At 60.9% G+C, this 57,081-nt stretch carries 49 protein-coding genes and 2 pseudogenes (2 of these 51 running past the window's edge); 26 read left to right on the top strand and 25 right to left on the bottom strand.

Annotated elements, in window-relative coordinates; translation table 11 throughout:
- Positions 1–1,239 carry the 5' portion of a cysteine--tRNA ligase gene (cysS, locus tag AACY30_RS01315; RefSeq protein WP_339539464.1) on the bottom strand. Its footprint begins 150 nt before the window's first position, so the window shows 1,239 of its 1,389 coding nt (coding positions 1–1,239); its start codon is at positions 1,237–1,239; its stop codon lies beyond the left edge, outside the window.
- A gap of 37 nt (positions 1,240–1,276) precedes the next feature.
- Positions 1,277–2,977: a glutamine--tRNA ligase/YqeY domain fusion protein gene (locus AACY30_RS01320; RefSeq protein WP_339467477.1), complete on the bottom strand. Its 1,701-nt coding sequence runs from the start codon at positions 2,975–2,977 to the stop codon at positions 1,277–1,279.
- 248 nt (positions 2,978–3,225) lie between these two features.
- Between AACY30_RS01320 and AACY30_RS01325 the strand changes: the two genes are divergently transcribed.
- Both AACY30_RS01325 and lpxH read left to right on the top strand, forming a co-directional pair.
- A complete protein-coding gene (locus tag AACY30_RS01325; protein ID WP_016977438.1) occupies positions 3,226–3,729 on the top strand; it encodes a peptidylprolyl isomerase in 504 nt (167 codons plus the stop codon).
- On the top strand, positions 3,726–4,508 hold the full coding sequence (gene lpxH / locus AACY30_RS01330) for a UDP-2,3-diacylglucosamine diphosphatase (protein WP_339467479.1): 783 nt from the start codon (positions 3,726–3,728) through the stop codon (positions 4,506–4,508). The genes AACY30_RS01325 and lpxH overlap by 4 nt, the downstream gene beginning before the upstream one ends.
- Before the next feature lie 61 nt (positions 4,509–4,569).
- Here the strand turns inward: lpxH and AACY30_RS01335 are convergent, their stop codons facing one another.
- From AACY30_RS01335 to AACY30_RS01365, 7 genes are all read right to left on the bottom strand, one after another.
- Complete coding sequence (locus AACY30_RS01335; protein ID WP_339467480.1) at positions 4,570–6,099, bottom strand: DHA2 family efflux MFS transporter permease subunit; 1,530 nt, start codon at positions 6,097–6,099, stop codon at positions 4,570–4,572.
- A complete protein-coding gene (locus AACY30_RS01340) occupies positions 6,099–7,298 on the bottom strand; it encodes an HlyD family secretion protein (RefSeq protein WP_339539465.1) in 1,200 nt (399 codons plus the stop codon). The genes AACY30_RS01335 and AACY30_RS01340 overlap by 1 nt, the downstream gene beginning before the upstream one ends.
- Before the next feature lie 15 nt (positions 7,299–7,313).
- On the bottom strand, positions 7,314–8,765 hold the full coding sequence (locus AACY30_RS01345) for an efflux transporter outer membrane subunit (protein ID WP_339467482.1): 1,452 nt from the start codon (positions 8,763–8,765) through the stop codon (positions 7,314–7,316).
- Positions 8,762–9,235, bottom strand: coding sequence for a MarR family winged helix-turn-helix transcriptional regulator (locus tag AACY30_RS01350; RefSeq protein WP_339467484.1), 474 nt, complete (start codon positions 9,233–9,235; stop codon positions 8,762–8,764). Before AACY30_RS01350 ends, AACY30_RS01345 begins: the two co-directional genes overlap by 4 nt.
- Before the next feature lie 184 nt (positions 9,236–9,419).
- The gene (locus AACY30_RS01355) at positions 9,420–13,091 is read right to left on the bottom strand and encodes a translocation/assembly module TamB domain-containing protein (protein WP_339467485.1); all 3,672 of its coding nucleotides are present in this window, start codon (positions 13,089–13,091) and stop codon (positions 9,420–9,422) included.
- Positions 13,091–14,818: an autotransporter assembly complex protein TamA gene (locus AACY30_RS01360; RefSeq protein WP_339467487.1), complete on the bottom strand. Its 1,728-nt coding sequence runs from the start codon at positions 14,816–14,818 to the stop codon at positions 13,091–13,093. Before AACY30_RS01360 ends, AACY30_RS01355 begins: the two co-directional genes overlap by 1 nt.
- 64 nt (positions 14,819–14,882) lie before the next feature.
- Positions 14,883–15,533, bottom strand: a complete 651-nt coding sequence (locus tag AACY30_RS01365) for a GNAT family N-acetyltransferase (protein WP_065873458.1) — start codon at positions 15,531–15,533, stop codon at positions 14,883–14,885.
- Between the two features lie 169 nt (positions 15,534–15,702).
- Between AACY30_RS01365 and xthA the strand changes: the two genes are divergently transcribed.
- On the top strand, positions 15,703–16,515 hold the full coding sequence (gene xthA / locus AACY30_RS01370) for an exodeoxyribonuclease III (protein WP_339417934.1): 813 nt from the start codon (positions 15,703–15,705) through the stop codon (positions 16,513–16,515).
- A gap of 119 nt (positions 16,516–16,634) precedes the next feature.
- The gene (locus AACY30_RS01375; RefSeq protein ID WP_339539467.1) at positions 16,635–17,966 is read left to right on the top strand and encodes a phosphate ABC transporter substrate-binding/OmpA family protein; all 1,332 of its coding nucleotides are present in this window, start codon (positions 16,635–16,637) and stop codon (positions 17,964–17,966) included.
- A gap of 126 nt (positions 17,967–18,092) precedes the next feature.
- Here AACY30_RS01375 and AACY30_RS01380 read toward each other — a convergent pair whose 3' ends face one another.
- The gene (locus tag AACY30_RS01380; protein WP_339417936.1) at positions 18,093–19,322 is read right to left on the bottom strand and encodes an acyl-CoA dehydrogenase; all 1,230 of its coding nucleotides are present in this window, start codon (positions 19,320–19,322) and stop codon (positions 18,093–18,095) included.
- Positions 19,323–19,474: 152 nt separating this feature from the next.
- Between AACY30_RS01380 and AACY30_RS01385 the strand changes: the two genes are divergently transcribed.
- The 3 genes from AACY30_RS01385 to AACY30_RS01395 all read left to right on the top strand — a co-directional run bounded on the left by AACY30_RS01385 (position 19,475) and on the right by AACY30_RS01395 (position 21,797).
- Positions 19,475–20,410 (top strand): LysR family transcriptional regulator, encoded by a 936-nt coding sequence (locus AACY30_RS01385; protein WP_339467492.1) that lies wholly within the window; start codon positions 19,475–19,477, stop codon positions 20,408–20,410.
- A gap of 78 nt (positions 20,411–20,488) precedes the next feature.
- A complete protein-coding gene (locus AACY30_RS01390) occupies positions 20,489–20,881 on the top strand; it encodes a MerR family transcriptional regulator (RefSeq protein ID WP_049712613.1) in 393 nt (130 codons plus the stop codon).
- 16 nt (positions 20,882–20,897) lie between these two features.
- Positions 20,898–21,797, top strand: a complete 900-nt coding sequence (locus AACY30_RS01395) for a hydroxymethylglutaryl-CoA lyase (RefSeq protein WP_339467495.1) — start codon at positions 20,898–20,900, stop codon at positions 21,795–21,797.
- Between the two features lie 614 nt (positions 21,798–22,411).
- On the opposite strand, the gene AACY30_RS01400 is transcribed toward AACY30_RS01395, so the two are convergent.
- Both AACY30_RS01400 and AACY30_RS01405 read right to left on the bottom strand, forming a co-directional pair.
- Positions 22,412–22,549, bottom strand: coding sequence for a hypothetical protein (locus tag AACY30_RS01400; RefSeq protein WP_339467498.1), 138 nt, complete (start codon positions 22,547–22,549; stop codon positions 22,412–22,414).
- Between the two features lie 10 nt (positions 22,550–22,559).
- Positions 22,560–24,194: an AMP-binding protein gene (locus AACY30_RS01405; RefSeq protein ID WP_339539469.1), complete on the bottom strand. Its 1,635-nt coding sequence runs from the start codon at positions 24,192–24,194 to the stop codon at positions 22,560–22,562.
- A gap of 150 nt (positions 24,195–24,344) precedes the next feature.
- On the opposite strand from AACY30_RS01405, the gene AACY30_RS01410 reads away from it, so the two are divergent.
- The 4 genes from AACY30_RS01410 to AACY30_RS01425 all read left to right on the top strand — a co-directional run bounded on the left by AACY30_RS01410 (position 24,345) and on the right by AACY30_RS01425 (position 29,967).
- Positions 24,345–25,508 (top strand): isovaleryl-CoA dehydrogenase, encoded by a 1,164-nt coding sequence (locus AACY30_RS01410; protein WP_339467502.1) that lies wholly within the window; start codon positions 24,345–24,347, stop codon positions 25,506–25,508.
- 110 nt (positions 25,509–25,618) lie between these two features.
- Complete coding sequence (locus AACY30_RS01415; RefSeq protein ID WP_339539471.1) at positions 25,619–27,223, top strand: carboxyl transferase domain-containing protein; 1,605 nt, start codon at positions 25,619–25,621, stop codon at positions 27,221–27,223.
- Positions 27,224–27,238: 15 nt separating this feature from the next.
- Entirely contained in the window at positions 27,239–28,045 is an 807-nt protein-coding gene (locus tag AACY30_RS01420) for a gamma-carboxygeranoyl-CoA hydratase (RefSeq protein WP_339539472.1), read from the top strand.
- The gene (locus tag AACY30_RS01425) at positions 28,042–29,967 is read left to right on the top strand and encodes an acetyl/propionyl/methylcrotonyl-CoA carboxylase subunit alpha (RefSeq protein ID WP_339539473.1); all 1,926 of its coding nucleotides are present in this window, start codon (positions 28,042–28,044) and stop codon (positions 29,965–29,967) included. The genes AACY30_RS01420 and AACY30_RS01425 overlap by 4 nt, the downstream gene beginning before the upstream one ends.
- On the opposite strand, the gene AACY30_RS01430 is transcribed toward AACY30_RS01425, so the two are convergent.
- Positions 29,964–30,596 carry a LexA family protein gene (locus AACY30_RS01430; protein WP_339467741.1) on the bottom strand — a complete coding sequence of 211 codons (633 nt, stop codon included), beginning with the start codon at positions 30,594–30,596 and terminating at the stop codon, positions 29,964–29,966. The genes AACY30_RS01425 and AACY30_RS01430 overlap by 4 nt on opposite strands.
- A 130-nt stretch (positions 30,597–30,726) precedes the next feature.
- Between AACY30_RS01430 and AACY30_RS01435 the strand changes: the two genes are divergently transcribed.
- Positions 30,727–31,077 (top strand): DUF6124 family protein, encoded by a 351-nt coding sequence (locus AACY30_RS01435; protein WP_339539474.1) that lies wholly within the window; start codon positions 30,727–30,729, stop codon positions 31,075–31,077.
- A gap of 464 nt (positions 31,078–31,541) precedes the next feature.
- Positions 31,542–32,693, top strand: coding sequence for a M14 family metallopeptidase (locus AACY30_RS01440; RefSeq protein WP_339539476.1), 1,152 nt, complete (start codon positions 31,542–31,544; stop codon positions 32,691–32,693).
- Here the strand turns inward: AACY30_RS01440 and AACY30_RS01445 are convergent.
- Complete coding sequence (locus AACY30_RS01445; RefSeq protein ID WP_339417953.1) at positions 32,690–33,142, bottom strand: winged helix-turn-helix transcriptional regulator; 453 nt, start codon at positions 33,140–33,142, stop codon at positions 32,690–32,692. The two genes, AACY30_RS01440 and AACY30_RS01445, sit on opposite strands and share 4 nt — an antisense overlap.
- Before the next feature lie 99 nt (positions 33,143–33,241).
- Here AACY30_RS01445 and AACY30_RS01450 point away from each other — a divergent pair, with 99 nt between their 5' ends.
- Positions 33,242–34,513, top strand: coding sequence for an MFS transporter (locus AACY30_RS01450; RefSeq protein ID WP_339539478.1), 1,272 nt, complete (start codon positions 33,242–33,244; stop codon positions 34,511–34,513).
- Here AACY30_RS01450 and AACY30_RS01455 read toward each other — a convergent pair.
- The gene (locus AACY30_RS01455) at positions 34,415–34,954 is read right to left on the bottom strand and encodes a cytochrome b (RefSeq protein ID WP_339539480.1); all 540 of its coding nucleotides are present in this window, start codon (positions 34,952–34,954) and stop codon (positions 34,415–34,417) included. The genes AACY30_RS01450 and AACY30_RS01455 overlap by 99 nt on opposite strands.
- The gene (locus AACY30_RS01460) at positions 34,951–36,033 is read right to left on the bottom strand and encodes a catalase family peroxidase (RefSeq protein WP_339539482.1); all 1,083 of its coding nucleotides are present in this window, start codon (positions 36,031–36,033) and stop codon (positions 34,951–34,953) included. Before AACY30_RS01460 ends, AACY30_RS01455 begins: the two co-directional genes overlap by 4 nt.
- Positions 36,034–36,200: 167 nt before the next feature.
- On the opposite strand from AACY30_RS01460, the gene AACY30_RS01465 reads away from it, so the two are divergent.
- From AACY30_RS01465 to AACY30_RS01480, 4 genes are all read left to right on the top strand, one after another.
- Positions 36,201–36,707 carry a sigma-70 family RNA polymerase sigma factor gene (locus tag AACY30_RS01465; protein ID WP_339539484.1) on the top strand — a complete coding sequence of 169 codons (507 nt, stop codon included), beginning with the start codon at positions 36,201–36,203 and terminating at the stop codon, positions 36,705–36,707.
- Complete coding sequence (locus AACY30_RS01470; RefSeq protein WP_339417959.1) at positions 36,704–37,441, top strand: anti-sigma factor family protein; 738 nt, start codon at positions 36,704–36,706, stop codon at positions 37,439–37,441. The genes AACY30_RS01465 and AACY30_RS01470 overlap by 4 nt, the downstream gene beginning before the upstream one ends.
- A 120-nt stretch (positions 37,442–37,561) precedes the next feature.
- Positions 37,562–38,656 (top strand): cell division protein ZapE, encoded by a 1,095-nt coding sequence (gene zapE / locus AACY30_RS01475; protein ID WP_339467516.1) that lies wholly within the window; start codon positions 37,562–37,564, stop codon positions 38,654–38,656.
- A 39-nt stretch (positions 38,657–38,695) separates the two neighbouring features.
- Positions 38,696–39,988 carry a protein kinase gene (locus tag AACY30_RS01480; RefSeq protein WP_339539486.1) on the top strand — a complete coding sequence of 431 codons (1,293 nt, stop codon included), beginning with the start codon at positions 38,696–38,698 and terminating at the stop codon, positions 39,986–39,988.
- A 116-nt stretch (positions 39,989–40,104) separates the two neighbouring features.
- Here the strand turns inward: AACY30_RS01480 and AACY30_RS01485 are convergent, their stop codons facing one another.
- The gene (locus tag AACY30_RS01485) at positions 40,105–40,812 is read right to left on the bottom strand and encodes a YebC/PmpR family DNA-binding transcriptional regulator (RefSeq protein WP_049712595.1); all 708 of its coding nucleotides are present in this window, start codon (positions 40,810–40,812) and stop codon (positions 40,105–40,107) included.
- Between the two features lie 100 nt (positions 40,813–40,912).
- Positions 40,913–41,770 carry a LysR substrate-binding domain-containing protein gene (locus tag AACY30_RS01490; protein WP_339438285.1) on the bottom strand — a complete coding sequence of 286 codons (858 nt, stop codon included), beginning with the start codon at positions 41,768–41,770 and terminating at the stop codon, positions 40,913–40,915.
- A gap of 113 nt (positions 41,771–41,883) precedes the next feature.
- Between AACY30_RS01490 and AACY30_RS01495 the strand changes: the two genes are divergently transcribed.
- From AACY30_RS01495 to AACY30_RS01505, 3 genes are all read left to right on the top strand, one after another.
- Positions 41,884–43,008: a 2-aminoethylphosphonate--pyruvate transaminase gene (locus AACY30_RS01495; protein WP_339539488.1), complete on the top strand. Its 1,125-nt coding sequence runs from the start codon at positions 41,884–41,886 to the stop codon at positions 43,006–43,008.
- Complete coding sequence (phnX, locus tag AACY30_RS01500; RefSeq protein WP_339467520.1) at positions 43,005–43,832, top strand: phosphonoacetaldehyde hydrolase; 828 nt, start codon at positions 43,005–43,007, stop codon at positions 43,830–43,832. Before AACY30_RS01495 ends, phnX begins: the two co-directional genes overlap by 4 nt.
- A gap of 114 nt (positions 43,833–43,946) precedes the next feature.
- Positions 43,947–44,513 carry a cytochrome b gene (locus tag AACY30_RS01505; RefSeq protein WP_339467523.1) on the top strand — a complete coding sequence of 189 codons (567 nt, stop codon included), beginning with the start codon at positions 43,947–43,949 and terminating at the stop codon, positions 44,511–44,513.
- A 191-nt stretch (positions 44,514–44,704) separates the two neighbouring features.
- Here AACY30_RS01505 and AACY30_RS01510 read toward each other — a convergent pair whose 3' ends face one another.
- On the bottom strand, positions 44,705–45,589 hold the full coding sequence (locus tag AACY30_RS01510; protein ID WP_339539489.1) for a 1-aminocyclopropane-1-carboxylate deaminase/D-cysteine desulfhydrase: 885 nt from the start codon (positions 45,587–45,589) through the stop codon (positions 44,705–44,707).
- Between the two features lie 57 nt (positions 45,590–45,646).
- Positions 45,647–47,686 (bottom strand): NADPH-dependent 2,4-dienoyl-CoA reductase, encoded by a 2,040-nt coding sequence (locus AACY30_RS01515; RefSeq protein ID WP_339539611.1) that lies wholly within the window; start codon positions 47,684–47,686, stop codon positions 45,647–45,649.
- Positions 47,687–47,899: 213 nt separating this feature from the next.
- Here AACY30_RS01515 and AACY30_RS01520 point away from each other — a divergent pair, with 213 nt between their 5' ends.
- From AACY30_RS01520 to AACY30_RS01530, 3 genes are all read left to right on the top strand, one after another.
- Positions 47,900–49,030 carry a carbon-nitrogen hydrolase family protein gene (locus AACY30_RS01520; protein ID WP_339467527.1) on the top strand — a complete coding sequence of 377 codons (1,131 nt, stop codon included), beginning with the start codon at positions 47,900–47,902 and terminating at the stop codon, positions 49,028–49,030.
- Positions 49,027–50,055 (top strand): AraC family transcriptional regulator, encoded by a 1,029-nt coding sequence (locus AACY30_RS01525; RefSeq protein WP_339467529.1) that lies wholly within the window; start codon positions 49,027–49,029, stop codon positions 50,053–50,055. Before AACY30_RS01520 ends, AACY30_RS01525 begins: the two co-directional genes overlap by 4 nt.
- 333 nt (positions 50,056–50,388) lie before the next feature.
- Positions 50,389–51,393: a transketolase-like TK C-terminal-containing protein gene (locus AACY30_RS01530; protein ID WP_339539491.1), complete on the top strand. Its 1,005-nt coding sequence runs from the start codon at positions 50,389–50,391 to the stop codon at positions 51,391–51,393.
- Positions 51,394–51,456: 63 nt separating this feature from the next.
- Here AACY30_RS01530 and AACY30_RS01535 read toward each other — a convergent pair whose 3' ends face one another.
- A complete protein-coding gene (locus AACY30_RS01535) occupies positions 51,457–51,927 on the bottom strand; it encodes a MarR family winged helix-turn-helix transcriptional regulator (protein WP_339539493.1) in 471 nt (156 codons plus the stop codon).
- A 145-nt stretch (positions 51,928–52,072) separates the two neighbouring features.
- On the opposite strand from AACY30_RS01535, the gene aceE reads away from it, so the two are divergent.
- Positions 52,073–54,733 carry a pyruvate dehydrogenase (acetyl-transferring), homodimeric type gene (aceE, locus tag AACY30_RS01540; RefSeq protein ID WP_339467536.1) on the top strand — a complete coding sequence of 887 codons (2,661 nt, stop codon included), beginning with the start codon at positions 52,073–52,075 and terminating at the stop codon, positions 54,731–54,733.
- Between the two features lies 1 nt (position 54,734).
- Here aceE and AACY30_RS01545 read toward each other — a convergent pair whose 3' ends face one another.
- On the bottom strand, positions 54,735–55,517 hold the full coding sequence (locus AACY30_RS01545) for a DUF2242 domain-containing protein (protein WP_339437205.1): 783 nt from the start codon (positions 55,515–55,517) through the stop codon (positions 54,735–54,737).
- An 89-nt stretch (positions 55,518–55,606) separates the two neighbouring features.
- Positions 55,607–55,852, bottom strand: a pseudogene (locus AACY30_RS01550) (LysR substrate-binding domain-containing protein); the annotation flags it as partial.
- Between AACY30_RS01550 and AACY30_RS01555 the strand changes: the two are divergent.
- Positions 55,836–56,494, top strand: a pseudogene (locus tag AACY30_RS01555) (MFS transporter); the annotation flags it as partial. The pseudogenes AACY30_RS01550 and AACY30_RS01555 overlap by 17 nt on opposite strands.
- On the opposite strand, the gene AACY30_RS01560 reads toward AACY30_RS01555, so the two are convergent.
- Positions 56,441–56,965 (bottom strand): GNAT family N-acetyltransferase, encoded by a 525-nt coding sequence (locus tag AACY30_RS01560; RefSeq protein WP_339539494.1) that lies wholly within the window; start codon positions 56,963–56,965, stop codon positions 56,441–56,443. The pseudogene AACY30_RS01555 and the gene AACY30_RS01560 sit on opposite strands and share 54 nt — an antisense overlap.
- A gap of 99 nt (positions 56,966–57,064) precedes the next feature.
- On the bottom strand, positions 57,065–57,081 hold the final stretch of the coding sequence (locus AACY30_RS01565; RefSeq protein WP_339467541.1) for a SurA N-terminal domain-containing protein. Its footprint extends 1,858 nt past the window's final position; only the last 17 of its 1,875 coding nucleotides appear in the window; the start codon falls outside the window, past its right edge; the stop codon is at positions 57,065–57,067.

Consider the following 57,081-nt stretch of genomic DNA (forward strand, 5'->3'; position numbering starts at 1 on the left):
TTCAGCCGCATCCACACGCCCTTCGGCGCCAGCTTGCAGGAAGTCATCGGCTTCCATCTGCAACACACCCAGCACGCTCGCCAGTTCTTTCAAACGAGCGGCAAGGCCCGCCGCCGCATCGAGATCACTCTCGCGCAGGCGGTTGATCTCGCGCACCATCTCGAACAGTACCGCGCAGGCTTCCGGTGTGCCGAAGTCGTCGTTCATGACCTCGGTAAACCGTGCCACGAACGCTTCGCCGCCGGCAGGCGCCACGGATGGCATGCCTTTCAACGCATGGTAGAAGCGCTCCAGGGCGCCTTTGGCGTCCTTGAGGTTGTCTTCCGAGTAGTTGATGGCGCTGCGGTAATGGCTCGACACCAGCAGGTAACGCACGACTTCCGGAGGGTATTTTTCCAGCACGTCGCGAATGGTGAAGAAGTTGTTCAAGGACTTGGACATCTTCTCGCCATTGATGCGGATCATGCCGCAGTGCATCCAGGCGTTGGCGTAGGTTTTGCCAGTAGCAGCTTCGCTTTGGGCGATTTCGTTTTCGTGGTGCGGGAACTCAAGGTCGCTGCCGCCGCCATGAATGTCGAAGGTCTCACCCAGGCAGCAGGTGGACATCACCGAGCATTCGATGTGCCAGCCCGGACGGCCCGCACCCCATGGCGATTCCCAGCTTGGCTCGCCCGGCTTGGTAGCTTTCCACAGCACGAAGTCGAGCGGATCTTGCTTGGCTTCATCGACTTCGATGCGTGCGCCGATGCGCAGGTCTTCGATTTTCTTGCGCGACAGCTTGCCGTAGCCCATGAACTTGGCGACGCGGTAGTACACGTCGCCATTGCCTGGGGCGTAGGCGTAACCCTTGTCGATCAGGGTCTGGATCATCGCATGCATGCCAGGGATGTGGTCCGTGGCGCGCGGCTCCATGTCCGGTTTGAGGATGTTGAGGCGCGCCTCATCCTCGTGCATGGCGGCGATCATGCGCTCGGTCAGCGCGTCGAACGACTCGCCGTTTTCATTGGCGCGGTTGATGATCTTATCGTCGATGTCGGTGATGTTGCGCACGTACGTCAAGTCATAGCCGCTGAAACGCAACCAGCGGGTCACCAGGTCGAAGGCAACCATGCTGCGGCCGTGGCCGATGTGGCAGTAGTCGTATACGGTCATGCCGCACACGTACATGCGCACCTTGTTGCCATCCAGCGGTTTGAAGACTTCTTTGGTCTTGCTGAGTGTGTTGTAGATCGTTAGCACGACAAATCCTTCTTTCTACGCAAAGCCGCCAAAGGCTTCACTGGCCCCACGAATCACGCAAGGTCACGGTACGGTTGAATACCGGCTGACCGGGTTTCGAGTCCTTGATATCCGCGCAGAAGTAACCTTCGCGCTCGAACTGGAAACGGTCTTCCGGCTGTGCGTCGGCCAACGAGGGCTCGGCACGACAGCCCGTGAGTACTTGCAGGGAGTCAGGGTTGATGTTGTCGAGGAAACTCGCGCTGTCTTCGGCCTTTTCAGGGTTCGGCGAGCGGAACAGACGATCGTACAGGCGCACTTCGCACTCGATGCTGGCAGCCGCCGGCACCCAGTGGACCACGCCCTTGACCTTGCGGCCTTCAGGGTTCTTGCCGAGGGTTTCCGGGTCGTACGAGCAACGCAGTTCGACGATGTTGCCATCGGTGTCCTTGATCGCTTCATCGGCACGGATCACGTAGCTGCCGCGCAGGCGCACTTCGCCGTTTGGCTCCAGGCGTTTGTAGCCTTTTGGCGGTTCTTCCATGAAGTCATCGCGGTCGATGTAGATTTCACGGGCGAACGGCAGCTTGCGCACGCCGAGTTCTTCTTTTTGCGGATGACGCGGCAGTTCGAGGTGCTCGACTTTGTCTTCCGGGTAGTTGGTGATCACAATTTTCAACGGACGCAGCACGCACATGGCGCGCGGGGCGTTCGCGTCGAGGTCCTGGCGGATGCTGAATTCGAGCATGCCGAAGTCAACCACGCCGTCGGAACGGTTGGTGCCGACCATGTCGCAAAAGTTGCGGATCGACGCAGGCGTGTAGCCACGACGGCGGAAGCCCGACAGCGTCGACATGCGCGGGTCATCCCAGCCATGCACGTGCTTTTCATCGACCAGTTGCTTGAGCTTGCGCTTGCTGGTGATGGTGTAGTTCAGGTTCAGGCGGCTGAATTCGTACTGACGCGGGTGCGCCGGTACCGGCAGGCTGTCGAGGAACCACTCATACAACGGGCGATGGCTTTCGAACTCCAGGGTGCAGATGGAGTGGGTGATGCCTTCAATGGCGTCGGACTGACCGTGGGTAAAGTCGTAGTTGGGGTAGATGCACCACTTGTCACCGGTCTGATGGTGATGGGCGTGGCGGATGCGGTACATGATCGGGTCGCGCAGGTTCATGTTCGGCGAGGCCATGTCGATCTTGGCACGCAGTACGCGGGCGCCGTCCGGGAACTCACCCGCGCGCATGCGGGCGAACAGGTCCAGGTTCTCTTCCACCGAACGGTCGCGGAACGGGCTGTTCTTGCCCGGTTCGGTCAGGGTGCCACGGTATTCCTTGGCTTGCTCCGGGGTCAGGTCGTCGACATAGGCCTTGCCGGCCTTGATCAGCTCGACCGCCCAGTCAAACAACTGGTCGAAATACTTGGACGCATAGCGCACTTCACCGGACCACTCGAAGCCCAGCCACTTGATGTCGCTTTCGATGGCGTCGATGTATTCCTGGTCTTCCTTGGCCGGGTTGGTATCGTCGAAACGCAGGTGCGTGACGCCGCCGAATTCCTGGGCCAGGCCGAAGTTCACACAGATCGACTTGGCGTGACCGATGTGCAGGTAGCCGTTGGGCTCTGGCGGGAAGCGGGTGACAATCTGCGTGTGCTTGCCCGAATCCAGGTCCGCCTGGATGATCGGGCGCAGGAAATTGACCGGGACGGCAGGTCCGGCCTTGGCATTCGAGGTAGGGTCGACAGTGGGCTTGCTCATAGGATCCTTGAACAGACAAGTACGTGGCCGGGCTAGGCCGACAAAACAAAGGCGATATCATAGCCGATGCTGTCAAGCACCTGACAGAGAAGCACTGAAAACGGCTGCATTTATTGCATAGGCGGTAAAAAACCACCTCGAAATTCCTGCAAGGCACGCTAAACTGCGCGTCTTGGCCGCAACTTCGCCATACCGGTCGTGGTGCCCAGGCACCCAAACCCACGAATTCCCTGAAAAGAGTAGTGAACATGACTCAAGTCAAACTGACCACCAACCACGGTGACATCGTCATCGAGCTGAACGCCGAAAAAGCGCCGATCACCGTCGCCAACTTCATCGAATACGTTAACGCCGGCCACTACGAAAACACTGTTTTCCACCGCGTCATCGGCAACTTCATGGTCCAGGGCGGCGGTTTCGAACCTGGCATGAAAGAAAAGAAAGACAAGCGCCCAAGCATCCAGAACGAAGCGGACAACGGCCTTTCCAACGACAAGTACACCGTCGCCATGGCCCGTACCATGGAGCCGCATTCGGCCTCCGCGCAGTTCTTCATCAACGTGGCAGACAACGCCTTCCTCAACCACAGCGGCAAGAACGTGCAGGGCTGGGGTTACGCGGTATTCGGTAAAGTGACCGAAGGCCAGGACGTCGTTGACAAGATCAAAGGCGTGCAAACCACCGGTAAAGCCGGCCACCAGGACGTTCCGGTAGAAGACGTTATCGTCGAGAAAGCCGAGATCGTTGGGTGATATTGCTGATTTCAGATTTGCATCTGATCGATACGCGCCCGGACATCACCCGGGCGTTTCTGGATCTGCTCCATGGCCGCGCCCGTGGCGCCCAGGCGTTGTACATTCTGGGGGACTTCTTTGAAGCCTGGATTGGCGACGACGGTATGACACCGTTCCAGCGTTCGATTTGCGCGGCTCTACGCGAACTGAGCGACAGCGGCACCCCGATTTTTATCATGCATGGCAACCGCGATTTCCTGATTGGCAAGGCGTTCTGCACAGCAGCCGGCGCCACCCTGCTCAAGGACCCGAGTGTCGTGCAGCTCCATGGCGAGCCTGTGCTGTTGATGCATGGCGATAGCCTCTGCACCCGCGACGTTGGCTATATGAAGCTGCGGCGCATCCTGCGTAACCCGATTTTGCTGTTTATCCTGCGCCACCTGCCATTGCGCACCCGGCACAAGCTGGCGCGCAAGCTGCGCAGTGAAAGCCGTGCGCAGACGCGCATGAAGGCCAACGACATTGTTGATGTGACCCCCGAAGAAGTACCACGGGTGATGCAAAAATTTGGCGTGCGCACCCTGGTGCACGGCCATACGCACCGTCCCGCCATTCACAAGTTGCAGATTGGTGAGCAGGCGGCCAAGCGTATTGTGCTGGGGGATTGGGATAAGCAAGGCTGGGCGCTGCAGGTGGATGAGCAAGGGTTTCAGTTGGCGGCGTTTGATTTTGTGAACCCGCAGTTGGCGCTGCCTGTGGGAGCCGGGCTTGCCCGCGATGCAGGCACCTCGGTGTAACAAGAGCACCGAGGTGATGCTATCTCAGGCAAGCCAGCTCCCACATGGATCGAGTACATCCTCAGTGGCCGGAGGCCTCCGGCCCAGCCTTCGCACCAAACGGCGGCTTCGCCAACCACACCAACAACATCAACCCCATGAACATCCACCCCAACAACGTGAAGTAATCCACGGTGGACATCATGTACGCCTGGCTGGTGAGGATTTGATCCAGTTGCGCATACGCCTTGTGCCCTGCCCCACCCAGCGCCTGCAACGCGTCGCGGGTCGCCGGGTCGTAGGTGGTCATGTTTTCGCTCATGTACGCATGGTGCTGGTCCGCCCGGCGAATCCAGATCCAGGTGGTCAGCGAGGCCGCAAAGCTGCCGCCCAGGGTACGCAGGAACGTCGCCAGGCCCGCACCGTCGGCGATCTGGCTGGGCGGCAGGTCGGACATCAGGATGCTCAAGGTCGGCATGAAGAACAGCGCCACGCCGATGCCCATGAACAGCTGCACCAGGGCGATGTGCGTGAAGTCCACTTCATTGGTGAAGCCAGCACGCATAAAGCAGCTCAAGCCAATCGCCAGGAACGCCAGGCCTGCCAGCAGGCGCAGGTCGAACTTGTGCGCGTATTTGCCGACAAACGGCGACATCAGCACCGGCAGAATGCCAATCGGCGCCACCGCCAGGCCAGCCCAGGTAGCGGTGTAACCCATCTGGGTCTGCAGCCATTGCGGCAGGATCAGGTTGATACCGAAGAAGCCCGAGTAGCCCAGAATCAGCACAATGGTGCCGATACGGAAGTTACGGTAGGCAAACAGTCGCAGATTCACCACCGGGTGTTTGTCGGTCATTTCCCAGATGACGAACACCGCCAGCGCAATCACCGAAATCGCCGCGCCAATGATGATGAAGTTGGATTCGAACCAGTCCAGGTCATTGCCCTTGTCGAGAATGATCTGCAAGGCGCCGACACCGACAATCAGGCTCAGTAACCCAACGTAGTCCATCGGCTGGTAACTGGTCTCGACCGGGCGCTTCTTCAACTGCGAACGCACCACCAGCACCGCAAAGATGCCGATGGGCACGTTGATAAAGAAGATCCACGGCCAGCTGTAGCTGTCGGTGATCCAGCCGCCGAGGATGGGACCGGCAATCGGCGCCACCACCGTGACCATCGCCAATAACGCCAGGGCCATGCCGCGCCTGGCCGGCGGGTACACGGCGATCAGCAAGGTCTGGGTCATGGGGTACAGCGGCCCCGCGACCAAACCTTGCAGCACCCGAAAACCGATCAGCTCGGGCATCGAGGTGGAAATACCGCACAGGAACGAGGCCAGCACAAACAGAATGGTCGCCCACAGAAACAGCTTCACCTCGCCAAAACGGCGGCTCAGCCAACCGGTAAGTGGCAGGGCAATGGCGTTGCTCACGGCGAACGAGGTGATGACCCAGGTGCCCTGCTCCGAACTCACGCCGAGGTTGCCGGAAATAGTCGGCAACGCGACGTTGGCGATGGTGGTGTCGAGCACCTGCATAAAGGTCGCCAGCGACAGGCCAATAGTGGCCATCAACAGGCTGGGTGGCGTGAAGGAGGCGTTATTGCTCATCAGCGTTGCGCAGCCTTGGGTGCGGCGGTGCTGTTGTCATGAATCAACTGCTTGATCATGGCATCCGCCTCGGCCAATTGGCCGTCATACACATTGGTGGTGAACGACGCCTTTTGCGGCGCCTGTTGCGCCAGTACCGGGCCGCTCTGGTCGTGCAGGTCCACATTGACCACGGTGCTCAAGCCCACCCGAAGCGGGTGTTTGGCCAACTCGTCGGCGTTGATGTGGATGCGCACCGGCACCCGTTGCACGATCTTGATCCAGTTACCGGTGGCGTTCTGCGCCGGCAGCAGGGCAAATGCGCTGCCGGTACCGGCGCCAAGGCTGTCCACAGTACCGCTGTACTTCACGTCACTGCCGTAAATGTCCGACTCGATGTCCACCGGCTGGCCAATACGCATATCGCGCAGCTGGGTTTCCTTGAAGTTGGCATCGATCCACAGCTGGTTGAGTGGAATCACCGCCATCAACGCCGTGCCGGGCTGTACGCGCTGGCCCAGTTGCACGGTGCGCTTGGCCACGTAGCCGGTGACCGGGGCAATCAGGGTGCTGCGTGCATTGGTCAGGTACTCCTGGCGCAGTTGCGCGGCGGCGGCCTGCACGTCCGGGTGGGACGAGATCACGGTGTCATCCACCAGCGCATTGCTGGTCTTGAGTTGCTGCTCAAGGTTGGTCAGGGCGTTTTTCGCCGCCGTCAGGCTGTCACGGGCGTGGGACAGTTCTTCCCGGGAAATCGCCCCGCCCTGGGCCAGGGTTTTACGACGGTTGTAATTGTCCTGGGCCGTTTGCACGTCGGCTTTCTGCGCATTGACTTGGGCCTTCATGCCGTCGACGTTGCTGTATAAACCACGCACCTGACGCACCGTGCGGGCCAGGTTGGCCTGGGCACTTTGCAGGCCGACGGCCGCGTCGTTCGGGTCGAAGTTGATCAGCACTTGGCCTTCATGGACCAAATCGCCATCGTCGGCGCCGATGCTCACCACGGTACCGGTGACCAGCGGGGTGATTTCCACCACGTTGCCGTTCACATAGGCGTCGTCGGTGCTTTCGTTGAAGCGGCCGTAGAGCTCATACCAGCCCCACACGCCCACGACGCCAAGGATGACGATCAGCGCCAGGCCGATCAGCATCACTTTGCGTTTGCGTGGGTTGTTGTCCTTGGGTTGTTCAGTTGCGGTGTTGCTGTCGGCAGTGGCCATGACAAATACCTCAAATTATTCCGAGCGTGTGGCTGGGGTGGTCGCGGCCACATTGTTGGCGTGGTATCCGCCACCCAGGGCCTGCATCAATTGAATCGACAGATCGATCTGAGCCGCATTCAGGCTCGCCAGTTGGCGCTGGGCCTGCAGCAACTGCTGCTCGATGCTGAGCACATCCAGGTAGTTACCGATCCCGGCGCTGTAACGTTGAACGCCTGTGTCGTAGGACTGCTGGGCAATGTCCGCAGCGTGTTGCTGAGCCTGGATCTGCCGGCCGGTATCGCGCAGTTGCGAAAGGGTGTTGCCGATATCGCCAAGGGCTTGCACCAGGGTCTTGTTGTACTGGGCCACGGCCAGGTCGTAGTCGGCGTCGCGGGCATCGAGGTCGGCGCGCAGGCGGCCGCCGTCGAAGATCGGCAGCGAGATCGTCGGCGCGATATTGAAAAAGCGGCTGGCCGAACCAAACATCGCATCCCCCAGCAACGACTCGGCCCCGGCGCTCGCGCTCAGGTTGAGGTTGGGGTAGAAGCGGGTTTTGCTGGCATCGATACTCTTGCCCGCTGCCTCGACGCGCCAGCGCGCGGCGATCAGATCCGGGCGACGGCCCAGCAGCTCAGCCGGCAGCACTGAAGGCACGGCGACCGCGCTGGGCTTGAGTACGTTGGGACGGGCCAGCTCATTGCCACGGTCCGGGCCTTTGCCGAGCAGCACCGCCAGGGCGATTTTCGCGCTCTGCAGTTGCTTTTCCGCGTCGATCAGTTGCGACTGCGAGCTGGCTTCCAGGCTTTCGGTCTGTTGGTACTGGTACTGGCTGTCGACACCCGAGTCCAGGCGGCGTTTGCTCAGGTCAAGCATCTGCCGGGTGCGTTTGAGGTCGTCATTGGCCAGGTCACGCACGATATGCGCCTGGCCCAAGTCGCTGTAGGCCTTGGCGACGTTGGCGGCCAGGGTCAGGCGCGCCGCCTGCTGATCAACCTGGGCGGCGCGAGCCTCGCCCAACGCGGCTTCCCAGGCAGCGCGCTGGCCGCCCCAGAGGTCGAAGTTGTAATTAAAGCTGGCGCCGATGTTGCGCACGGTCGAATAGGCATCGCCTTCGCCGCGCGGGTCCTGGTCTTTGGCCAGGCGCGAGCGGCTCACACCAGCGCTGGCATCCAGGGTCGGCATGCGCTCGGCATTGGCGGCGTAAGCGGCGGCTTCGGCCTGATGGGCACGGGCGCTGGCGACTTGCATGTCGGGGCTGTTTTGCAGGGCTTCCTGGATCAAGCCGTCGAGCTGCGGGTCGCCGAGGTTTTTCCACCAGTCGGCGCTGGGCCAGGCGGCACTCGACAGGGTCACGCCACCCAAGGACTTGCCGGTTTGCAAGGTATTGGCGTCAAGGCGTTTGCCCTGGGTGTCGAGGCCGCTGTAGTTGGCGCAACCGGCCATGCTCATGGCCACCAGCACCAGGCAAAGGGCGCGTGTGTTCATTGGTTACCTACCCGCTGGATAGTGATGGGATCACCTGCAGCTATCAGAATTTTCTTGAGGATCTTTTCCAGGGTTTCCAACTCACCCGGTTCCAATGCGCCGGCCAACTGGTTTAACGCATCGGCGCCGATGAACGGCAGCATGTCTGCCAGGCGCTGGCCGTCGGACGTGAGCACAAGCTGCACTTGACGTCGATCCAGCTCTGAACGCTTGCGATCCAGCAGCCCCTTCTGCGCCAGGCGGTCGAGCATGCGGGTCATTGAACCGCTGTCCAAAGACAGGTGGCGGCACAGCTCCGCCGGGGTGTCGACGCCGAACTGAGCCATGATGATCAACACCTTGAACTGCGCGGCGGTGATGCCGTGGGGTTCCATGTGGGTGTCGATGATGCGGTCTTTGAGGATTGCGGCGCGCCCGAGCAAGAGCCCCAGGTGGCAGTTGTGGAAGTTATCCGGGGTGAAGTGTTTCATCGGAAGTCACCTTATTACTGCCTAGGCAGTGAATGTGTGACGAGATATTACTGCTTAGGCAGCGAATGTCAAATGGAATAGTTAGCTTGCTTGGTAATTTCACGATGAGCGGTTTGAAATGCAAACGGATGTGGCCGCTAGCGCCCGCATCTGTTTGCTCCCACAGCTTTGAATCGCGCCGGGGTCAGAAATCGCGTTTGTAGAAGATATCCAGCGAACTGGCCACACCACTCGCCACCTCCAGATACACCTTCTTGCTCAACAAATAGCGCAAGGCGATGGTGCTGGCCGGTTCGAATACCCCTACCCCGTAACGCAGGCTGAGCTTTTCGGTGATTTTGCCGCTGGCGACCACGGCGGTGTTGTTGCCGCTGCCCTGGGTATCCAGGTCGAAATCCTTGATGCCCAACTTGGTGGCAAGGTCCGAGGTCACCCCGGCACTGCCCATCAACCCCAGGCCCAACGCCGCCTGGGCAAGCATGTTGTTGTCTTCACCGGTGGAGCTCAGCGGACGGCCAAGCACCAGGTAGGACAGCGCCTGTTCCTGGCTCATGGCCGGTTCGGAGAAGATTTGCGTGGTGGGCTGCTCGGCGCTGCCGCTCAGGCGGATACCGGCGATCACATCGTCGGTCTTGCGGATCGCTTCGACATCGAGATACGGCTGGTCCAACGGACCGGCGAACAGCAGCCGTGCACGCCGCACATCGAGCCGCTGCCCGTAGGCGCGGTAGCGGCCGTCGTTGAGCCACAGCTCGCCACGGGTGTCGAGGTTGTCGCCGATGTGCACCTGGCCCTGCACTTTGGCGGTGAGGCCAAAGCCCGAGAAGTTGAGCTTGTCCTCACCCACCACCACGTTGATGTCCATGGCCATCGCCATCGGCGGCTTGCCCTCTTCGGTCTGGCTGCCCACGATCACGGTGTCATCCGAGACCTTCACGGTGGACGGTGGCAACTCGCGCACGATGATATCGCCACGCGGGATGTGCACGTTACCGGCCACGGCGAGCTTGTCATTCTTCAGGGTGATTTTCAGGTCGGGCGCCACTTCCAGCACGGCGTAAGGTTCAACCGTGACCGGCAACTGCGAGCCTTGCAGGCTGAGGTCCACCACCAGGGCCTTGCCCCAGTCTATCTGCCCTTTGAGGCTGCCCTGCCCGGCTTTGCCACTGCGCCAGCCGCCATTGAGCTGCACGCTTTCACCGGCGATCAGCGCCTGCACGTTCAGGCCTTCCAGGCTAATGGGCAGTTCAGGACCGGAAATCTCGCCGCCCACCAGGTTCACGCTGCCGTTGACCTGAGGTGCCAACAAGCCGCCGGAGATGCGCCCGTTGCCATTGAGCTTGCCGCTGAGGGTTTCCACCATCGGCACAAACGGCCGCGCCACCGCGAGGTCCAGGCCGGCAAGGGTGAACGTGCCCGTGATCGGTTTGCTCTTCGGCAACGGGTTGATCTGCGCTTGCAACATCAGCTCGCCGAGCTTGCCGCCACGGAAGTTCAGCTGGGTGTCGATACGCTTGGGGTTGAGCGTGGTTTCCAGCTTCAGCGTGTCATAGGGGAAATCCAGCCACTGGTCCTTGTCCTTGACGCGCAAGGTGCCGCCGCTGGCGTCCACCGAGACCACGCCTTTGGGGCCGCTGTCCGGCAGATCGAGCTGCAGGTCGGCGTTGAGCTTGCCCTTCCAGGCGAAATCCTTGGGCAAAAACGCCGCCAGGCTGTCGATGGGAAATTGCTTGAGGTGGTAGCGCAGCTTTGGCTCGGGCATCAGCCGCTGGTCTTCGCCGCACAGGCTGGCGGGGCCGGAGACCCAACAGTGTGCGGCAAACGTCAGCTTGCCATCGGCCATGCGTTCGATCTTCGCCGGTGCTTGCAGCTTCCAGTCCTGGCCGCCCGCTTGCACATCACCACTGGCGAGGCGCCCGCGCCAATTGCCTTTGTCGAGGTTGCCATCCAACGCCAGGGCCAGCTTGACCAAGGGGCCGGCCAGGTCCAGTTGGACCTTTTGGTTCTTGATATCGCCCCGGGCGCTGGCTGTCAGGGTGCCGACCTGGGTGTCACCGCTCTGAATGCCGCTGCCTTTGAGGTCGATCCTGGCGCGCTGGGCGCTATCGAGGCTGGCGTCGAGGGTAAGGCTTTGCAGGCGATTGTCGGCGAGCGCCAATTGCTGGCCTTTGAGGGCGAGCTTGCCTTGGGGGGCCTTGAGGCTACCGGCCACGTCGAGTCGGCCATTAACCTGCCCGCGCAACTGCGGCCACAGCTGGGCCAGGCGCGCCAGCTTGATATCGATCTGCCCAGCCAGGCGTTGTTGCAGGCTGCCGCTGCCGTTGATGCGGTTGTCGCCCAGGCGGATATCCACGTTGGCCAGGGTCCACTGCTCGCCCGCGCCTTCAGCCTTGGCCGCCAGCACGGCAGTTTGCCCGCGCAGGCGGCCCTTGAGGTCAAGGTCGGCATTCAGCTTGAGCTGCTCGTTCTTGAACTCGCCCTTGCTGCGCAGGGGGCCGGCCAAAGTGCCGGGCAGTTCAGCAACCCAGTACGCCGGATTCAGGGCCGACAGGTCCAGCGCGGTGTCCCAGGCGATGCCGTCGGCGAATTGCAGGTTCAAGTGGCCTTCGGCCTTGCCTTGGCCGGCGGTGAGTTTCAGCTCGGGCAGGAACACTTGCTTGAGGTCGCCACTGAACGGCGTGACCACATTGAACTTGCCCGCCGGGCCGTCGAGGTCGGCCTTGAGGTTGCCCAGGTAGTTACCGTCTTTGTAGGAAACTTCACCATTAAACGTACGCAATACGACTTGCGGCTCGTCGACAACCGGATAGAGGCGATGCCAGGGGAAGTCCAGCCAATCGATATTGGCGTCGGCGCTGAAACCTTGCTGCCAATCCAGTTGGGCCGTCAGCTTAAGGCTTTGCTTGTCTCCGGCATTCAGGTCCAGGCCGTCGATCTGCGCGCCCTTGGCGTCAACCCGGCCTTGCAGCAGCACATCCACCGGGCCTTTTTCCGCAGGGAGCACGGCCTTGCCCAACAATTGGTAGCCGCGCTTCAAGTCACCTTTGGCGGTGAGGTCGAGTGTGTTGAGTTGCAAGGTGTCCGGCAGATCGGCGCTGGGCTTGAAACTGTCGGCGGTGATGTGCAATTGGGCCGGGAGGTTTTCTGCCAAGGGTTGCAGTTCGCCAGTGAGCTTGGCTGGCAAATAGCCGCTGCTGTCTGCATCCAGCGTGAGAGTCTTTAACAAATCGCCATCGATCTTCAACGCCACCTTCCAAGGTGCGCCGCCTGGCGCATACGGCAGGCTTACATTCCCAGTGGCGCTCAGCGGCCAATCGCCGGTGGGTTGCAGCAAGCCGGCCAGGTCCAGTACCAAGTCGTCCCGTTGCAGGTGCACGGCGTCGATTTGCAGACCGGCAGCCGTCCAATGCGCCGCCAATTGCAGGCCCCTGAGTTCTTCGCTGCCGTTGAACAGCAGGCTACCGACGCGAACGTCGCCCAACTGGATGGCTACGGGCAGTTTCAGGTCGGGTAACTGGATCGGGCCGCTGCTTTCCTCAGTGCCCGGCGGAAATTGCAGGCTGACCTGATCCACGTCCAACCGATTAATGCACAAGGTCATGCGCAACAGGCAGGCGGGCGACCAATCCACCGTCGGCGCCTGGAGTTCGACGCGGCTGCTGTCTTGTTGCCACAGCAGATGGTCGGCGCTCCACTGGCCGCCCAAATGCCCCTGGAAATGCTCTACGCTCAACCCCGGTACGCGGGCCAATGCCCAGCGGCTGCCGGCCTGGGTGCCGAGTAACGCCCACAGCGCCAATAACAGCACGGCAAGGATGGCAAGCACGGCCAGCCCCGCTATTTTCACACCACGCATCACAGCTCAGGCCCCATGGAAAAGTGCAATCGAACGCCGCCCGGATCTTCGAGGGCATGGGCCAGGTCAAGGCGGATCGGGCCGACCGGCGAGACCCAGCGGATACCGACGCCGACGCCGGTTTTCAGGCTGGGCAGGTCCAGGGAATTGAACGAGTTGCCCTGGTCGATAAACGTCGCGATCCGCCATTTCTCGGCGATGGAATATTGATACTCGGCGCTGAGGGCAACCATGTAGCGGCCACCGATGCGGTCGCCGCGGTCGTTCTCGGGCGACAGCGTCTGGTACTCATAACCGCGCACGCTCTGGTCACCACCGGCAAAAAAGCGCAACGACGGCGGCACCGATTTGTAACCGTTGGTGGCACTGCCGCCGACCTGGGCGCGGGCGAGAAAGCGGTGGTTGTCCCACAAGGTGGTCAGGCCCTTGACCATGGCCGTGCCGTAAAGCAGGTTGGTGTCGGAGCCCAAGCCCTCTTTGGCGACCTTGGTGTCGAATTGCAGACGATAGCCGTGGTGCGGGTCGATGCGGTTGTCGCTGCGCAGGTAGGCGTAGCTGATACCCGGCATCACCAGGTTGCTCAAGCCGGAGTCGTTGCCCAGGCGATACTCTTCGCGCTGATACTTGAGCGAGATTACTCGGGTCCAACCGCTGGGCAACTTGCTATGCCATTCTGGGCCGAGGGTGAGCAATTTACTCACGGTGTCGGTGTTGGCGAGTTCTTCGTTCTGATAGCCACCGGAGAAGCGCAGTTTGTCGGTGAGCGGGGGGTCGAGCGGAATGTCGTACCACAGGCCGACGTTCTGCCGCGGTGCCGACAGCTCGGCTTCCCAGCCATAGCTATGGCCTTGGGGGTTGACCCAGTGACGGGTCCAGTTGGCTTTGCCGCGCGGGCCAACGTCGGTCGAAAAGCCCAAACCCAGGCCCATGGTCCGCGGCTTGCGGGTTTCCAGACGCACGGCCACCGGGATGATGTCATTCGTCGAGGCGGCCGGCGCAGCGTCCACGCGCACGCCTTCGAAAAAACCACTGGCTTGTAGATTCTGGTTGAGTTCGGCGATCAATTCGGAATCGTAGGGCGTACCGCTTTTGAACGGCACCATGCGTTGCAGCAGCTCTTCGTCAAACGGCGTGTCGCCGGCAAAGCTCACCTTGCCCAAGGTGTAGCGCGGGCCGCTGTCATAGATGAGTTCGATATCGGCGACGCCCGCCTGCGGGTCCACCAACAGTTTCTGTTTGGTAAAACGCCCGCTGAAGAAGCCGTAGCGCGAGGCCTGGTTCTGGATCAGCCGCTTGGCGTCTTCGTAATGACCGTGGTTGAGCACGGCGCCGGATTTGAGGTCGTCGCTGACGGGCACGCGAAAAGCTTTGAGGTCTGCGGCTTGGCCGTCGACCCGTAGGGTCACGTCTCGCAAATGCACCGGCTCGCCGGGCTCGATGGTGAGGATCAGGCGCGGGTTCTTGCCGTCCTTCACATCACTTTCGATCTTTGGCTGATAGAAGCCCAGGGCCTGGGCTGCTTTACGCGCCTGCTCCTCGGCGCCACGGCTGAACCGCAGCAAGGCCTCTTCATCACGATCGCCCACCCCGCCGATGTAGCCTTCGATGTTGGCTTTCAACGCATCGTTTGAGGGATTGATCCGCACGTCCAATTCGCTTTGCGCCAACGCGCCGCAGCTTGTGAACAGCAGAATCAAGCCGCTGGTAAATCTTCCTGGAAACTTCATAGGCGCGGATGCTACACGAGCTGGAGAGCACTTTAGAACTCGGAAAATTCTGAAAAATTCTGCATCAAGCCGTTGCAGCATGTGACGACTGCGGGTTGGGATGAAAAAACACGTGCTCCACGACAGGTCCTACAGCGACTTCACCGATCTCTTCATACCCCTGGCGCTTGTAGAAATCCAGGTAGCGAGAATTGCCGGTGTCCAGCACCACACCGGACGAGTGCGGGTCGTCGGCACACCAGTTGTGCACCGCTTCCAGCAACTGCTCGCCGTAGTGTTTGCCCTGGAATTGCGGGTGAATACCCAGCAGCGGCAGCACGTGTACCGACTCACTTGGCAGGCACGCCAGCACCGCATGGTGGTAGTCGAGGTAACGCCGCGTGCCGCGCACGCCGGTGCTCAGCCACATGCGGATTTGCCAGGCCCAGCTTTCGGTAATCCCCAGGCGCCGCTGCGGGGGGGCGATCAGGGCGATGCCGATGAGCCGGTCATTGACGAATAGGCCGATGGCCGGAAGCTTCTGGAAGAAATGCTGCTTGACCAGTTCGCGCACGGTGGCGCGCACTCGCTGCTCATAACCTGAACGTTCCGCTTCAAAGATATAGGCAAACGTTGGCTCATGCCGGTAGGCCTGGTACAGCAGGGAACGGGCCTCGCGGGAGTAGCCGCTGTTGAGCAAGCGGATTTCGCCAATGGCGGTCGAAGTGTCTGGCATACCGTGAATCTCCCTGGGCACCGCTCAGAAGGCGGCGTTCTTATGGGTACGAACCCACGCAGCACGAGTCGTTCCCAGACATTAGCAGCGCAACTGCCCTACCGCCACGCTGGCCCCCGTCCGACTTGTCGGCTAGCATCGCCCTTTTGCCAGGACTGGACTGCCGACCATGAAAATCGTCTCCTTCAATATCAACGGGCTGCGCGCCCGTCCTCATCAGCTGGCGGCGCTGATCGAGAAGCACCAGCCGGATGTGATCGGCCTGCAGGAAACCAAAGTCCACGACGACCAGTTCCCGTTGGCCGAAGTACAGGCCCTTGGCTATCATGTGTACTACCATGGGCAAAAAGGCCATTACGGTGTGGCTCTGCTCTCGCGCCTGCCGGCGTTGAGCCTGCACAAGGGTTTTGCCACCGACGAAGAAGACGCCCAGCGCCGGTTTATCTGGGGCACCTTCGCCGACGAAAACGGCCAACCGGTCACCATCATGAATGGCTATTTCCCCCAGGGCGAAAGCCGCGACCACCCGACCAAGTTCCCGGCCAAGCAGCGCTTCTATGAAGACCTGCAACAGTTGCTGGAAAGCCAGTTCAGCAATGACCAGGCGCTGGTAGTGATGGGCGACGTGAATATTTCCCCGGAAGACTGCGACATCGGCATCGGCGCCGACAACGCCAAGCGCTGGCTCAAGACGGGCAAGTGCAGCTTCCTGCCCGAAGAACGCGAATGGATGGCCCGCCTCAAGAACTGGGGCCTGGTGGACAGCTTCCGCCACCTCAACCCGGACGTGGCCGACCGCTTCAGTTGGTTCGACTACCGCAGCCGTGGGTTTGAAGATGAGCCTAAGCGCGGGCTGCGGATCGACGTGATCCTGGCGTCCAATGGCTTGCTGCCAAGGGTCAAGGATGCGGGCGTAGATTATGATCTGCGCGGGCTGGAGAAGCCGTCTGACCATGCGCCGATCTGGCTTGAATTGAGCTGACAACATCGTCCAATGTGGGAGCTGGCTCCCACAATTGGATCCATGGCTTATCAGTCACATTGTTGAAACCTGCCTGACTTATTCTCGCGGCACTCCCTTTGGCTTAAGAAGGTGCCGGCATGATGCTGCGCGTTCTGTTTCTGCTGGCGCTCTTTCCTCTCTACGCTGTTTCCGCCCCCCTACCCGCTCCCGATCAAGGCCCTGCATTACGCATCCAGGGTTCCAATACCATTGGCGCGGCGCTGGGGCCGGCGTTGGTCAAGGGATTGATGGAACATCAGGGCCTGCAGGCCGTGCGCATTGAACCGGCGCAAGGTGCCAATGAACAGCGCGTGACCGGCAAGACGCGCCTAGGCAAGACCGTGTCGATCGAGGTCGCTGCCCACGGCTCCAGCACCGGTTTCATGGCGCTGAAAAAAGCCACGGCCGACCTGGCGGCCTCGTCTCGTCCGATCAAGGACAGTGAACTGGTCGACCTCGACCCCCTCGGCGACCTGAAAAGCCCCGACGCCGAACAGGTGATCGCCATCGACGGCCTGGCCATCATCCTCAACCCGCGAAACCCGTTGAACGCCTTGAATACCGAGCAACTGGCGCAGATCTTCAATGGCGAAATCAGCACGTGGGAAGCATTAGGTGGGGTCGGCGGGCCGATTCATTTGTATGCGCGCGATGATCAGTCCGGCACCTACGACACCTTCAAGGAACTGGTGCTTCGCTTGCGTGGCAAGCCGCTCGCCGCAGGTGCCAAACGTTTCGAGTCCAGCGAACAGCTGTCCGACGCGGTCAGCCAGGACCCGCAGGGCATCGGTTTTATCGGCCTGCCCTACGTGCGTCAGGCCAAGGCAGTGGCGATTGTGGATGGCGACTCGCAACCCATGTTGCCGCTCAACAGCCTGATTGCCACCGAGGATTACCCGCTGTCGCGCCGGCTGTTTTTCTACCTGCCGCCATCGGGGCGCAACCCATGGGCCAAGGCACTGGTGGACTTCACCCAGAGCAGCAAGGGCCAGGCGATTGTCGCGGCCAACGGGTTTATCGCGCAGCAGGTACAGGCGATCGCCGTCGAGCCGCGCGCGTCGATGCTCGAGGACTATCAAGCCATCGCGCGTGACGCTCAGCGTTTGACCGTGAATTTTCGCTTCGAAGAAGGCAGTGCCAGCCTGGACAACAAAGCGCGCCAGGATTTGCAGCGGGTGGTGGCGTACCTGAAAAGTCACAACAAGCTGGATAAGCAGGTGACATTGGTGGGGTTTGGTGATGTCAAGAATGACCCGCAACGGGCGGCGTTGTTGTCTAAGTTGAGGGCGATGGCGGTGCGTCGGGAGCTGGTGAGGAACGGTGTGATACTGCGCGATATTCGTGGGTTTGGGGCGCAGATGCCGGTGGCGGCGAATACGGCGGATGAAGGCAGGATCAAGAATCGGCGGGTGGAGGTTTGGGTGTATTGAGATCTAAGTCTTGTGGTGTTTTGACTGGCCGCCTCGCGAGCAAGCCCCACATTCGACCGCATTCTTACTGAAGATATGCGGTCAACTCTGGGAGCGGGCTTGCTCGCGAATGCAGGCGACGCGGTCTTATTGACCGCCGCGCATCAGTTCTTTAGGCACATATTTGCCAATCTCAAACTTGCCAATCGCGGCGCGGTGCACTTCATCCGGCCCATCCGCCAACCGCAGCGTACGTTGCATGGCGTACATATAGGCCAGCGGGAAGTCGTTGGAGACGCCCGCGCCGCCGTGGATCTGGATCGCACGGTCAATCACCTTCAAGGCCACATTTGGTGCGACCACTTTGATCTGGGCGATTTCACTTTTCGCGACCTTGTTGCCCACGGTATCCATCATGTACGCCGCCTTCAAGGTCAGCAGGCGCGCCATGTCGATCTCCATGCGTGAGTCGGCGATCTTGTCGATATTGCCGCCCAAACGGGCCAGCGGCTTGCCGAACGCGGTACGGCTGACGGAGCGTTTGCACATCAATTCCAGTGCACGCTCAGCCATGCCGACGGAGCGCATGCAGTGGTGGATACGGCCTGGGCCCAAGCGGCCCTGGGCAATCTCAAAACCACGGCCTTCGCCGAGCAGCACGTTTTCATAGGGCACGCGCACATTGTCGAACAGCACTTCAGCATGCCCATGGGGCGCGTCGTCGTAGCCGAACACGGGCAGCGGGCGCACGATCTTCACGCCGGGGGTGTCCACCGGTACCAGGATCATCGAGTGTTGCTGATGGCGCGGCGCATCCGGGTTGCTCAGGCCCATGAAGATCAGGATTTTACAGCGCGGGTCGCAGGCGCCGGAGGTCCACCATTTCTTGCCATTGATCACCCATTCGTCGCCCTGGCGCTCGGCGCGGGCAGCCATGTTGGTGGCGTCCGAAGACGCTACGTCCGGTTCGGTCATGGCGAAGGCTGAGCGGATTTCACCGCGCAGCAGCGGCGCCAACCAGCGTTGTTTTTGCTCTTCGTTGGCGTAGCGCACCAACACTTCCATATTGCCGGTATCGGGAGCGGAGCAGTTGAACGGCTCTGGACCCAACAGTGAGCGACCCATGATTTCGGCCAGCGGCGCGTATTCAAGGTTGGTGAGGCCAGCGCCCAGTTCGGATTCCGGCAGGAACAGGTTCCACAGGCCTTCGGCTTTAGCGCGGGCTTTCAACTCTTCCATGATTGCGGTGGGCTGCCAGCGATCACCTTCGCTGACCTGGCGTTCGAACACCGGCTCGGCCGGATAAACGTAAGCATCCATAAATGCAGTGACGCGTTCACGCAGTTCCTGAACCTTGGGCGAATAGGCGAAATCCATGAGCAGCTCCCTTCTCTGAGAGGTTGTTTAGGTCATGCAATCGATGCTAGAACAGCGTTGATAATTTACCTAGCCTATTCTCGGCGTGTATTAACATTCATCACCGATATATGATCGGCCTATCGGCACCCTAACAATAAGAGCGCAACCCAATGAATCTGAGCAAGGTCGACCTCAACCTGTTTATCGTTTTTGACGCGATCTACACCGAAGCCAACCTGACCCGCGCCGGGCAGATTGTCGGCATCACCCAACCGGCGGTGTCCAACGCTCTGGCACGCCTGCGCGAGACCTTCAACGACCCGCTGTTCGTGCGTACGGCTCAAGGCATGGTGCCCACGCCGATGGCGCAGAACATCATCGGCCCCGTGCGTAATGCCCTGTCGTTGCTGCGGGTGTCAGTGCAGGAAAGCCGGATTTTCAACCCGCAGCAGGCGGCCAAGACCTACCGCATCAGCATGACCGACCTCACCGAGGCAGTGATTCTGCCGCCGCTGTTCCAGCGCTTGCGCCGCTTGGCGCCGACGGTGGTGATCGAGAGCTTCCTGTCCAAACGCCGCGAGACCACCAAGGAATTGGCCGCCGGGCGCCTGGACTTTGCGGTGGATGCGCCGCTCAACACCGACCCACAGGTGCGCCACGTCAAGCTGATGGAAGACCGCTATGTGTGCGCTATGCGCAAGGGTCATCCCATGGCTGGCAAAGACAAGCTGACACTGGATGACTACCTGACGCTGACCCACATCCATATCTCCAGCCGTCGCAACGGCTTGGGGCACGTTGACCTGGCACTGGGCAAAATGGGCATCCAGCGAAAGATCGCGCTGCGCTCCCAGCACTACCTGATGGCCTCGCAAGTGCTGCAGCAGACCGACATGGTCATGACCGTGCCAGAACGCTTCGCTCGACGCCACGAACTGCACTGGTTCAACCTGCCGGTCAACGATGTGCCGCCAGTCGAAACCCACCTGTACTGGCACGAAAGCACTGACCAGGACCCTGCCAATCGATGGATGCGTGAGCAAATGATCGAGTTGTGTCAGCAGGTGACGGCCCATGAAAAAAAACTGGACGGCAAACAACCCTGACGGTAGTGAGCGCGATCCTTGACGTTAACGTCAAGCAGCCATTAGCTTAGCGCCCAAGACATCTTCTCGGGCACATCCATGAGCACGACCTACAGCATCTCCGACCTCGCCCGCGAGCTCGACATCACCACACGCGCCATTCGCTTCTACGAAGAACAAGGCCTGCTGGCCCCGGAACGCCGGGGCCAGGAGCGCATCTACTCGGCGCGCGACAAGGTCAGCCTCAAGCTGATACTGCGTGGCAAGCGCATCGGTTTCTCCCTGGCCGAATGCCGCGAGCTGATCGAGCTCTACGACCCCTCCGGCGGCAACCACATCCAACTCAACAGCATGCTGGCCAAGATCGCCGAGCGCCGTGAACAGTTGGAACAGCAACTGCTGGATATCGAACAAATGAAGCTGGAGCTGGACACCGCGGAAGAGCGCTGCACCCAGGCCCTGGCCCACACCATGAGCCAAGCTGGCCATTGATCAGAAGGTAACTGCCATGTCCCTCCCCTCACACGTACGCCTGGTGGAAGTCGGCCCGCGCGACGGTTTGCAGAACGAAGCCCACCCCATCAGCGTGGCGGACAAAGTTCAACTGGTGGACGCCCTCAGTGCCGCGGGCTTGAGCTACATCGAAGTCGGCAGTTTTGTATCGCCCAAATGGGTGCCGCAGATGGCTGGTTCTGCCGAGGTGTTTGCACAGATTCAGCGTAAAGCTGGCGTGACCTATGGTGCCCTGGCGCCTAACCTGCGGGGTTTTGAGGACGCGTTGGCGGCCGGCGTTAAGGAAGTAGCGGTGTTTGCGGCGGCGTCCGAGGCGTTCTCCCAGCGCAATATCAACTGCTCCATCAACGAAAGCCTGGAACGCTTCGCGCCGATCATGGCCGCGGCCAAGCAACATGGGATCAGCGTGCGTGGTTATGTGTCGTGCGTGCTGGGTTGCCCGTATGAGGGCCAGATCGCGCCGGAACAGGTGGCGATGGTCGCGCGCGAGTTGTATGCCATGGGCTGCTATGAAGTGTCCCTGGGCGACACCATTGGCACCGGCACGGCGGGCGCGACGCGGCGACTGTTCGAGGTGGTCGGCGCCCACGTGCCACGAGAAAAGTTGGCCGGGCACTTCCATGACACCTATGGCCAGGCCGTTGCGAATATCTACGCCAGCCTGTTGGAAGGAATCACAGTGTTCGACAGCTCAATCGCGGGCCTTGGCGGTTGCCCGTATGCCAAAGGCGCCAGCGGTAACGTTGCTACCGAAGATGTGGTGTACCTGCTCAACGGCTTGGGCATCGAAACCGGTATCGACCTGGAGGCGTTGATTCGTGCGGGCCAGCAGATCAGCAACGTGCTGGGCCGACCGACAGGGTCGCGTGTGGCCAAGGCGCTCAACGCCGGTTGAGTAGCGTAGCCGTGACAATGTGTTACCGCACACCTACACATCGAGTAACACGGAAACATATTTCGGCGTGATTGCCGTAGGCCAACCCCTACATAAAAATCAAGCCATTGATTTTAAAGGAAATTATAAAGTTGGCACGGCTTCTGCTATCTCTATGGCATAACAAGAATAAAAAGCGCCAAACCTAATAAAAATAAGACGAAACGACTCTGACATAACAAAAACAACACGGCAGAGACGCAGCTAACAGATTTTTTTGGAGAAGATGTGCTTCGCAGGGTACGGCGTGCCGAAACCCGCAACCGGTTAGAGAAAAATAAAACTACCTCAGGTAGCTACCCACTGGTTGGATCGATAACGAAGAAGCAGGTCAGCGCTCAAAAAAATACGTTTGCTCTTGACTCCGAATGGGGGTCGCCAAAAACAGCGGTAAAGGGTAACGGTTACCAAAAACAACAATAGACCGCCCCTCAATAATAAAAAAAGAGCACGCAACGACAAATTAAAGGGGACCCTCGGGTCCCCTTTGTGCTTTCTGCACCGTGCGATTACAGGGCGGTCCCACCTGAGGCCGCGACGTTGTTGAACACCCGCCGCGTCAAGGTGTGCAGCGCTCATTGTGCCAGCGCCCGCCGCTCAGCCCCTAGCTGCTTGAGTTCGCGCTCGTAAAACGCGCTTTGCATCGCGCCATTCACCAGGATTTGATCCCTGCGCATACTCAACAGGCGCGCGAACCGGTAAGCAGTAGACATGCACCACGCTTCAGGCGTCGTCGCGCAACTCCTCGATGCTGATCTCGCGCATGCGGAATTTCTGAACCTTGCCCGTGACCGTCATTGGAAACTCCTCCACGATCTTGAAATGCTTGGGCGTCTTGAAATGCGCGATTCGCCCCTTGCACCAGGTGTGCAGCTCCAATTCATTGGCCACATGGCCTGGATGAAACTTGACCCAGGCGACGATGGCTTCACCGAAGCGTTCATCCGGAATGCCGATCACCTGCACATCCGCCACTGCCGGATGGGTGAAGAAAAACTCCTCCAACTCGCGCGGGTATACGTTCTCGCCACCGCGAATGATCATGTCCTTGTTGCGCCCCGCGATGCATACATAACCCTGGGCGTCCATGCTCGCCAAGTCGCCGGTGTGCATCCAGCCGGCGTCATCGATGGCCTCGCGGGTGGCATCGGGGTTATTCCAGTAGCCGAGCATCACGCTGTAGCCACGGGTGCATAACTCGCCGATTTCACCACGTACGACGGTATTGCCGTCAGCGTCGATGATCTTGTTTTCCAGCTGCGGCTGGGTGCGGCCGACCGTGGTGACGCGACGTTCCAGGTCATCATCCGCGCCGGTTTGTAGGGACACCGGGCTGGTTTCGGTCATGCCGTAGGCAATCTGCACCTCACTCATGTGCATCTCGTTGATAACCCGGCGCATCACTTCGATAGGGCACGTCGCACCGGCCATGATGCCGGTGCGCAAGGTAGACAGGTCGAAGTCGCCGAGACGTGGGTGATCGAGCATGGCGATAAACATGGTCGGCACGCCGTACAGGCCGGTGGCGCGCTCTTCGGCGACGGCAGTGAGGGTCAGCAGCGGGTCGAAGCCGTCATTGGGGTAAATCATGGTGGTGGCGTGGGTGATGCAGCCCAGGTTGCCCATCACCATGCCAAAGCAGTGATACAGCGGCACCGGGATCACCAGGCGATCCTGCGCGGTCAAACCCAGGCTTTCACCGACCATGTAGCCGTTATTGAGAATGTTGTGATGACTGAGGGTCGCGCCCTTGGGGAAGCCGGTGGTGCCGGAGGTGTACTGGATATTCACGGCTTGGTCGAAGTGCAGGCTGGCCTGGCGGTTGTGTAACTGTTCGGGCGCAATGCCAGCGCCGAGCGCGGCCAACTGCGACCAGGGCAGGAATCCCGTGGGCGGACTGGGGTCGAGGCTGATCATGCCGCGCAGCTCGGGCTTCAATTCATGGAGCATCGCGTGGTAATCGGACGTCTTGAACGACCCGGCGCATACCAGCCACTGGCAACCGGACTGCTTGAGCACGTACTCCAATTCACTGCTGCGGTACGCCGGATTGATATTGACCAGGATCACACCCAGCTTGGCACTGGCGATCTGGCTGATACACCACTCGGCGCAATTGGGTGCCCAGATACCCAGGCGATCACCGATCTGCATGCCCAGCGCGAGGAATGCGCGGGCATGTAAATCCACGGCCTGCGCCAGTTGCTGCCAGGTGTAGCGCTGCTGTTGATGGCGCACCACCAGCGCCTCGCCATCGGGAAACTGTGCAACGGTGCGATCAAAGGCCTGGCCAATCGTCATGGCCAGCAAGGTCTTGTCCTGAACGCCACGGCTGTAGCTCTGATTCGATTGATCCATAACGACCCCTGTTGTCTTTTTTGTAGGTTGACGTAAACGTAAACTACGATTGACAGCGCCTTAACGCAAGCTTACGTTAACGTAAAGGTGAACGCCCTCCCCTGGCGCGCCATCCACACAAAAACAACGCTCACATTAAGGTGCCCGTCCATGAGTTACCCGTCCCTGAACTTCGCTCTCGGTGAAACCATCGACATGCTGCGTGACCAGGTGCAGTCGTTCGTGGGCAAGGAAATCGCGCCCCGTGCGGCACAGATCGATATCGACAACCTGTTCCCAGCGGACCTGTGGTGCAAGTTCGGCGACATGGGCCTGTTAGGCATTACTGTGCCAGAAGAGTACGGCGGCGCCGGCCTGGGTTACCTGGCGCACGTGGTGGCCATGGAAGAAATCAGCCGCGGTTCGGCGTCGGTGGCCTTGTCCTATGGCGCGCACTCCAACCTGTGCGTAAACCAGATCAACCGCAACGGCAACCACGAACAGAAACTCAAGTACCTGCCCAAACTCATCAGCGGCGAACACGTCGGCGCGTTAGCCATGAGCGAGCCGAACGCCGGTTCCGATGTGGTCTCGATGAAACTGCGCGCGGATAAGCGCGGCGATCATTACGTGCTCAACGGCAGCAAGACCTGGATCACCAACGGCCCTGACGCCAGCACCTACGTGATCTACGCTAAGACCGACCTGGAAAAAGGTGCCCACGGCATCACCGCGTTTATCGTCGAGCGCGACTGGAAAGGCTTCAGCCGCAGCAACAAGTTCGACAAGCTAGGCATGCGCGGCTCCAACACCTGCGAACTGTTTTTCGATGACGTCGAAGTGCCCGAAGAAAACATCCTCGGTGTACTCAATGGCGGCGTGAAAGTGCTGATGAGCGGCCTGGACTACGAACGCGTGGTGCTCTCCGGTGGTCCCACCGGGATCATGCAGGCCTGCATGGACCTGATCGTGCCCTACATCCACGACCGCAAGCAGTTCGGCCAGAGCATCGGCGAATTCCAGCTGATCCAGGGCAAGGTCGCCGACATGTACACCCAACTCAACGCCAGCCGCGCCTATCTCTACGCGGTGGCCCAGGCCTGCGAACGTGGCGAAACCACGCGCAAGGATGCGGCTGGGGTGATCCTCTACAGCGCCGAACGCGCCACACAAATGGCCCTCGATGCGATCCAGATTCTCGGTGGCAACGGCTACATCAACGAATTCCCTGCCGGGCGCCTGCTGCGCGATGCCAAGCTGTACGAAATCGGCGCCGGCACCAGTGAGATCCGCCGGATGCTGATCGGCCGCGAACTCTTTAACGAGACGAAATGAATTTCGTCAGCCGCAAGTGCCAAGCTTCAAGCTGCAAGAGGACCGCGTTTACTTGCAGCTTGTGGCTGACAGCTTGCAGTTCGTAGCTCGCAACGCCTACGGAGTAAGCCATGCTTTTACACACCCAGCTCAACCCACGCTCGGCGGAGTTTGCCGCCAACAGCGCGGCGATGCGCCAACAGGTCGACGCCCTGCACAGCCTGCTCGCCCATGTGCAGCAAGGCGGCGGCGCCAAGGCTCAGGAACGGCACACGTCGCGCGGCAAATTGCTGCCACGCGAGCGCATCAACCGCCTTCTCGACCCAGGCTCGCCGTTTCTCGAACTCAGCCAATTGGCCGCTTATCAGGTGTATGGCGAAGATGTGCCCGCCGCTGGCGTAATTGCCGGGATCGGCCGCGTGGAGGGCGTCGAATGCATGATTGTCGCCAACGATGCCACCGTAAAAGGCGGCTCCTACTACCCCCTGACTGTAAAAAAGCACCTGCGCGCGCAAACCATCGCCGAGCAGAATCGCCTGCCGTGCATTTACCTGGTGGACTCCGGTGGCGCCAACCTGCCACGTCAGGATGAAGTGTTTCCGGACCGCGAGCACTTCGGGCGGATCTTCTTCAACCAAGCCAATATGAGCGGCCAAGGCATCCCGCAGATTGCCGTGGTAATGGGCTCATGCACCGCCGGCGGTGCTTATGTGCCGGCGATGGCGGACGAGGCAATCATGGTGCGCAACCAGGCGACGATATTCCTCGCCGGACCGCCTTTGGTGAAGGCTGCCACCGGTGAAGTAGTCAGCGCCGAAGACCTCGGCGGTGCCGATGTTCACTGCAAGATCTCTGGCGTGGCCGACCACTACGCCGACAGCGATGAACACGCCCTGGCGCTGGCCCGGCGCAGCGTGGCCAACCTCAACTGGCGCAAGCAGGGCGAACTGTTGCAGCGCACGCCCGTAGCACCGCTGTACAGCTGCGAAGAGCTTTACGGTGTGATCCCGGCCGACGCCAAGCAGCCCTTTGACGTACGCGAAGTGATCGCACGGCTGGTCGACGGCTCGGTGTTCGATGAGTTCAAAGCACTGTTCGGTACCACGCTGGTGTGCGGCTTTGCGCACCTGCACGGCTACCCGATGGCGATACTGGCCAACAACGGGATTCTGTTTGCCGAGGCGGCGCAAAAAGGCGCGCACTTTATCGAGTTGGCCTGTCAGCGCGGCATTCCCCTGCTGTTCCTGCAGAACATCACCGGCTTTATGGTCGGGCAGAAATACGAAGCTGGTGGCATTGCCAAACACGGCGCCAAGCTGGTCACCGCAGTGGCCTGCGCCAAGGTGCCGAAGTTCACGGTGATCATCGGTGGCAGCTTTGGTGCCGGTAACTATGGCATGTGCGGCCGTGCCTATGACCCGCGTTTCTTGTGGATGTGGCCGAACGCACGCATCGGCGTGATGGGGGCCGAACAGGCGGCCGGCGTGCTGGTGCAGGTAAAACGTGAGCAGGCTGAACGCGCGGGCGTTGGTTTCAGCGCCGAAGAAGAAGCCGCGATCAAGCAGCCACTCCTCGACCAGTACGAAACCCAGGGCCACCCCTACTATTCCAGCGCGCGCCTGTGGGACGACGGTGTCATCGACCCGTTGCAGACCCGTGACGTGCTGGCCCTGGCCTTGTCCGCCTCGCTGAACGCCCCCATCGAGCCGAGCCGCTTCGGCGTGTTCCGCATGTAAATGGAGCTGCACCCCATGAGCGATTTCAATACCCTCGAACTGATCACCGACAGCCGTGGTTTTGCCACGCTGTGGCTCAGTCGTGAAGCCAAGAACAACGCATTCAACGCCCAGATGATCCGCGAACTGATCATCGCCCTCGACCAGGTGCAAGGCGATCCGTCCTTGCGCTTTTTAGTCCTGCGCGGGCGAGGCAAGCACTTCAGTGCCGGCGCCGACCTGGCCTGGATGCAGCAATCGGCCGAATTGGATTACCACACCAACCTGGACGACGCCCGCGAACTGGCGGAGCTGATGTACAACCTGGCCAAGCTGAAAATCCCGACACTGGCGGTGGTACAAGGCGCGGCCTACGGCGGCGCACTGGGCCTGATCAGTTGCTGCGACATGGCGATTGGCGCGGACGATGCGCAGTTCTGTCTGTCGGAAGTGCGCATTGGCTTGGCGCCGGCGGTGATCAGCCCGTTTGTGGTACAGGCCATTGGTGAACGCGCGGCACGGCGCTATGCGCTGACCGCTGAACGCTTTGGCGGCCAGCGCGCACGGGATATCGGTTTGCTGGCGGAGAGCTACCCAATCGACGCGCTGGACCAGCAGGTGGAGCAGTGGGTCGCCAACCTGTTGCAAAACAGCCCGGCGGCAATGCGTGCCAGCAAAGACTTGCTGCGCGAAGTCGGCAACGGCGCCCTCACCCCGGCCCTGCGCCGCTATTGCGAAAATGCGATTGCGCGCATTCGCGTCAGTGCCGAGGGCCAGGAAGGTTTGCGCGCCTTCCTGCAAAAACGTCCTCCGAACTGGAAGCTCCAGGAGCCGCGTTCATGAGCCTATTGACGACCCTGCTGGTAGCCAATCGTGGCGAGATCGCTTGCCGCGTGATGCGCACCGCCAAGGCCATGGGCCTGAAAACCGTGGCCGTACACAGCGCCACCGACCGCGATGCGCGACATAGTCGCGAGGCAGATATCCGTGTCGACCTGGGCGGCAGCAAGGCCACTGACAGTTACCTGCAAATCGATAAACTGATCGCCGCCGCCCAGGCCAGTGGCGCCCAGGCAATTCACCCAGGCTATGGTTTTCTGTCGGAGAACGCCGGGTTTGCCCGCGCGATTGAAGCCGCCGGCTTGATCTTCCTCGGGCCGCCCGCCTCGGCCATCGATGCCATGGGCAGCAAGTCGGCTGCAAAGGCGTTGATGGAAACCGCCGGCGTGCCGCTGGTGCCGGGTTATCACGGCGAGGCCCAGGACTTGGAAACCTTCCGCGCGGCCTGCGCGCGTATCGGCTACCCCGTACTGCTCAAGGCCACGGCCGGTGGCGGTGGCAAAGGCATGAAGGTGGTCGAGGACGTCAGCCAACTGGCCGAGGCCCTGGCCTCGGCACAACGTGAGGCGCTGTCGTCCTTCGGCAATGGGCAGATGCTGGTTGAAAAATACCTGCTCAAGCCGCGTCACGTGGAGATCCAGGTGTTTGCCGATCAGCATGGGCATTGCCTGTACCTCAATGAACGGGATTGCTCGATACAGCGGCGCCACCAAAAAGTCGTCGAGGAAGCGCCGGCTCCAGGCTTGAGTGTTGAACAACGCAAAGCCATGGGCGAAGCCGCTGTGCGTGCGGCCCAGGCCATCGGGTATGTCGGCGCAGGTACCGTGGAGTTTTTGCTGGACGCTCGCGGTGAGTTCTTCTTCATGGAGATGAACACGCGTCTGCAGGTGGAGCATCCGGTGACCGAGGCGATTACCGGCCTCGACCTGGTGGCCTGGCAGATTCGTGTCGCTCAGGGCGAGGCGCTGCCGATCACCCAGGAGCAGGTGCCGCTGATCGGCCATGCGATCGAAGTACGCCTGTATGCCGAGGACCCGGCCAATGATTTCCTGCCCGCCACCGGGCACCTGACGCTGTACCGCGAATCGGCGTCGGGCGCTGGCCGCCGCGTGGACAGCGGTGTCGAGCAAGGCGATAGCGTGTCGCCCTACTACGACCCGATGCTGGGCAAGCTGATTGCCTGGGGCGAGGACCGTGAACAGGCGCGCCTGCGCCTGCTGGGCATGCTGGATGAGTTTGCCGTGGGTGGCCTGAAGACCAACCTGGGCTTTTTGCGGCGCATTATCGGGCATCCGGCGTTTGCGGCAGCCGAGTTGGATACCGGCTTTATTCCGCGCTATCAGGATGAGCTGCTGCCGACACCTGGCGAACTGAGCAATGAGTTCTGGCAGGCAGCGGGCGCGGCGTTCATACAGACCTTGCCGGCCGGTGACGGGCCTTGGGCAGATAAGCGAGGCTTTCGTGCCGGTTTACCTGCCGAGGTTTCGCTGCATTTGAGCTGCAATGGTCAGGATCGGCTGGTGACACTCGCTGCCAATACCGCGCAATTGCGCGGTGAACAGTTGTTGATCGAGCACCAGGGCGTGCGCCTTGGCCATCTGGCTGTGCGCCACGACCGCACGGTGTACCTGCGTTGGGACGGCGAGGTGCATGCCGTCAGCCTGTTTGACCCGATTGCAGCGGTCGACGCCAGCGGCGCTCATCAAGGTGGCCTTACGGCACCGATGAACGGCAGCATCGTGCGCGTGCTGGTGCAGGTCGGGGACAACGTGGAGGCCGGCACGCAACTGGTGGTGCTGGAGGCTATGAAGATGGAACACAGCATTCGCGCGCCCCAGGCTGGAGTGGTCAAGGCGCTGTTCTGCCAGGAAGGCGAAATGGTTGCCGAAGGTTGCGCGTTGGTGGAGCTGGAAACAGCGGGCTAGAACTTTGCCGTGGCCTGCACAACGACGCCAAGAATGCGGCAATCGCCGGTGAACTGCCGTTTCGGGTAAGTCGGATTGAGCGGCACCAGATAGAGCTGGCCGCTCTCCTCCAGCAGCTGACGGAAGGTCGCCTGCGGGCTATCGGCCCATTGGGCGACCACCAGCTTGCCGGGCTCGGCGGCAATGGCCGGATCGACCAGAATCATCATGCCCGCACTCACGCTGAGCCCGCTGGGTGCCGTCATGGCATCGCCTGTGACCGGCAGCCAAAAGGCATCGCCGTGGGCATGATAATCCGTCAACTCGAAGCGGGCGGTGCCATAAGGCATTCGCTCTTCGCGGATTTCGCACAGCCCTTTCCAGTCGCTGACCGGATAGCGGAAATACGGGTTGTAGTTTTTCTCCTGAGGCACTTCATCGACCCGCTCGCGAATATCCAGCGCGACCTCCAGGTAGCCCAGGCCCAACGCCGCCAATACCCGGTTCATGTCCGCCAGGCTGGGTGCACGGCGCTTGTTGAGCCAATGGCCCACGCCCCCCTGGGACATACCCAAGCGTTCAGCCAACTCACCTTGCGTGACCTTGCGGTCTTCCATGTTGGCCTTGACCAACGCGATCCAGTTATCCATGGGGCTGACAATACGTGACGTAGTTTTCAGGGCAATAAACAGTTTGTAGTAATCCATAAAACGACATAAATACGATACGTACTATCATCGGACATAAGGTTTTCGACACCCACCCAGAGTACCGCCCCTTATGACGACAAGCCCGCTTCTCCTGCCTGAAATCCCGGAAGACGACGAATTGCACGACCTGCTCAGCAGCGGTGCCGCCAAGCGTGCGTTGGACTTTTACTTGAAAGAGGATATGTCGACATCAACCCCTGAAGAGGCCTTGTTTGCCATCAATGCAGGCATCAGCCAAGAGGACGCCCTGGTGCACGCCTCGGAGCTGTTGCGCAGCGCTGCGGCCACGGCCTATGCATCAGCGAGCAGCCATCAGGGCAGTCATCGTGACATGGCGTTTTCAGTGGTGTATCTGATCGATATGGCGAAGGCGATGGTGGAGCGGTCGTTGCAAGTGCCAGAGGCTCAAGCGAATAGATAACTGGCGGTTAGAAAAAATATTTCTATCCCAAGGATAAAAACATTTGACTTGCAAATGATAATGATTATTATTGGGCCTAGCTGATCGCGAGATCAGTCGATAGACCAAGGGACCTTAGGTCGGACTCTTGGAATATCTCCTCATCAGGCTAATCACGGTTTTTGACCCGGCTCTTTGGCCGGGTCTTTTTTTGCCAGTTTCCCTGGCGTGGCTTCAGGCTAATGAAGACTGTGTGCGACTTGATGGCGCGCATGGTAGCAAACGACCATCGCCAAAAGAAAGCCAGCGGATAGCTCTAGCCCACATCTTTGCGAATTAGCGCTTGAGAATCAATCTCATAGATTCTAAGCTGCCGCGGCGTCAAGGAAGACGCCCCCTCCCTCTCGCAACAATTTTGCATCCGATCTTTACCAGACTCCTGTGTAATATAGCCGCCACAACACTCATATTCAGGCAACCAGACTATGACCGTGGCCTTGACCTCCATCAAAATCAGCACCGACTTCGACAGTGGCAATATCCAGGTACTGGATGCCCACGATGCCTATCAGTTGTTGCTGGCAATCAAACCCGATACATGCAGCGCGCATTACCAATGGTTCCACTTCAAGGCCGAAGGCATGCATGTGGGCCACACCCATACCTTTCGCCTGAGCAACGCGGGACAGTCCTCCTACCCCAACGCATGGAGCGGCTACAACGCCGTGGCGTCCTACGACCACATCAATTGGTTTAGGGTACCTTCGCGATTTGATGGGGAAATCCTGCATATCAGCCTCGAGACCCGCGAAAAACATGCCTGGCTCGCCTATTTCGAACCCTATAGCCGCGAGCGTCACGACTGGCTGATCGAGCAGGCCCTGAACCGAACTGGCACCCAACTGCTGGCCACCGGTAAAAGTGTTGAAGGCCGTGATATCCAGCTACTACGGCGGGGTAAAGGGGGCGAAGGCCGGCGCAAGATCTGGATCATCGCTCAACAGCACCCCGGCGAGCACATGGCCGAATGGTTTATGGAAGGCATCATCGAACGCCTGCAACAGGACGGCGACGATGAGATGAAAAAGCTGCTGAAAGTCGCCGACCTGTATCTGGTGCCCAACATGAACCCGGACGGCGCCTTCCACGGCCACCTGCGCACCAACGCCATGGGCCAGGACCTCAACCGCGCCTGGCAGAGCGCCAGCCAGGAGAACAGCCCGGAAGTGCTGTTCGTGCAGCAACAAATGGAAAAGTACGGCGTTGACCTGTTCCTCGATATCCACGGCGACGAGGAAATCCCCTACGTATTCACCGCTGGCTGTGAAGGCAACCCCGGCTATACCCCGCGCATCGTGGCGCTGGAAGAACATTTCCGCAGCCACTTGAGTGGCCTGACCCGCGACTTCCAGACCACCTACGGCTACACCCGCGACCTGCCGGGAGAAGCCAACATGAGCCTGGCCTGCAACGCGGTAGGCGAGCAATACGACTGCCTGTCCCTGACCCTGGAAATGCCCTTCAAGGACAACGACGACGCCCCCAACCCGCACACCGGCTGGTCAGGTAAACGCTCGATGCAGTTGGGCAAGGATGTGTTGAGCACCGTGGCCTCTATCGTCGACGAGCTGCGTTAAACCGACTCGGCGGGCACCCGCCGACAATCCTCGGGCCCCAGCAAGCGTCCATCCGCGGAGCGCAATTCCAGCGCTCGCAGCGGCTCACCCTGGGCGCGGTCTACCATCACCGAATGCGCCTCGCCTGCCCCGTAGAAAAACCCTTCCCCCCACTGCCGTAACCCGATGATCACGTTGAACAGGCCTTGACCCTTTTCCGTGAGGGCGTACTCCTGATACGCACTACCATCCGACGCCGGCACGACCTCTAGCACGCCATGGTTCACCAGGCTGCGCAAGCGCGTGGACAGAATATTCTTGGCCATCCCCAAGCTGCGCTGGAATTCACTAAAGCGACGGATGCCATCAAACGCGTCGCGAATGATCAGCAACGACCAACCATCGCCAATGGCATCCAACGAACGCGCCACCGGGCATTCGGCACTTTCAAAACGGGTGAGGTTGACCATCAGGCTGCCTGTCTTGGATCAATAATGTGGTTGCAATATAAAACCGGAATCCTTACCGTGCAACTGGTTTCATTTTAGAACCACACAAGGATAAGCCGCATGCCCTCATCCCCCTTGAGCGGCGCCGTGGTGTTGCTGTTCGCCATCGCCTGTGGCCTGTCGGTGGCCAACGTCTACTACGCGCAGCCGCTGCTCGACGCCATGGCCGAGACCTTCGCCATGGATCACGCCACCGTTGGCATCATCATCGCCCTCACCCAGGTCGGCTATGGCGTGGGACTGTTGCTGCTGGTGCCTCTCGGGGATTTACTCAACCGGCGCAAATTGATCGTCACCCAACTGCTGCTTTCCACGCTCGCCGTGCTGGTGGTGGCGTTGTCTTGCAACAGTTTCTGGTTGCTGGCCGGCATGGTGCTCACCGGGCTGCTGGCCGTTATCGCCCAGGTGCTGGTGGCATTCGCGGCCCATCTGGCGTCGCCTGAACAGCGCGGGCACGTGGTCGGGCTGGTTACCAGCGGTATCGTGGTCGGCTTGCTGCTGGCGCGCTCGGTTTCAGGCGCCATGGCTGACCTGGCGGGTTGGCGTTCGGTGTACCTGCTGTCGGCAGGCCTGACGTTATTGATGGCGATCCTGCTGTGGAGAGTGCTGCCAGGCACGGAGCAACCGCAGGCAACCGGCACCTATGGCGCGTTGATCCGCTCGGTTTTCAGCTTGTTCAAAGAGGAAAAAGTCCTGCGTGACCGCGCCGTGCTGGCGATGCTGATTTTCGCCGCCGGCACCGTCCTGTGGACGCCAATGGTACTGCCCTTGAGCGCCCCGCCGCTGTCGCTTTCGCACACGCAGGTCGGCCTCTTCGGGCTCGCCGGTGCCGCCGGAGCCCTGGGTGCCGCGCACGCCGGACGCCTGGCCGACAAGGGCTTCGCCCAATGGGTCAGCGGCACGGCACTGCTGCTCATGCTGCTCTCTTGGGTTGCCATCGGTTTTACCCAATCGTCTCTGTGGGCACTGTCGCTGGGGGTGATTGTGTTCGACCTGGGCTTGCAGGCCGTGCACGTCACCAGCCAAAGCCTGATCTATGCGGTACGCCCCGATGCACAGAGTCGGCTGGTGGCGGGTTACATGGTGTTTTACTCAGTGGGCAGTGCGGTGGGATCGGTCAGTGCCACGGCGATGTATGCCTGGGCCGGGTGGATCGGGGTGTGCGGCCTGGGCGCGGCGATCAACCTGCTGGCGTTGATCTACTGGCTGACCACACTGCCCCCGAAACCGGTCTCAGTCTTTGCTGCCGGTCATGCTTTGAAGCACGCCGTCACGGCGAATCAGCCAGTGGAACAGCGCCGCCGCCAGGTGCAACAACACGGTGAGGAATAGCAGATAGGCCAGGAACCCATGGGCCTTGCGCAGCACCGCAAACAAAGGCGCATTTGCCCCCACCAGCGCCGGCAACTGCACTGAACTGCTAAGCATCACCGGGTCGCCCGCCGCCGAAATCATCGCCCAACCCAGCAGCGGCAACACCAGCATCAAGGCATACAGCACTAGGTGAGACGCCTTGGCTGCCAACACTTGCCACAGCGGTACGTCGGCGGGCAACGGTGGTTGGCGCGTGGAGAAGCGCACCACCACCCGCACGATCACCAGCGCCAGAATCGCGATACCCAGCGGCTTGTGCAGGTGGATCAACCATTCATGCCGCTCCGAAACCGACGCCGCCAGGCCCGCGCCGATAAACAGCATGGCGATGACCATCAGCGCCATGAGCCAGTGCAGCAGGCGCGCCAGGGGGGCGAAAACCCGTGGTTGGTCATTCATGGCTTCGACTCCTGAGGGGCGCTGTGCAACGGGCTGACTTCACCGGCGCGGCGCAGGTACGAGCTGGCATACGCCGCCGAACGTGCCGCGAGCAACGGGTCATTGGAGGCTTCGATGCCACTGGGCAGAATCAGCGGGTCGAAGTTGATATCGCGGCAATCGCCATCGGCCTGAGCCTGGCTGCTTTGCAGCACCAGGGTGCCGGCATTGATGACTTTATGCTCGCCGGTCCAGGTCTTGCTCGCATCGTCCAGCGGGTCACCGGGATTGGCCAAGGTCATGTTCAACTGCCAACGCAACGGTCCAGCGGACAGGCGTTGCACCAGGTCTTTTTCCAGGAAATCGCTGCCCGCAGGTGCGGTATCGCCCGCTGCATCCTGACGCTGTGGCACCACGCCCCAACGCACGGCCTGGCGCTTGCCATCGGCGCCCACCAGGTAAAACGCGTTGATACCGTTGTAGGTTTCGGTCGCATAACTGGCGGAAGGCTTGGCGGTCTTGACCCACGCCAGGAACGGCGCCGTCTCGGGATGAGCCGCAAAGAACGCTGGCATGCTCGCCGGGTTGGGCTTGCCGGTGGAAGGCTCCGGCGCACCGGCCTTGAGCATCTGGTAGAACGCCTCGGGCGTACCCACCGGGAACACTGGCATGCTGTTCATGCCGGTGCGCCACTGCTGGCCGTTGGATTGGCTAAATTGCACGGCAAAGCTGCGGATCGGCACACTGCTGTCCGGCGCATAGGGGTTGCCGCTGGGCAAGGCAAACCGGCCGATCAGCGGGGTCTTGGCCTCGTTGAACACCTGGGCACTGGAGTAGGCACGCGCCTCGGGGCTGCTCTCGAAATACCCGGCCACGCACACGCCCTTGGCATGGTTACGCCGGAAGCCTGGGTGGACACCGTTGTTGGTTTCCAAGGCATTGACCAGGGTTTTCGGACGCAAGCGCTGTGGGTCGAGGGTGCCATTGACGTAGGCAAATGCCCCCGCCATAACCGCAACCACGGCTCCGATACCCGCCAGGCGCGCGATCAGGCTCGACGTGCTCAAGGGGGGACGGGGCGGTGATGAGTGATCTACCATGAAGAAACTCCAGGGCCAAAGGCCGTAGGGGTGAACATAAGGTCGGAGCATTAAGACGAACGCCGATTGGGCCTATTCCCTGGCCTTGGATTTATTTCCCGGCAACGGGAATAACCTTCATCGCCGCACGTCTCTCTAGTCCCAGCGTAGTGAACAGCCAGCTCCCCATGCATGAACTCGACGAACCGTTACGTGAACTCATCCCCAGGCTGCGGCGCTTTGCCGTGTCCCTGACGCGTAACACCAGCAGCGCCGACGACCTGGTGCAGTCGACCCTGGAACGGGCGATCATCGGTTGGGCCGACAAACGCGTCGAAGGCGACTTGCGCGCGTGGCTGTTCTCGATCCTCTATCGGCAGTTCCTCGACACCCACCGCCGCACACGGCGCTACGCACGCATGCTGGAATTCTTTACCGGGCGTGATGATGCACAGCCGTCGGTCGAACGTACGGTGATCGCCCAGTCAACCCTGCAAGCCTTCGATCAACTCAACACCGAGCAGCGCGCCCTGCTGCTGTGGGTCTCGGTCGAAGGCTTGAGCTACAAGGAAGTCGCCGAGATCCTCGATGTCCCCATCGGTACCGTGATGTCGCGCCTGTCCCGAGCACGCCAAGCCCTGCGTCAACTCAGTGATGGCGAAATTGCCAGCCCTTCCCTGCGGATACTCAAATGATCAGCCTGCCCCCCAGCGAACGCGATTTGCATGCCTACGTCGATCACCAACTGCTGGAAAGTGATCGCCGTGTCCTGGAAACCTATCTGGCGGCCCATCCGGACGTCGCCGCCCAGGTCCACGCCTGGCAGCACGACGCGCAATTGCTGCGCGCCGCATTGGGCGGTGCCCTGCAACAGCCGGCTAACCCGGACCTGGACCCGGCACTGATTCGCCAGCGCATCAAGCGCCAATCGCGCCGCCATTTCGCTACGGCAGCCATGCTATTGATCGCCGTCAGCCTCGGTGGCCTGGGTGGCTGGCACGCCCGTGAAGCCACTCAGCCGCCTCTGTTGCCGATGGCCGATGCGATGCAAGCCTTCCGCCTATTTGCCCAGGACGGCATCATGCCCGCCGACTACAAGGTTCAGGGCGACGGCACGATGCAGGCTTGGCTAGACCGCTACTTCAACCAGGCGCACCGCCTGCCTGACCTGAGCGCATCGGGCTTCAGGCCGGTCAGCGGGCGCCTGCTCACTACCGAGCAAGGTGCCGCCGCCATGGTGCTCTACGAAGACCCGCAAGGGCGGCGCATCAGTTTCTACATCCGCCCGCCTGGCCCGGATAACGGTTTCCTGCCCAGTGGCAGCCGCCGCGCCGATGGCTTGCAGGCCCAATACTGGTCCGGCGCTGGCTACAACTATGCGGTGGTCAGCCCCGTGGGCCAGCCGACCCCGCAGATGCTGAAGTTCTAGAAGCCCACGCCCAACACGATGCTATCGAGCTAGGTGCCGCCCAGCGGCACCTAGCTCTATTGGTCAAATCGCGGCGGGCGCCCTACAGTAAGCGACCACTGAAATACAGAGTGACTTGCATTGGCCGTGCTTCCCCTTATCCGTCGCCTCCTCGGTAAAAGAACCGACAGCCTCGACGACTCGCCCATCCCTGCATTCTTTCAGCAAAAAGCCGAGCAACAGGGCTTTACCCTGAGCAGCGGCCAAACCCGCGCCATTGCCGCCCTGGCCCGTGAAACCAAGACCCTGCTCGCCGGCCAGCCCACCCGCAGCCTGTATGTGCACGGGCCGGTGGGCCGCGGCAAAAGCTGGCTGCTGGATGGCTTTTTTCAGGCGTTGCCGATTACCGAGAAGCAACGTGTGCACTTCCATGACTTTTTTGCCCAACTGCATCGCGGCATGTTCAAGCATCGCGGGCAAGACGATGCCCTGGTCTTGACCCTGGATGAACTGCTGACGGACTGCCGGGTGCTGTGTTTCGACGAATTCCACGTCCACGACATCGGCGATGCCATGTTGATATCTCGGCTGTTCAAGGCCCTGTTCGGACGCGGTGTGCTGGTGCTGGTAACGTCCAACTACGCGCCGCAAGACTTGCTACCCAACCCCCTGTATCACGAGCGCTTCAAGCCGGTGATCGACCTGATCGCCGCGCGTATGGAGGTGCTGGAAGTCAGCTCGCCCCAGGATTTTCGCAGCCTGCCCCAGACTCGGAGCGCGCAACGCTTTACCAGCGGTCACTACGTCTGGCCGGGGACCGCGAGCCAGCGCGAAGCACTCGGTTTGACCGCTGTAGACTGCACGCCTCAGCCCTTGCCCGTCGGCACTCGAACCTTGATATGTCGCCGCCATACAGGCCGCTCCATTGCCTTCACCTTCAACGACCTGTGCGAACAGTTGACGGCAGTGACGGACTACTTGCTGCTCTGCCAGGACTACGATGACTGGATCATCGACGGCCTGCCACAACTGGCGGAGTGCCCGATTGCCGTGCAGCAGCGATTCATCAATCTGGTGGACGTACTCTACGACCGGGACAAGCAACTGATTCTGATCGGCGAGCAGCCCCTCAACCTTGCCTTGGGTGGCAAAGCCATCGACCTCGCCCGCACCGCCAGCCGTCTCGGACAATTGCAACAGGCCGGCCCGCAACGCTCGCGCGACCCGGTATCATGAACGCCATTCACGCCACCTTGCCGAGTGACTGCGCCGTTCATGAATACCCTCGCCCAACTCAAGGCCGGCCAACTGGCCGGTATCACGCGGCTGGACCTGTCCTGTGGACTGACCGAATTCCCCCGGGAAATTTTCGAACTGGCCGACTCGCTGGAGATCCTCAACCTCAGCGGTAACGCCCTGAGCAGCCTGCCCGACGATCTGCACCGCCTGCCTCACCTGCGCGTGCTGTTTTGCTCGGATAACCTCTTTACTGAACTGCCAGCCTGCCTGGGCGAATGCACGAGACTGAGCATGATCGGCTTCAAGGCCAACCAGATCCGCCACGTGCCTGCCGCCGCGTTGCCGCCGTTGTTGCGCTGGCTGATCCTGACCGATAACTGCATCAGCCAATTGCCCGACGAACTGGGCAAGCGCCCGCTGCTGCAAAAGCTGATGCTGGCCGGCAATCACCTGGTGCACCTGCCGGAGAGCCTGGCCCACTGCCACAACCTCGAATTGCTGCGCATCGCCTCCAACCGCCTCACCCAGCTGCCGGAATGGCTACTGGCCCTGCCAAGCCTGACCTGGCTGGCCTATGCCGGTAACCCGGTGGAAATGGCGATGGAGGTGGCAGGTGATGACGCCACCCCCAATATTCCCTGGTCCGAACTGGAACTGGCCGAAGTCCTCGGTGAAGGCGCTTCCGGCGTTATCCGCAAAGCGCTGTGGAAACCGTCAGGCAAACCCGTCGCAGTCAAACTCTATAAAGGCACCATCACCAGCGACGGCTCACCGTTGCACGAAATGCAAGCCTGCATCGCCGCCGGGTTGCACCCCAACCTGATCACGGTAGAAGGCCGCGTTATCGGCCATCCTGATGACCAGGCCGCATTGGTGATGGACCTGATCGACCCGAGCTACCGCAACCTTGCAGCCCTGCCGAGCCTGGCCTCGTGCACCCGGGATATCTACGAACCGGGCATGCGCCTCAGTCTTGAAGTGGCCTTGCGCATGGCACGGGGCATCGCTTCGGTGACTGCGCATTTGCACCGTCATGGCATTACCCATGGCGACCTCTACGGCCACAATATTTTATGGAATGAAGCGGGTGATTGCCTGCTGGGGGACTTTGGCGCGGCGTCGTTCCATGGCACGGCAGGCACCCTGGAAACCAAGGCGTTGCAGCGCATTGAAGTGCGAGCGTTCGGCGTGTTGCTGGGGGAGTTGTTGGAGCGGGTTGAGGAGCCGGTGAGCAGCGAATTGATGACGCTGCAAGAAAGCTGCTGTCAGCCTGATGTACTGGCGCGGCCAGGGTTCGAGGAAATCGAAGCACTGCTGAACCGGGACTGAAACTCGATTCAAATGTGGGAGCTGGCTTGCCTGCGATGAGCTCGTGTCATTCACTTTTTCAGTGACTGATACACCGCTATCGCAGGCACGCCAGCTGCCGCACTTTTTACCGCGTTTCAGCCAGCCAGACCGACGAACATATCCTGCACGTCATCATGGTTGTCCAGGCCTTCCAGGAAGGCTTCGACTTCGGCCATCTGCTCGGCGCTCAAACCGCTCACCGGGTTTTTCGAGAGGTAACCCAGCTTGGCCGACAGCACGGTGAAACCCTGCTCCGGCAAGGCCTTTTGTACGGCGTCCAGGTCGGTGGTTTCGGTGATGAACAGGGTTGTGCCCTCTTCTTCGCCGTCTTCGAAATCCTGGGCCCCGGCTTCAATCGCGGCCATTTCCGGATCGGCGTCCGGGCTGTCCGGCGAGGCTTCGATCAGGCCGACGTGGTTGAAGTCCCACGCCACGGAGCCGGAGGCACCCAGTTGACCCTTGCGGAACGCCACACGGATTTCAGCCACGGTGCGGTTGATGTTGTCGGTCACGCACTCGACGATCAGCGGCACCTGGTGCGGGGCGAACCCTTCGTAGGTCACACGGTGGTATTGCACGGTTTCGCCGAGCAGACCGGCGCCTTTCTTGATCGCGCGTTCCAGGGTTTCCTTGGGCATCGAGGCCTTTTTGGCCTGTTCCACCACCAGACGCAGGTGGGCGTTGGTCGCGGTGTCGGCGCCATTGCGGGCGGCGATGGTGATTTCTTTCACCAGCTTGCCGAAGATCTTGCCCTTGGCATTGGATGCCGCTTCTTTATGTTTGACTTTCCACTGTGCGCCCATGACTCACTCTCTTTTCGTCCATCGCGCCGAAACGTCTACTGGCCGGCGCTTTGGGGGCAGAGTTTATAGCGCAAGAACGCATCGTTCCACCAAAAAACCGTCAGGGTGCCAACTCGAAAAATGCCTGGGTCAAGCGCAATGAGCGCCGCCGCTCCATGCAGCCAAGCATGTGGTGATTCAGCAGCCCTTCGCCCTGGATCGGCACGGCGCACACGCGCGGGTCGGGGCTGACTTCCATCGACGACACCACGCCTACGCCCAATTCGGCAGCAACGGCCTCGGTCACCGCCTCACGGCTGTCGAGTTCCAGCAGCACCTTGGGCTGTACACCGGCAGCCAGGCAGGCGTCATCAAAGGTGCGCCGGGTGATGGAGCTGGGCTCGCGCAGCACCATGATCACGTCGTTGAGCTGATCCAGGCGGATACCCTTGGGCAGCGTCGCCCAGGGGTGACTGGCAGGCACCAGCGCACAGATCCGCGACTCGCTCAGGGGTAGCAGATGCAGGCCATTACGCGGCTCCACTTCGGTGAGCACCGCCACATCCGCATGCTCGGACAACAACGCAGCCAGGGTTTCCTGGGCGTTGCCCAAGCGCAGGTTGACGGTAATCCCAGGGTAACGCGCGCGCAGGCTGGCGATCATCGGCATCACCAGATGCGGGCCGTCCGCCGCCACTTCCAGGCGCCCGGTGAGCAATTGCCGGTTGGCCTCCAGCATCGCCTGTGCTTCATCCACCAGGCCGAAGATCGCCCGCGTGATCGCCGCCAGGCGCGCGCCCTCCTGCGTCACCTCTACCCGACGTGCGGTACGCCGCAGCAACGGGATCTGGTAGTGCTCTTCCAGAGCCTTGATATGCCCGGTTACCGCCGGTTGGCTGATGAACAGCCGCGCCGCCGCACGGGTAAAACTGCCTTCGCGGGCCACGGCATCGAATGCGCGCAATTGAAACAGATTCATAGCTATCGGCCTCACTGATAGCTCGCATAACAACAAACAATTTGATTGATGACAAGCCAAACTGCAATTTAGGCGCCGTAGCTTCAGCCCCCGATGCCTTGCGAGAATTTGAGATGACCACCGCGCCGATCCTGCTGACCCCTGGCCCCCTGACCACCTCCGCCCGGACCCGTCAGGCAATGATGGTGGATTGGGGTTCATGGGATGACCGTTTCAACCAGCTCACCGCCAGTGCGTGCGAACACCTGTTGGCGATTCTCAACGGCGCCGACAGTCACCATTGCGTGCCATTGCAAGGCAGCGGCACGTTCGCTGTCGAAGCCGCCATCGGCACCCTCGTACCGCGCAACGCCAAGGTGCTGGTGCTGATCAACGGTGCCTATGGCAAGCGCCTGGCCCGGATCTGCGAAGTGCTCGGCCGCGATTTCAGCACCTTTGAAACCGCCGAAGACAAACCGACCACCGCCGCCGACGTCGACCGGCTGCTGCAGGCCGACAAGGCCATCACCCACGTCGCGCTGATCCACTGCGAAACCAGCACCGGTATTCTCAACCCACTGCCGCAAATCGCCCAAGTCATTAAAAACCACGGCAAGCGCCTGATCATCGACGCCATGAGTTCCTTTGGTGCGCTGCCGATCGACGCCCGAGAAGTGCCGTTCGACGCTCTGATTGCCGCCTCCGGCAAATGCCTGGAAGGCGTGCCGGGGATGGGTTTTGTCTTCGCCGAAAAAACCGCGCTGGCCGCGGCCCAAGGCAACTGCCATTCCCTGGCGATGGACCTGTTTGACCAGCACAGCTACATGACCAAGACCGGCCAATGGCGCTTCACCCCGCCGACCCACGTGGTCGCAGCCCTTCACGAAGCGCTGCTGCAGTACGTTGAAGAAGGCGGCCTGCCCGCGCGCCATCAACGCTATGCACGCAACTGCCAGGTGCTGCTGGATGGCATGGCCGAACTGGGCCTGCGCAGCTTCCTACCGGCGGCGATCCAGGCGCCGATCATCGTCACCTTCCACGCTCCGCAACACCCGCGCTATCAATTCAAGGATTTTTACGAACGAGTCAAGGCGAAGGGTTTCATCCTGTATCCGGGCAAGTTGACCCAGGTGGAAACCTTTCGCGTGGGCTGCATCGGCCATGTCGATGCCACCGATATGAACGCCGCCGTCACCGCCATTGGCGAAGTACTGCAAGCCATGGGCATCACCCTCTCTTCCTTCGGAACACACGCATGAACTACCAGAACCCCAACGCCCTGCAAGCTGTGATCCTCGACTGGGCCGGCACCGTGGTCGACTTCGGCTCCTTCGCACCGACGCAGATTTTTGTCGAAGCCTTTGCCGAATTCGACGTGCAAGTCTCCATCGAAGAAGCCCGAGGCCCGATGGGCATGGGCAAGTGGGACCACATCCGCACCCTGTGCGACCAGCCGCAGGTCGCCGAACGCTACCGCAAAGCCTTCGGCCGCACGCCGAGCGATGACGACGTAACCGCCATCTACCAACGCTTCATGCCATTGCAGATCGAGAAGATCGCCGAGCACTCGACGCTTATTCCCGGTGCCCTCGACACCATCGCACGGCTGCGCGTGCAAGGCATAAAGATCGGTTCCTGCTCCGGCTACCCCAAACAAGTGATGGATAAAGTCGTCGCACTGGCGGCCACCAACGGTTATATCGCCGATCATGTAGTGGCCACCGATGAAGTGCCCAATGGTCGCCCCTGGCCGGCCCAGGCGCTGACTAATGTGATCGCGCTGGGTATCGATGATGTGGCAGCGTGCGTAAAGGTTGACGACACGGTGCCGGGCATCCTCGAAGGCCGCCGCGCCGGCATGTGGACCGTTGCCCTGACCTGTTCAGGCAACGCACTGGGATTGACCTACGCGCAGTTCAGCGCCCTTGACGCCGCGACCCTGGCCAGCGAGCGCAAGCGCGTCGAAGCGATGTTCGAAGGCTCGCGCCCGCACTACCTGATCGACACCATCAACGACCTGCCTTCGGTGATCGCCGACATCAATGCGCGCCTGGCGCGTGGGGAAATGCCGCAGAGCCACTGACCGAGGTCAAGAAAAGCGCAGTCGCACCGGGTAAAACGCACAAAACAGGCTTACATTAAAAGGACTTCGTCATTAAAGAACGGAGGTATGACCTGATAAGTGAGGAACACAGCGATGCCGTGGAAAAACTCCGATACGCGCTACAGCACCCTGTCGATCGCGTTGCACTGGTTGATGGTGGTGCTGCTGGCAGTGGTCTACGCCTGCATTGAACTGCGCGGCCAGTTTCCGAAAGGCAGCGGTGCGCGAACGTTGATCGTCGAAATGCACTTTATGTTTGGCCTTACCGTGTTTGTGCTGGTGTGGCTGCGGTTGTTTGCGCGCAGCCTGGGCGTGGCACCGAAGATCCTACCTGCACCGCCACAATGGCAGCGTTTGCTGGCTACGCTGATGCATGTCGCGTTGTATGCGTTGATGATCGGCATGCCGATTGCCGGTTGGCTGATTGTCAGTGCCGAGGGGCATTCGGTGAGTTTCTATGGCATGGAGTTGCCGCCGTTGATTGGCGAGAACAAGGACCTCGCCAAGCAGATTGAAGGCTGGCATGTCTGGTTCGGCAAGGTCGGTTATTGGCTGATCGGGCTGCATGCACTGGCGGGGATTGCTCACCATTACATCCTGCGGGATAACACGGCGTTGCGGATGATACCGGGTCGGTTTGCCAGGAAAACAGCTGAATGATGGACCGCTATTGCGGCATGGGTAGCATGTGCTGCGTTGTATCTGTGACGGTCTGACAGGCGACCTGGTTTTATCAGGGGTTACCGGTTCAAATGTGGAAGCTGGCTTGCCTGCGAAGGCGGTAGGTCAGCTACAGAATGTCAATTGATACACCCTCTTCGCAGGCAAGCCAGCCCCACAAGGGTTCTGCGTCAGGCATTGAACCCTCGACAGCCCTGCAGGCCGCCGGTGTGGACGAAGATCAGGCGTGTGCCGGGGGAGAAGCGCCCGGCTTCGATCTGCAGCTTCAACGCCAGTAACGCCTTGCCGGTGTAGAGCGGCTCCAAGGGCACACCGCAGGCCTGCTGCGTAGCGTCGATAAAATCGAGCAGCAACGGATCAACTTTGGCAAAGCCCCCGCGACTAGCGTCCAACAGTTCATAACCTCCCTGCACGATCGCTTCGACGTTCTGCGCCACACCGTGATCATCCGGCACCGCCATGGCGCCGTACACCGTGTGTGCCCCCGCCTCTGCCAGCACCAGGCCGGCCAATGTGGTGCCAGTGCCCGCAGCTAACCACCAAGCGTCGTAATCGGCCCACCCCCGCGCGGGCAATTGCGCCCGCACCTGCTCGACCAACACGGAGCAACCCAATGCACCCGCACTACCGCCGCCGCCTTCAGGCACGGGATGCAGATGGGGATACTGCTCACGCCACGGCAGCCAAAAGTCCGGCTCATGGCGCGCGCGGTAGCCGCCATAACCCAGCCAATGCAATTGCATGCCAAAAGCCTTCAAGTCGAGGACAGTAGGGGTGTCTTGTGGATGCCCGCGCAGCAGGCCTACGGTGGGGAAGTCAAAACGCTTGCCGGCAGCGGCTAACGCGTGCAAATGGTTGGAGTAAGCGCCGCCCAGGCTGATGATGCCGCGGGCGTTTTGCGCCTGCGCTAAATGCCCACTGAGCTTGAACCATTTGTTGCCACTGATCAGCGGGTCGATACAATCCAGGCGCAACACGGCCAGCTCGACCCCTTGCAGCCAATCCAGTTGCAAGGGTTCAAGCGGTGCGCGGGGAAACCAATCGAAGGGGCCCATCGGGAAACATCTGCATGAAAAATGGGGCGGCAGTCTAACACCGCCCCGTTTGGGTTCTTACAGTTCGGCAGCGAGGCGTGAACCCTGATTGATAGCGCGCTTTGCATCCAGCTCGGCCGCCACATCGGCGCCGCCGATCAGGTGCACGTTCTGGCCCGCCGCGACCAGGCCGTCCTGCAGTTCGCGCAGCGGGTCCTGGCCGGCGCAGATGACGATGTTGTCCACCGCCAGCACTTGGGGTTCACCCTCGGCGCCAATGCGGATATGCAGGCCTTCATCGTCGACTTTCAAATACTCGACGCTGTTGAGCATCTGCACCTGCTTGTTCTTCAAACCGGTACGGTGGATCCAGCCGGTAGTCTTGCCCAGGCCGTCGCCCACCTTGGAAGTCTTGCGTTGCAGCAAGAACACTTCACGCGCCGGCGCATGGGGTTGCGGTTTGATACCGGCTACACCACCGCGGGCTTGCAGCTGGGTGTCGATGCCCCACTCTTTCCAGAACGCTTCGCGGTCCAGGCTGGTGGACACACCTTGGTGCACGAGAGATTCCGAGACGTCGAAACCGATACCACCGGCGCCGATCACCGCTACGCGCTTGCCTACCGGCTTGCGTTCGAGGATCACGTCCAGGTAGCTCAGTACCTTGGCATTCTCGACCCCCGGGATCGCCGGGGTACGCGGCGCGATGCCGGTAGCCAGGATGATCTCGTCATAACCGCCCGCCGCCAGTTGCGCCACGTCCACACGGGTATTGAGGCAAAGCTCCACGTGGGTGGTCTGCAATTTGCGCTTGAAGTAGCGCAGGGTTTCGAAGAACTCCTCCTTGCCCGGCACGCGCTTGGCGATATTGAACTGGCCGCCGATCTCGCTGGCGGAATCAAACAGCGTCACCTGATGGCCGCGCTCCGCAGCCACGGTTGCCGCCGCCAGACCGGCAGGACCGGCACCAACCACGGCGATCTTCTTGATTTGCTGCACGGGCAGGTAGTTGAGCTCAGTCTCATAGCACGCGCGCGGGTTGACCAAACAGGTGGTCAGCTTGCCGCCGAAGGTGTGGTCCAGGCAGGCCTGATTGCAGCCGATACAGGTGTTGATTTCATCGGCACGGCCAGCGGCGGCCTTGTTGACGAATTCCGGGTCGGCCAGGAATGGGCGTGCCATGGACACCATGTCGGCATCGCCCTCGGCGAGGATCTGCTCGGCGATTTCCGGGGTGTTGATGCGGTTGGTAGTAATCAGCGGAATCTGCACCGCACCGCGCAGTTTGGCGGTGACTTTGCTGAACGCGCCGCGCGGCACCTTGGTGGCGATGGTCGGGATACGCGCTTCGTGCCAGCCAATCCCGGTGTTGATAAGGGTCGCACCGGCGCCTTCGATAGCCTTGGCCAACTGCACAATTTCTTCCCAGCTGCTGCCGCCCTCCACCAGATCGAGCATCGACAGGCGGAAGATAATGATGAAATTCGGGCCGACGGCTTCACGCACACGGCGCACGATATCCACCGCAAGGCGCATGCGGTTTTCGTAGCTACCGCCCCAACGGTCGGTGCGATGGTTGGTGTGGGCGGCGAGGAACTGGTTAATGAAGTAGCCTTCGGACCCCATGATTTCCACGCCGTCGTACTCGGCGACCTGGGCCAGCAACGAACAGGTGACAAAATCCTGGATCTGCTTTTCGATGCCTTCTTCGTCCAGCTCCTTGGGCTTGAACGGATTGATCGGCGCCTGGATCGCGCTCGGTGCAACTTGTTTAGGGCTGTAGGCATAACGACCGGCGTGGAGGATCTGCATGCAGATCTTGCCGCCCGCCTCGTGCACGGCTTTGGTCACGATCTTGTGTTTTTGCGCTTCTTCGTCGGTGGTCAGCTTGGCCGCGCCGGCGTACACCCCGCCCTCGTCATTCGGGCCAATGCCGCCCGTGACCATCAGGCCAACGCCGCCACGGGCGCGCTCGGCAAAATAGGCCGCCATGCGTTCGAAACCGCCGGGCTTTTCTTCAAGGCCTGTGTGCATCGAGCCCATCAGGGTACGGTTGCGCAAGGTGGTAAAACCCAGGTCCAACGGGGCCAGCAGGTGCGGGTAGGCAACAGCGGTCATGGTCAAGCTCCACAACGGATCATCACGGGGGCGTGACAGGCTCATGCGGCCCGCCATCGGTTTATGTCCCACAGACTAAGAGCCGGCGGACTACCGCTCAATGACTGAAACTGACAAGTTATTGATCCAAATGCACAGCGCCCCTTGGCAAGCCGGCCCATGGGCCCTACCCTAGTCGGCGAACCCTGCACACGGTCTGTTGTCTGTTGCCCCATGCGTAAACTTCTAGCTTTTACCGCCACCATGGCCCTGGTTGCCGCCGTCGCCGCGTATCTGGTCTGGACCCAGGAGCGCCCCGTGGCGCATTACCTGTCGGACCTGCGCATCACCCTCGCCGTCAACGAAGGCCTGCCGGCTGACCGTGGCAACTTGCTGGGCATCCAGCCGGAGCTGTTTCCGGCCGACTACCAGAGCCTGGAGCGCCTGCACCTGAAGCTGTCGGCCTACCTGCAAAAAGCACGCGACCAAGGGCTGATCAACGACAAGACCATCGTGGTACTGCCCGAACATATTGGCACCTGGCTGATGCTCATAGGCGAGAAGAACGAGGTCTACCAGGCTCTCCACGCGAAGGATGCGATGAATTGGCTGTCGGTCAGCAACCCACTGATGTTTGCGCGCGCGTGGATCAGCGCCACGGGCGACAACCGCACCGACGACGCCTACCTGCGCATGAAAGCCGATGGCATGGCGCGGGACTATCAGGTGTTGTTTGGCGGCCTGGCCAAGGAGTTTGGCGTGACCTTGGTGGCCGGCTCCATCACCCTGCCCAACCCAAGCGTCAGTCAGGGACAGCTGCAGGTCGGCCATGGTGCGCTGTATAACGCCAGCGTCGTCTTCAGCGCCGACGGTTTGCCCGTCGGCGAGCCGCAGCGTCAGCTCTACCCGATCTACGATGAACGTGGCTTTATCGAACCCGGTGATGAAAACGTCGTCAGCGTGGTCGACACCCCGGCCGGTCGCCTGGGCGTGCTGGTGGGCAGCGACAGCTGGTACCCGGACAACTACCGCAAACTCAACGAACACGGCGCGCAGTTGATCGCAGTGCCAGCCTTTGTGCTGGGACGTGACACATGGGACCGCCCATGGCGCGGTTTCAAAAGCGTCTCCACCCCGACTGAAATCAGCCTCAAGCCCGAAGAACTCAGTGAAGGCGAAGCCTGGCGCCGTCTCACGCTGATCAGCCAGCCGCCCGTCAGTCAGGCAAGCGCCGGCATGAGCGTGTTCCTGCGTGGACAGTTCTGGGACCTGGGCACTGCTGGGCATAGCTTCCTCAGCAGCAACGGGCACATCAGCGCAGATAGCGACGCCCGTGGTGCGCGCTTGTTGAATATCTGGCTGTGAAGCCCGTACGGCTGGGGGACCTGTCGGTGGGCTTCGTGCACACCCTGGCGGATGCCATCCACAGCCACGGCCTGGACCCGCAGCCGCTGCTGCTGCAATACGGCCTCGACCCGGCCCGCCTCGCAGAGGCCGGAGCACGCTTATCGATCCCGCGTTACATGCGCCTTGGCCATGCGGCCATCCAGCTCACCGGCGACCCAAGCCTGGGTTTGCGCATGGGCCAGTTCAGCCGCTTGAGCCAGTCAGGGCTCGCGGGCGTCACTGCCGCCCAGGCGCCCAACGTACGCGAGGCTGCGCGCACATTGACTCGTTTCGAAGCACTGTACGGCTCCAATTATCGCGGGCAGTCGAGCTTTGTCGAGGATGCCGAAGGCGCCTGGCTGCGCTTCTACTCCATCAGCCCCTACAACGCCTTCAACCGCTTTGTGGTCGACTCGATCATCGCCGGCTGGCTGCATCAGTTGTCGAGCCTGGCCCAGCATCGGGTGCAGGCACAACGCATCGACATCGAATTTGAAGCACCGGTGTATGCCGATCAGTACAACCCGCTCGGAGACATTCACTTCAGCGCCGAGGCCAACCAATTGCGCCTCAACCAGCAAACCCTGGCCCTGCGCAACCCGCAGCACTGCCCAAGCACCTGGAACTTGTTGTTACAACTTTGTGAGAGAGAGTTGGAGCAATTGACCCGCACCCGCAGCCTGCGCGAGCGCATTACCCGGTTGCTCGGGCCGATGCTCAATGGCGGCCGGGAACCCGACCTGGAAGAAGTGGCGGCACGCTTGAAGCTGCCGACCTGGACGCTACGCCGCAAACTGGCCGAAGAAGGCACTCAGTTCCGCGCAATTCTCAACGATACCCGCCGCGACCTGGCCATGACCTATATTCGCGACACGGAACTGGCGTTCGGCGAGATCGCCTACTTGCTCGGTTTTGCCTCGGCCCAAGCCTTCCAGCGGGCGTTCAGGCGGTGGAACAACCAGACCCCAGGGGAATTTCGCCGCAGTCAGCGGCATTCCGCCTGAAGTCGGTCTTACAGCTCGGTTGCATCGTCTGCGGGTTCCAGCGGGTCCCATTCAAAGGCCTGGTACTCGAGCAGCTCTTCCTGGTAATCGTCCATGGGGAACTCCTTTTTTGAATTAAAAGCGGTTGCAAACAAATGACATTCATCACAAGCCTAAAGTGCCGTGATGACGAAAAAATGTCTGCGCCATGACGTTCCTGCACTTCAGGATTAAACGTAGCAGCGCTTTATGGATTTAGTCGCCAGGACTTGAGGTGCGATTGCAATCATTGCAATTGCAATAATATAGAGAATTCGATTAGGGTAGGCGCATCTGTTACCAGGTGACTCGCCCATGCCCGCCTCCACCCTTGACTGCGCGCAACGCTGCATCGACGTTTTGAGCGCCGCAGAAGACCCTCCCAACTCACCGCTGTACACCGTGATGACCATGGCCAACACGCTCGAATCCAGCCGACAGGCGTGGGTGATTCGCGGCCAGTCACGCTCCCGGCGTGTGGGGAACTGGCCCCGCTGGTTTGCGCGCAATACCGTCGAAAAACCCTTGCTGTACCTACACAGCGCGCAATCATCGGCACAGTTGAGTGCGCTGGCGGACGTGACCCAGCAGCGCGGCATCCTGTGTAACGACATCGAAAACCAGCCTTCGCCCTGGCCCAAAGGTGCACAACCTTCCCTGCCGCTGTGGCTCGCTACCCATCCACGTTGCACGCCGTACGACCCGGCGTCCGGCGAAGAAGCCAGGGCAATCGTGTTGGCTGGCTTGCACACGCTGTATGTCGACGGTGAACCGGGGTTTTATTACCTGGCGTTGCATGATCAGCAAAGCGCAGGGGTGCTGAACGCGCAGGATCGCGAGGACGCGCTCAAGGGCATGTACCCAATCAAGCGTGACCACACGGGCGACGTACGTTTGCTCGGTGCGGGCCGGGCACTGGAAGACGTGCTGCATGCCGCACGGTTATTGAAGCAGGACTGGGACATCAAGGCCCAGGTGTGGAGTTGCCCCAGTTACACGCGACTGGCGCGTGAGGCTGCAGCGGCTGAACGCTGGAATCGGCTGCACCCCACAGCGCCCAAGCGCAGTTGCCATCTGCGTGAATGCCTGGCCGCAACTGCGGCGCCAGTGATAGCCGTCACCGGGTATCCGCAGGCGATTGTCGATCAGTTGGCCGCTCATATGGATGCGCGGTTTGTGGCGCTGGGAGCGGGGTCGGTGCAGGCCGGTGCGCCGAGTCGGTATTGGATTGTGGTGATGGCGCTGCGGGCGCTGGCGGATGAGGGGCGCATTGATATTCAGCAGGTGGAAACAGCGATGGCCCGGTACCCACTCAAATGAACTGGAATGCCGTCAACTGTGGGAGCTGGCTTGCCTGCTCCCACATTGGATCTCTGCTGAGGCTCAGGTTTTGCGCCGGCTGCGGGTCTGTACCCCGGCCTCCATCGCCAGCCCCGCTGTGCGCTCCAGCGCATCCGCAAACCCCCGGCGCTGCTCCGGCTCGATCTGCGACAGAAACAACTCATCCACCGTGCTCTCGTAGATCTTCCACATTTTCTTACGCAACACCCGGCCGGCATCGGTGATCGAGGCAAACGCCGCGCGGCCGTCGCCATCGGAGCGCGAACGCACGACCAGGCCATCCTTTTCCAGGCGGTCGACCAGACGCGTGAGGTTGTAGCGCTCGATGGCCAACACATCCGCCAGCTCGTGCATGCGGCGGGTGCCATCGGGGCCGCTTTCCAGGCCCCACAATGCGTCGTACCAGGCATAGGGCGGCAAGTCCGCCTCGGCCAGGCGGCGTTCGATTTCACGGATGACCGTCCTGTGGGCCCTGACAAAACGGAACCATACATCAGGCTCTTTCGACGACATGCAACACCATCCGAGGGATTTCAAGAAGGTTGCAATAGTAGCTCATCCCGCGCTAGATTCGGCTATGTAGTTGCAATTGCAATTATATTGACGGCACTCCCACGAAGAGCCCGCCACTTGAATTCCGCTTACCCTGGAGCTTCACATGACCCCGAACAACGCAGTCAGACGCGACGACGATCCACAGGAAACCCGCGAGTGGCTGGAGTCCATCGAATCGGTGTTGTCCACCGAAGGCCGCCCGCGCGCGCACTACTTGATCGATCAGTTGCTGGATTTCGACGTGGCGCGGCATGGCGACTTCTATGGGCGGGTTACCACCCCCTACGTCAACACCCTCCCGGTGGACCGCCAACTGCCCTACCCCGGCAACCTGGCCATGGAACGCCGCACCAATGCGTTTATTCGCTGGAACGCCATGGCGATGGTATTGCGCGCAGGCAAACACTCCGGCGTTGGTGGGCATATTGCGACCTATGCGTCAGCTGCTGTGCTGTATGACGTAGGCTTCGATCACTTCTTCCGTGGGCGCACCGATACCTTTGACGGCGACCTGGTGTATATCCAGGGCCACTCCTCCCCTGGTATCTACGGCCGCGCCTACCTGGAAGGCCGCATCAGCGAAGCGCAGCTCGACAACTTCCGCCGCGAGGCCGGTGGCGAGGGCATTTCGTCCTATCCGCACCCACGGCTGATGCCGGACTTCTGGCAATTCCCCACCGTGTCCATGGGCCTCGGCCCGATCACCGCCGCTTACCAAGCGCGCTTTATGCGCTATCTGGAATTGCGCGGCCTCAAGCAGCACCAAGGGCGCAAAGTCTGGGCCTTCCTCGGTGATGGCGAAATGGACCAGCCGGAATCCCTGGCCGCCATATCCCTGGCGGGTCGCGAGAAACTCGACAACCTGATCTTTGTGGTCAACTGCAACCTGCAACGCCTGGACGGCCCCGTGCGCGGCAACGCCAAGGTGATCCAGGAGTTCGAAAGCCTGTACCGCGCCGCCGGCTGGAACGTGATCAAAGTGATCTGGGGCGGTGGCTGGGACGCGCTGCTGGAAAAAGACCAAAGCGGCCTGCTGCGCCAGCGCATGATGGAATGCGTTGACGGCGACTATCAGAACTACAAGTCCCAGAACGGCGCTTATGTGCGCGAACATTTCTTCGGCAAATATCCGGAATTGCTGGCGTTGGTTGCGGACATGTCCGACGACGATATCTGGAAACTCTCACGGGGCGGGCATGACCCGGACAAGGTCTACAACGCCTACGCCGCCGCCGTGCGCCACAGCGGCCGACCTACCGTGATCCTGGCGAAAACCGTCAAGGGCTTTGGCATGGGCGAAGCTGGCGAAGGCCAGAACATCAACCACCAACTCAAGAAAATGGGCGCCGACGCTGTAAGAGCCTTCCGCGACCGCTTCGGCCTGGAAGTGGCCGACGACCAGCTCGCCGATATCCCGTACATCAAGCCTGCCGCGGATAGCGAAGAAGCCCGCTACTTCGCTGCACGCCGCCAGGCCCTCGGCGGCTACGTACCAGCGCGACACAGTGCGGTCGAATCGTTGCAAATCCCTGAACTGAGTGCCTTCGCCACCCAGCTTAAAGACACCGGCGAACGCGCGATCTCCACCACCATGGCCTTCGTGCGCATCCTTGGCACCCTGCTCAAGGACCCGCACCTGGGCAAACTGATCGTGCCCATCGTGCCAGATGAATCGCGCACCTTCGGCATGGAAAGCCTGTTCCGTCAGATCGGTATTCATTCCGCCGTCGGCCAGCTCTATACCCCACAGGACGCCGGGCAACTGAGCTACTACAAGGAGAGCAAGGACGGACAGATCATGCAGGAAGGCCTGAATGAATCCGGCGCCATTTCCTCATGGATCGCGGCGAGTACGTCCTACAGCAACCACGGCCTGATGACCGTTCCGTTCTATATTTTCTACTCCATGTTCGGCTTCCAACGCGTCGGTGATCTTGCCTGGGCGGCAGGCGATGCAAGGGCGCGCGGCTTCCTGCTTGGCGCCACGGCCGGCCGCACCACGCTGATGGGCGAAGGCTTGCAACATGACGATGGGCACAGCCATATCCTGTCGTCGGTGATTCCGTGCTGTGTGTCTTACGACCCGACGTTTGCCTACGAGCTGGCGGTGATCATTCGCGAAGGCATGCGGCGGATGTATGTCGACCAAGAGGACATTTACTACTACATCACCCTGCTCAACGAAAACTACCCGCACCCAGCGATGCCTGATGGCGTGGAAGACGGAATTCTCAAGGGTTTGTACCGATTGAACGCCAGCGAGCAGGCTCAGGTGCAACTGATGGGCAGTGGCTCAATCCTGCGGGAAGTCATGGCGGCGGCTGAATTGCTGGAGAAAGACTTTGGCGTGCAAAGCAACGTGTGGAGCGCAACCAGCCTTACCGAATTGCGTCGCGATGGCCATGAGGCCGAGCGCTGGAACCTGCTGCACCCGGAGAGCGAGCCACGGATAAGTTATGTGGAGCAATGCCTGGCCGGTGAAACGGGGCCCGTGGTGGTGGCGACAGACTACATGAAACTTTTCGCCGATCAGGTCCGCCCTTTCGTACCTGGCCGGCGCTTTGTGGCATTGGGTGCGGATGGCTTCGGGCAATCGGATACCCGAGAAACCCTGCGGGCATTCTTCGAAGTGGACCGGCACTTCATCGTGCTGGCGGCCTTGAAGGCGCTGGCGGATGACGGTGTGATCGGTCGCGATAAAGTCAGCGAGGCAATCAGCCGCTACGGGATCAACGTCGACAAGACGAACCCCGCAGCGGTCTGAGTTACTGTGCAGGCGTCGGCAGGGGCGGAATCGCTTCGGTCGGCGCAGGCAGCTCCGGGTTCGTGGCAGCCGGTGCAGGCTCTGCTTGCGGGGCAATCGGCGCGGCCTCGGCAGGCGGCGCCACGGGTTGTGAAGTGGCAGGCGGGTCGTTCGGCGGCTCGACCTTCTCGACCGTCTCGGCAGCCGGGGCGGCTTTAGGTTCCGGCACCCCCAGGTCAGCCTTCGGCTTCTCAGGGATATTCTCGGCCTTCTTCACCTCTTGCGGCAGGAACACATCCACCAGCGCAAAGTAACGATCGTAGAACTTCGGCGCGGACACGGTCTCACTGGCCACTTTCACCATCGAGTCATCGGTAGAGCCGATTGGCATCGACACGGACCCCAGCACACCCACACCCACACTCGCGGAGTTGTTGACCTTCTTCAGCGCGTAGCGATCCTGCAAGGCGTTGGCAAACATTGTTGAATGGTTGGTGCCTTTGCCATCATCGGCACACACCACGTTGAAGCTAATCTGCAGGTGGCTCTCGCCCGTCTGCTGAAAGCTCTTGTTACCCACGACCACTTTCGAATCGTTACTGGTGATGATGTAGCCCTGGCTAAGTAGGGCACGGCGCGCGGCTTCGCACGCGGCGACATCACTGACCGGGTAATCCCGCGAAAACGTGCCGGAGTCGTCGAAACTCTCATGTTCATAGATAGCGGTCTTGGGTGACGAGCAGCCCGCGGCGCCCGCCAACACTAGCGCCACCCCAAGGCTACGCAAGTAAAATGATGTCGACATTGAAAATCCCGAGGAAAACAGTCAGGGCGGTATTGTGCAACAGAACGAGGCCTTGGCGCGCGCATTCCTGTCGGTAAAACGTCACAGCCCTACGAGACGCCACCTGTAGGAAAAAGCCCGGCGCACAGGTGATCAATAAATACGCGCAATTTAGCCGACGCATGGCGACTTGATGGCCACAACATCCAGAAACTGCCCCGGTGTTCAAGATAGTCATCCAGTACCCTTTGCAGCCGCCCCTCGCACACTGCGAGGTTGACCATATAGTCCGGCAGGCAAGCGATACCCAACCCTTCGTGCACCACATGGTTGAGGGACTCGATGGTGGTTCTGATCTGGGCGCGCTGGCAACTTCCGGATTTTGCCGGCGAACGCGGCACAAAACGCTTGGGGCTGCATCAAGTGCTGACATTGCCAGGCATTCGTCCGGTGCTGTGGGTGACCTTCACCTACGTTCTGGCCCATAACATTCTCTATACCTATATCGCCCAGCTGCTGGTACCGGCGGGAATTGTTGCGGATATCGATCGGGTGCTGCTGGTGTTCGGCCTCGCCGCATTGTTGAGCATCTGGCTGGCAGGCGTATTGATTGATCGGTGGTTGCGCGCACTGCTGCTGATCAGTTGCGCGCTGTTTGGCCTGGTCGCCTTGGCGCTGGCGTTCTGGATCGACCTGCCAGCGGTCATCTACACCGCCGTCGCGCTATGGGGCCTGGCCTTCGGCGGACTGCCCGCGCTCCTGCAAACAGCGCTCGCCAAGTCGCAGGCGAGTCGGCGGATGCCGCGCAGTCGATGCTGGTGACCGTCTGGAACCTAGGCATCGCGGGCGGCGGTTTCGCAGGCGGCGTGTTGCTCCACGGATGGGGTGTCGGCGCATTTCCGTGGGCGGTTGTGCTGCTAATGCTGCTGGCCCTGGCCGGCGCACTACAGGCTTCGCCCCAACAACTGGCCCGGCCATCCCTCCAGGTCGAACATTGAAATGCGCTCATATCCGCAGGACTCATAAAACCGAACCAGGTCGCCGGTCCCGCCGCCGTAGCAGTCCACACGCAAACGCCTCACTCCCGCAGCACGGGCACGGTCGTCGGCGAACGCCATGAGGCGCCGACCAATACCCCGTACGCGCTGATCCCGCGAGGCGATCAGCAGCCGCACATAGACCTCAGGTTCTGCCGCTGCGGGCACATAAGCCATGGGCTCGCCCAACACGAGTGCGGCCAGGACCTGGCCGCTGCTGTCCTGTGCCACCCACGCACCCGGCATCGCGCAGGCATCGGTTACTTGCGCAACCCGCCGCGGCGAGGCTGACCAGGGCTCAGTTCCCCATTGACCGTGATTGCCCCTGGTCACGAACCAGACAATCACTTCGTCGAACACCTGCAAAACCGCCGGGGCATCCGCCACACTGGCGCGGCGGATCACCACCCCCTCACTTCCTTGATCGAACACGCTTAAAACTCCTTGGTCCGCGACAGTGAATGCCCAGTCTAGCGCACATAAAAAACCCCCGGACTGTTCAGGCCGAGGGCTTTTTTGTTCAAACCGACATCAGTACTTCTTGATGT

It is taken from the genome of Pseudomonas sp. RA_5y_Pfl1_P24 (genome assembly GCF_963970945.1).
GTDB lineage: Bacteria > Pseudomonadota > Gammaproteobacteria > Pseudomonadales > Pseudomonadaceae > Aquipseudomonas > Aquipseudomonas tritici.

What these genes read in the sequence shown, in the direction of transcription:
- AACY30_RS01465 (WP_339539484.1), top strand. Translation starts at nt 36,201, where the DNA reads ATGCATGAACTCGACGAACCGTTACGTGAACTCATCCCCAGGCTGCGG.
- AACY30_RS01345 (WP_339467482.1), bottom strand. Translation starts at nt 8,765, where the DNA reads ATGAACACACGCGCCCTTTGCCTGGTGCTGGTGGCCATGAGCATGGCC.
- AACY30_RS01350 (WP_339467484.1), bottom strand. Translation starts at nt 9,235, where the DNA reads ATGAAACACTTCACCCCGGATAACTTCCACAACTGCCACCTGGGGCTC.
- AACY30_RS01440 (WP_339539476.1), top strand. Translation starts at nt 31,542, where the DNA reads ATGACCGTGGCCTTGACCTCCATCAAAATCAGCACCGACTTCGACAGT.
- AACY30_RS01420 (WP_339539472.1), top strand. Translation starts at nt 27,239, where the DNA reads ATGAGCGATTTCAATACCCTCGAACTGATCACCGACAGCCGTGGTTTT.
- AACY30_RS01535 (WP_339539493.1), bottom strand. Translation starts at nt 51,927, where the DNA reads ATGTCGTCGAAAGAGCCTGATGTATGGTTCCGTTTTGTCAGGGCCCAC.
- AACY30_RS01545 (WP_339437205.1), bottom strand. Translation starts at nt 55,517, where the DNA reads ATGTCGACATCATTTTACTTGCGTAGCCTTGGGGTGGCGCTAGTGTTG.
- AACY30_RS01320 (WP_339467477.1), bottom strand. Translation starts at nt 2,977, where the DNA reads ATGAGCAAGCCCACTGTCGACCCTACCTCGAATGCCAAGGCCGGACCT.
- AACY30_RS01335 (WP_339467480.1), bottom strand. Translation starts at nt 6,099, where the DNA reads ATGAGCAATAACGCCTCCTTCACGCCACCCAGCCTGTTGATGGCCACT.
- AACY30_RS01325 (WP_016977438.1), top strand. Translation starts at nt 3,226, where the DNA reads ATGACTCAAGTCAAACTGACCACCAACCACGGTGACATCGTCATCGAG.
- AACY30_RS01415 (WP_339539471.1), top strand. Translation starts at nt 25,619, where the DNA reads ATGCTTTTACACACCCAGCTCAACCCACGCTCGGCGGAGTTTGCCGCC.
- AACY30_RS01455 (WP_339539480.1), bottom strand. Translation starts at nt 34,954, where the DNA reads ATGAATGACCAACCACGGGTTTTCGCCCCCCTGGCGCGCCTGCTGCAC.
- AACY30_RS01520 (WP_339467527.1), top strand. Translation starts at nt 47,900, where the DNA reads ATGCGTAAACTTCTAGCTTTTACCGCCACCATGGCCCTGGTTGCCGCC.
- AACY30_RS01360 (WP_339467487.1), bottom strand. Translation starts at nt 14,818, where the DNA reads ATGAAGTTTCCAGGAAGATTTACCAGCGGCTTGATTCTGCTGTTCACA.
- AACY30_RS01380 (WP_339417936.1), bottom strand. Translation starts at nt 19,322, where the DNA reads ATGGATTTCGCCTATTCGCCCAAGGTTCAGGAACTGCGTGAACGCGTC.
- AACY30_RS01410 (WP_339467502.1), top strand. Translation starts at nt 24,345, where the DNA reads ATGAGTTACCCGTCCCTGAACTTCGCTCTCGGTGAAACCATCGACATG.
- AACY30_RS01425 (WP_339539473.1), top strand. Translation starts at nt 28,042, where the DNA reads ATGAGCCTATTGACGACCCTGCTGGTAGCCAATCGTGGCGAGATCGCT.
- AACY30_RS01445 (WP_339417953.1), bottom strand. Translation starts at nt 33,142, where the DNA reads ATGGTCAACCTCACCCGTTTTGAAAGTGCCGAATGCCCGGTGGCGCGT.
- AACY30_RS01375 (WP_339539467.1), top strand. Translation starts at nt 16,635, where the DNA reads ATGATGCTGCGCGTTCTGTTTCTGCTGGCGCTCTTTCCTCTCTACGCT.
- AACY30_RS01495 (WP_339539488.1), top strand. Translation starts at nt 41,884, where the DNA reads ATGACCACCGCGCCGATCCTGCTGACCCCTGGCCCCCTGACCACCTCC.
- AACY30_RS01460 (WP_339539482.1), bottom strand. Translation starts at nt 36,033, where the DNA reads ATGGTAGATCACTCATCACCGCCCCGTCCCCCCTTGAGCACGTCGAGC.
- AACY30_RS01480 (WP_339539486.1), top strand. Translation starts at nt 38,696, where the DNA reads ATGAATACCCTCGCCCAACTCAAGGCCGGCCAACTGGCCGGTATCACG.
- phnX (WP_339467520.1), top strand. Translation starts at nt 43,005, where the DNA reads ATGAACTACCAGAACCCCAACGCCCTGCAAGCTGTGATCCTCGACTGG.
- AACY30_RS01405 (WP_339539469.1), bottom strand. Translation starts at nt 24,194, where the DNA reads ATGGATCAATCGAATCAGAGCTACAGCCGTGGCGTTCAGGACAAGACC.
- AACY30_RS01530 (WP_339539491.1), top strand. Translation starts at nt 50,389, where the DNA reads ATGCCCGCCTCCACCCTTGACTGCGCGCAACGCTGCATCGACGTTTTG.
- AACY30_RS01355 (WP_339467485.1), bottom strand. Translation starts at nt 13,091, where the DNA reads ATGCGTGGTGTGAAAATAGCGGGGCTGGCCGTGCTTGCCATCCTTGCC.
- AACY30_RS01340 (WP_339539465.1), bottom strand. Translation starts at nt 7,298, where the DNA reads ATGGCCACTGCCGACAGCAACACCGCAACTGAACAACCCAAGGACAAC.
- AACY30_RS01485 (WP_049712595.1), bottom strand. Translation starts at nt 40,812, where the DNA reads ATGGGCGCACAGTGGAAAGTCAAACATAAAGAAGCGGCATCCAATGCC.
- AACY30_RS01400 (WP_339467498.1), bottom strand. Translation starts at nt 22,549, where the DNA reads ATGTCTACTGCTTACCGGTTCGCGCGCCTGTTGAGTATGCGCAGGGAT.
- xthA (WP_339417934.1), top strand. Translation starts at nt 15,703, where the DNA reads ATGAAAATCGTCTCCTTCAATATCAACGGGCTGCGCGCCCGTCCTCAT.
- AACY30_RS01390 (WP_049712613.1), top strand. Translation starts at nt 20,489, where the DNA reads ATGAGCACGACCTACAGCATCTCCGACCTCGCCCGCGAGCTCGACATC.
- AACY30_RS01490 (WP_339438285.1), bottom strand. Translation starts at nt 41,770, where the DNA reads ATGAATCTGTTTCAATTGCGCGCATTCGATGCCGTGGCCCGCGAAGGC.
- AACY30_RS01470 (WP_339417959.1), top strand. Translation starts at nt 36,704, where the DNA reads ATGATCAGCCTGCCCCCCAGCGAACGCGATTTGCATGCCTACGTCGAT.
- AACY30_RS01450 (WP_339539478.1), top strand. Translation starts at nt 33,242, where the DNA reads ATGCCCTCATCCCCCTTGAGCGGCGCCGTGGTGTTGCTGTTCGCCATC.
- AACY30_RS01395 (WP_339467495.1), top strand. Translation starts at nt 20,898, where the DNA reads ATGTCCCTCCCCTCACACGTACGCCTGGTGGAAGTCGGCCCGCGCGAC.
- AACY30_RS01430 (WP_339467741.1), bottom strand. Translation starts at nt 30,596, where the DNA reads ATGGATAACTGGATCGCGTTGGTCAAGGCCAACATGGAAGACCGCAAG.
- AACY30_RS01435 (WP_339539474.1), top strand. Translation starts at nt 30,727, where the DNA reads ATGACGACAAGCCCGCTTCTCCTGCCTGAAATCCCGGAAGACGACGAA.
- AACY30_RS01510 (WP_339539489.1), bottom strand. Translation starts at nt 45,589, where the DNA reads ATGGGCCCCTTCGATTGGTTTCCCCGCGCACCGCTTGAACCCTTGCAA.
- aceE (WP_339467536.1), top strand. Translation starts at nt 52,073, where the DNA reads ATGACCCCGAACAACGCAGTCAGACGCGACGACGATCCACAGGAAACC.
- AACY30_RS01505 (WP_339467523.1), top strand. Translation starts at nt 43,947, where the DNA reads ATGCCGTGGAAAAACTCCGATACGCGCTACAGCACCCTGTCGATCGCG.
- AACY30_RS01515 (WP_339539611.1), bottom strand. Translation starts at nt 47,686, where the DNA reads ATGACCGCTGTTGCCTACCCGCACCTGCTGGCCCCGTTGGACCTGGGT.
- AACY30_RS01365 (WP_065873458.1), bottom strand. Translation starts at nt 15,533, where the DNA reads ATGCCAGACACTTCGACCGCCATTGGCGAAATCCGCTTGCTCAACAGC.
- AACY30_RS01385 (WP_339467492.1), top strand. Translation starts at nt 19,475, where the DNA reads ATGAATCTGAGCAAGGTCGACCTCAACCTGTTTATCGTTTTTGACGCG.